This is a genomic window from Pseudonocardia oceanicola (assembly GCF_047200735.1).
Lineage (GTDB): Bacteria > Actinomycetota > Actinomycetes > Mycobacteriales > Pseudonocardiaceae > Pseudonocardia.
In genome coordinates this window covers 1-49,489 of sequence record NZ_JBJZON010000038.1, presented here as the reverse complement: position 1 = coordinate 49,489, position 49,489 = coordinate 1, and the positions used below count along the sequence as shown (strand labels likewise).

The 49,489-nt window shown below is 74.0% G+C and carries 55 protein-coding genes, 1 pseudogene and 1 riboswitch; of the genes and pseudogenes, 24 read left to right on the top strand and 32 right to left on the bottom strand.

Annotated features, from left to right (window positions below; genetic code table 11):
• Positions 1-169: 169 nt before the first annotated feature.
• Together ACL02T_RS32390 and ACL02T_RS32385 are read left to right on the top strand one after the other, a co-directional pair.
• Entirely contained in the window at positions 170-970 is an 801-nt protein-coding gene (locus ACL02T_RS32390) for an enoyl-CoA hydratase/isomerase family protein (protein ID WP_412834620.1), read from the top strand.
• A gap of 122 nt (positions 971-1,092) precedes the next feature.
• Positions 1,093-1,572 carry an ATP-binding protein gene (locus ACL02T_RS32385; protein ID WP_412834619.1) on the top strand — a complete coding sequence of 160 codons (480 nt, stop codon included), beginning with the start codon at positions 1,093-1,095 and terminating at the stop codon, positions 1,570-1,572.
• A gap of 106 nt (positions 1,573-1,678) precedes the next feature.
• On the opposite strand, the gene ACL02T_RS32380 is transcribed toward ACL02T_RS32385, so the two are convergent.
• The 5 genes from ACL02T_RS32380 to ACL02T_RS32360 form a co-directional block, all read right to left on the bottom strand.
• A complete protein-coding gene (locus ACL02T_RS32380) occupies positions 1,679-2,548 on the bottom strand; it encodes an AfsR/SARP family transcriptional regulator (RefSeq protein WP_412834618.1) in 870 nt (289 codons plus the stop codon).
• Positions 2,549-2,802: 254 nt separating this feature from the next.
• On the bottom strand, positions 2,803-3,750 hold the full coding sequence (locus tag ACL02T_RS32375) for an ATP-binding protein (RefSeq protein ID WP_412834617.1): 948 nt from the start codon (positions 3,748-3,750) through the stop codon (positions 2,803-2,805).
• A complete protein-coding gene (locus ACL02T_RS32370; RefSeq protein WP_412834616.1) occupies positions 3,747-4,889 on the bottom strand; it encodes an MEDS domain-containing protein in 1,143 nt (380 codons plus the stop codon). The genes ACL02T_RS32375 and ACL02T_RS32370 overlap by 4 nt, the downstream gene beginning before the upstream one ends.
• A 130-nt stretch (positions 4,890-5,019) precedes the next feature.
• Entirely contained in the window at positions 5,020-6,642 is a 1,623-nt protein-coding gene (locus tag ACL02T_RS32365; RefSeq protein ID WP_412834615.1) for an acetolactate synthase large subunit, read from the bottom strand.
• A 9-nt stretch (positions 6,643-6,651) separates the two neighbouring features.
• Entirely contained in the window at positions 6,652-7,173 is a 522-nt protein-coding gene (locus ACL02T_RS32360; RefSeq protein WP_412834614.1) for an OsmC family protein, read from the bottom strand.
• Positions 7,174-7,226: 53 nt separating this feature from the next.
• Between ACL02T_RS32360 and clsA the strand changes: the two genes are divergently transcribed.
• From clsA to ACL02T_RS32335, 5 genes are all read left to right on the top strand, one after another.
• Positions 7,227-7,832, top strand: a complete 606-nt coding sequence (gene clsA / locus ACL02T_RS32355; protein WP_412834613.1) for a cardiolipin synthase ClsA — start codon at positions 7,227-7,229, stop codon at positions 7,830-7,832.
• Between the two features lie 10 nt (positions 7,833-7,842).
• Positions 7,843-8,250, top strand: a complete 408-nt coding sequence (gene gcvH, locus ACL02T_RS32350; protein WP_412834612.1) for a glycine cleavage system protein GcvH — start codon at positions 7,843-7,845, stop codon at positions 8,248-8,250.
• Between the two features lie 305 nt (positions 8,251-8,555).
• Positions 8,556-9,005 carry a glycogen accumulation regulator GarA gene (gene garA, locus ACL02T_RS32345; RefSeq protein WP_412834611.1) on the top strand — a complete coding sequence of 150 codons (450 nt, stop codon included), beginning with the start codon at positions 8,556-8,558 and terminating at the stop codon, positions 9,003-9,005.
• A 121-nt stretch (positions 9,006-9,126) separates the two neighbouring features.
• The gene (locus ACL02T_RS32340) at positions 9,127-9,603 is read left to right on the top strand and encodes a bifunctional nuclease family protein (protein ID WP_379562937.1); all 477 of its coding nucleotides are present in this window, start codon (positions 9,127-9,129) and stop codon (positions 9,601-9,603) included.
• Positions 9,604-9,808: 205 nt separating this feature from the next.
• Positions 9,809-10,387 carry a MerR family transcriptional regulator gene (locus ACL02T_RS32335; protein WP_372462991.1) on the top strand — a complete coding sequence of 193 codons (579 nt, stop codon included), beginning with the start codon at positions 9,809-9,811 and terminating at the stop codon, positions 10,385-10,387.
• An 88-nt stretch (positions 10,388-10,475) separates the two neighbouring features.
• Here ACL02T_RS32335 and ACL02T_RS32330 read toward each other — a convergent pair whose 3' ends face one another.
• From ACL02T_RS32330 to ACL02T_RS32320, 3 genes are all read right to left on the bottom strand, one after another.
• Positions 10,476-11,096, bottom strand: coding sequence for a hypothetical protein (locus tag ACL02T_RS32330; RefSeq protein WP_412834610.1), 621 nt, complete (start codon positions 11,094-11,096; stop codon positions 10,476-10,478).
• Between the two features lie 101 nt (positions 11,097-11,197).
• Complete coding sequence (locus ACL02T_RS32325) at positions 11,198-13,504, bottom strand: MMPL family transporter (RefSeq protein WP_412834609.1); 2,307 nt, start codon at positions 13,502-13,504, stop codon at positions 11,198-11,200.
• 7 nt (positions 13,505-13,511) lie between these two features.
• Positions 13,512-14,162 carry a hypothetical protein gene (locus ACL02T_RS32320; protein WP_412834608.1) on the bottom strand — a complete coding sequence of 217 codons (651 nt, stop codon included), beginning with the start codon at positions 14,160-14,162 and terminating at the stop codon, positions 13,512-13,514.
• A gap of 107 nt (positions 14,163-14,269) precedes the next feature.
• Here ACL02T_RS32320 and ACL02T_RS32315 point away from each other — a divergent pair, with 107 nt between their 5' ends.
• A complete protein-coding gene (locus tag ACL02T_RS32315) occupies positions 14,270-14,707 on the top strand; it encodes a hypothetical protein (RefSeq protein ID WP_412834607.1) in 438 nt (145 codons plus the stop codon).
• Positions 14,708-14,761: 54 nt separating this feature from the next.
• Positions 14,762-14,859, top strand: a riboswitch (glycine riboswitch).
• 242 nt (positions 14,860-15,101) lie between these two features.
• Complete coding sequence (gene gcvP, locus ACL02T_RS32310; protein ID WP_412834624.1) at positions 15,102-17,954, top strand: aminomethyl-transferring glycine dehydrogenase; 2,853 nt, start codon at positions 15,102-15,104, stop codon at positions 17,952-17,954.
• Positions 17,955-18,059: 105 nt separating this feature from the next.
• Here the strand turns inward: gcvP and ACL02T_RS32305 are convergent, their stop codons facing one another.
• The 3 genes from ACL02T_RS32305 to ACL02T_RS32295 all read right to left on the bottom strand — a co-directional run bounded on the left by ACL02T_RS32305 (position 18,060) and on the right by ACL02T_RS32295 (position 21,399).
• A complete protein-coding gene (locus ACL02T_RS32305; RefSeq protein ID WP_412834623.1) occupies positions 18,060-18,884 on the bottom strand; it encodes a 3-methyladenine DNA glycosylase in 825 nt (274 codons plus the stop codon).
• Between the two features lie 147 nt (positions 18,885-19,031).
• Positions 19,032-20,078 (bottom strand): hemolysin family protein, encoded by a 1,047-nt coding sequence (locus ACL02T_RS32300; RefSeq protein ID WP_412834606.1) that lies wholly within the window; start codon positions 20,076-20,078, stop codon positions 19,032-19,034.
• Positions 20,068-21,399, bottom strand: coding sequence for a hemolysin family protein (locus tag ACL02T_RS32295; RefSeq protein WP_412834605.1), 1,332 nt, complete (start codon positions 21,397-21,399; stop codon positions 20,068-20,070). Before ACL02T_RS32295 ends, ACL02T_RS32300 begins: the two co-directional genes overlap by 11 nt.
• A 531-nt stretch (positions 21,400-21,930) precedes the next feature.
• Here ACL02T_RS32295 and coaA point away from each other — a divergent pair.
• Positions 21,931-22,881, top strand: a complete 951-nt coding sequence (gene coaA, locus ACL02T_RS32290; RefSeq protein ID WP_412834622.1) for a type I pantothenate kinase — start codon at positions 21,931-21,933, stop codon at positions 22,879-22,881.
• 59 nt (positions 22,882-22,940) lie between these two features.
• The gene (locus tag ACL02T_RS32285; RefSeq protein ID WP_412834604.1) at positions 22,941-23,411 is read left to right on the top strand and encodes a MarR family winged helix-turn-helix transcriptional regulator; all 471 of its coding nucleotides are present in this window, start codon (positions 22,941-22,943) and stop codon (positions 23,409-23,411) included.
• A gap of 115 nt (positions 23,412-23,526) precedes the next feature.
• Here ACL02T_RS32285 and ACL02T_RS32280 read toward each other — a convergent pair whose 3' ends face one another.
• On the bottom strand, positions 23,527-24,324 hold the full coding sequence (locus tag ACL02T_RS32280) for a DUF427 domain-containing protein (protein ID WP_412834603.1): 798 nt from the start codon (positions 24,322-24,324) through the stop codon (positions 23,527-23,529).
• A 143-nt stretch (positions 24,325-24,467) separates the two neighbouring features.
• Between ACL02T_RS32280 and ACL02T_RS32275 the strand changes: the two genes are divergently transcribed.
• From ACL02T_RS32275 to ACL02T_RS32250, 6 genes are all read left to right on the top strand, one after another.
• Positions 24,468-24,959, top strand: a complete 492-nt coding sequence (locus ACL02T_RS32275; RefSeq protein ID WP_412834602.1) for a MarR family winged helix-turn-helix transcriptional regulator — start codon at positions 24,468-24,470, stop codon at positions 24,957-24,959.
• A 224-nt stretch (positions 24,960-25,183) separates the two neighbouring features.
• The gene (locus ACL02T_RS32270) at positions 25,184-27,169 is read left to right on the top strand and encodes a serine/threonine-protein kinase (RefSeq protein WP_412834601.1); all 1,986 of its coding nucleotides are present in this window, start codon (positions 25,184-25,186) and stop codon (positions 27,167-27,169) included.
• Positions 27,170-27,605: 436 nt separating this feature from the next.
• The gene (locus tag ACL02T_RS32265; protein ID WP_412834600.1) at positions 27,606-28,241 is read left to right on the top strand and encodes a DUF4232 domain-containing protein; all 636 of its coding nucleotides are present in this window, start codon (positions 27,606-27,608) and stop codon (positions 28,239-28,241) included.
• A gap of 38 nt (positions 28,242-28,279) precedes the next feature.
• Positions 28,280-28,741 (top strand): dipeptidase PepE, encoded by a 462-nt coding sequence (pepE, locus tag ACL02T_RS32260; RefSeq protein ID WP_412834599.1) that lies wholly within the window; start codon positions 28,280-28,282, stop codon positions 28,739-28,741.
• A 202-nt stretch (positions 28,742-28,943) separates the two neighbouring features.
• Positions 28,944-29,099 (top strand): hypothetical protein, encoded by a 156-nt coding sequence (locus ACL02T_RS32255; RefSeq protein ID WP_412834598.1) that lies wholly within the window; start codon positions 28,944-28,946, stop codon positions 29,097-29,099.
• The gene (locus ACL02T_RS32250) at positions 29,096-29,248 is read left to right on the top strand and encodes a hypothetical protein (RefSeq protein ID WP_412834597.1); all 153 of its coding nucleotides are present in this window, start codon (positions 29,096-29,098) and stop codon (positions 29,246-29,248) included. The genes ACL02T_RS32255 and ACL02T_RS32250 overlap by 4 nt, the downstream gene beginning before the upstream one ends.
• 61 nt (positions 29,249-29,309) lie before the next feature.
• Here the strand turns inward: ACL02T_RS32250 and ACL02T_RS32245 are convergent, their stop codons facing one another.
• The 15 genes from ACL02T_RS32245 to ACL02T_RS32175 all read right to left on the bottom strand — a co-directional run bounded on the left by ACL02T_RS32245 (position 29,310) and on the right by ACL02T_RS32175 (position 40,420).
• The gene (locus tag ACL02T_RS32245) at positions 29,310-29,528 is read right to left on the bottom strand and encodes a hypothetical protein (RefSeq protein ID WP_412834596.1); all 219 of its coding nucleotides are present in this window, start codon (positions 29,526-29,528) and stop codon (positions 29,310-29,312) included.
• Positions 29,500-29,811 (bottom strand): hypothetical protein, encoded by a 312-nt coding sequence (locus tag ACL02T_RS32240; protein WP_412834595.1) that lies wholly within the window; start codon positions 29,809-29,811, stop codon positions 29,500-29,502. Before ACL02T_RS32240 ends, ACL02T_RS32245 begins: the two co-directional genes overlap by 29 nt.
• Positions 29,795-30,184 carry a hypothetical protein gene (locus ACL02T_RS32235; protein ID WP_412834594.1) on the bottom strand — a complete coding sequence of 130 codons (390 nt, stop codon included), beginning with the start codon at positions 30,182-30,184 and terminating at the stop codon, positions 29,795-29,797. The genes ACL02T_RS32240 and ACL02T_RS32235 overlap by 17 nt, the downstream gene beginning before the upstream one ends.
• Positions 30,185-30,615: 431 nt before the next feature.
• Entirely contained in the window at positions 30,616-30,822 is a 207-nt protein-coding gene (locus ACL02T_RS32230; RefSeq protein WP_412834593.1) for a hypothetical protein, read from the bottom strand.
• Positions 30,823-30,850: 28 nt separating this feature from the next.
• Positions 30,851-31,039, bottom strand: a complete 189-nt coding sequence (locus ACL02T_RS32225) for a hypothetical protein (RefSeq protein WP_412834592.1) — start codon at positions 31,037-31,039, stop codon at positions 30,851-30,853.
• Positions 31,032-31,241 (bottom strand): hypothetical protein, encoded by a 210-nt coding sequence (locus ACL02T_RS32220; protein WP_412834591.1) that lies wholly within the window; start codon positions 31,239-31,241, stop codon positions 31,032-31,034. The genes ACL02T_RS32225 and ACL02T_RS32220 overlap by 8 nt, the downstream gene beginning before the upstream one ends.
• 2 nt (positions 31,242-31,243) lie before the next feature.
• Positions 31,244-31,900: a hypothetical protein gene (locus ACL02T_RS32215; RefSeq protein ID WP_412834590.1), complete on the bottom strand. Its 657-nt coding sequence runs from the start codon at positions 31,898-31,900 to the stop codon at positions 31,244-31,246.
• Positions 31,901-32,049: 149 nt separating this feature from the next.
• Positions 32,050-32,262 (bottom strand): hypothetical protein, encoded by a 213-nt coding sequence (locus ACL02T_RS32210; RefSeq protein WP_412834589.1) that lies wholly within the window; start codon positions 32,260-32,262, stop codon positions 32,050-32,052.
• The gene (locus ACL02T_RS32205; RefSeq protein ID WP_412834588.1) at positions 32,259-35,483 is read right to left on the bottom strand and encodes an aggregation-promoting factor C-terminal-like domain-containing protein; all 3,225 of its coding nucleotides are present in this window, start codon (positions 35,481-35,483) and stop codon (positions 32,259-32,261) included. Before ACL02T_RS32205 ends, ACL02T_RS32210 begins: the two co-directional genes overlap by 4 nt.
• Entirely contained in the window at positions 35,476-35,703 is a 228-nt protein-coding gene (locus ACL02T_RS32200) for a hypothetical protein (protein WP_412834587.1), read from the bottom strand. Before ACL02T_RS32200 ends, ACL02T_RS32205 begins: the two co-directional genes overlap by 8 nt.
• Before the next feature lie 756 nt (positions 35,704-36,459).
• Positions 36,460-38,046: a DNA primase family protein gene (locus ACL02T_RS32195; protein WP_412834586.1), complete on the bottom strand. Its 1,587-nt coding sequence runs from the start codon at positions 38,044-38,046 to the stop codon at positions 36,460-36,462.
• On the bottom strand, positions 38,043-38,378 hold the full coding sequence (locus ACL02T_RS32190) for a hypothetical protein (RefSeq protein ID WP_412834585.1): 336 nt from the start codon (positions 38,376-38,378) through the stop codon (positions 38,043-38,045). The genes ACL02T_RS32195 and ACL02T_RS32190 overlap by 4 nt, the downstream gene beginning before the upstream one ends.
• Before the next feature lie 376 nt (positions 38,379-38,754).
• Complete coding sequence (locus ACL02T_RS32185) at positions 38,755-38,964, bottom strand: hypothetical protein (RefSeq protein WP_412834584.1); 210 nt, start codon at positions 38,962-38,964, stop codon at positions 38,755-38,757.
• Complete coding sequence (locus ACL02T_RS32180) at positions 38,961-39,245, bottom strand: hypothetical protein (RefSeq protein WP_412834583.1); 285 nt, start codon at positions 39,243-39,245, stop codon at positions 38,961-38,963. Before ACL02T_RS32180 ends, ACL02T_RS32185 begins: the two co-directional genes overlap by 4 nt.
• A 278-nt stretch (positions 39,246-39,523) precedes the next feature.
• A complete protein-coding gene (locus tag ACL02T_RS32175; RefSeq protein ID WP_412834582.1) occupies positions 39,524-40,420 on the bottom strand; it encodes a tyrosine-type recombinase/integrase in 897 nt (298 codons plus the stop codon).
• A gap of 23 nt (positions 40,421-40,443) precedes the next feature.
• On the opposite strand from ACL02T_RS32175, the gene ACL02T_RS32170 reads away from it, so the two are divergent.
• Positions 40,444-40,749, top strand: a complete 306-nt coding sequence (locus tag ACL02T_RS32170) for a Type 1 glutamine amidotransferase-like domain-containing protein (protein ID WP_412834581.1) — start codon at positions 40,444-40,446, stop codon at positions 40,747-40,749.
• Positions 40,750-40,797: 48 nt separating this feature from the next.
• Here the strand turns inward: ACL02T_RS32170 and ACL02T_RS32165 are convergent, their stop codons facing one another.
• The gene (locus ACL02T_RS32165; protein WP_412834580.1) at positions 40,798-41,397 is read right to left on the bottom strand and encodes a malonic semialdehyde reductase; all 600 of its coding nucleotides are present in this window, start codon (positions 41,395-41,397) and stop codon (positions 40,798-40,800) included.
• Between the two features lie 194 nt (positions 41,398-41,591).
• Here ACL02T_RS32165 and ACL02T_RS32160 point away from each other — a divergent pair, with 194 nt between their 5' ends.
• From ACL02T_RS32160 to ACL02T_RS32150, 3 genes are read left to right on the top strand one after another with little or no spacing between them, the layout of a single operon-like run.
• Positions 41,592-41,804 (top strand): antitoxin VbhA family protein, encoded by a 213-nt coding sequence (locus ACL02T_RS32160; protein ID WP_412834579.1) that lies wholly within the window; start codon positions 41,592-41,594, stop codon positions 41,802-41,804.
• Positions 41,801-42,382, top strand: a complete 582-nt coding sequence (locus ACL02T_RS32155) for a Fic/DOC family protein (protein ID WP_412834578.1) — start codon at positions 41,801-41,803, stop codon at positions 42,380-42,382. Before ACL02T_RS32160 ends, ACL02T_RS32155 begins: the two co-directional genes overlap by 4 nt.
• 60 nt (positions 42,383-42,442) lie before the next feature.
• Complete coding sequence (locus tag ACL02T_RS32150; protein ID WP_412834621.1) at positions 42,443-42,844, top strand: HNH endonuclease; 402 nt, start codon at positions 42,443-42,445, stop codon at positions 42,842-42,844.
• A gap of 273 nt (positions 42,845-43,117) precedes the next feature.
• On the opposite strand, the pseudogene ACL02T_RS32145 reads toward ACL02T_RS32150, so the two are convergent.
• From ACL02T_RS32145 to ACL02T_RS32135, 3 genes and pseudogenes are all read right to left on the bottom strand, one after another.
• Positions 43,118-43,339: pseudogene (locus ACL02T_RS32145) on the bottom strand (GAF domain-containing protein); the annotation flags it as partial.
• A gap of 111 nt (positions 43,340-43,450) precedes the next feature.
• Positions 43,451-43,861: a VOC family protein gene (locus ACL02T_RS32140; RefSeq protein WP_412834577.1), complete on the bottom strand. Its 411-nt coding sequence runs from the start codon at positions 43,859-43,861 to the stop codon at positions 43,451-43,453.
• Between the two features lie 141 nt (positions 43,862-44,002).
• A complete protein-coding gene (locus ACL02T_RS32135; protein ID WP_412834576.1) occupies positions 44,003-44,836 on the bottom strand; it encodes a DUF2382 domain-containing protein in 834 nt (277 codons plus the stop codon).
• A gap of 1,303 nt (positions 44,837-46,139) precedes the next feature.
• Here ACL02T_RS32135 and ACL02T_RS32130 point away from each other — a divergent pair.
• The 3 genes from ACL02T_RS32130 to ACL02T_RS32120 are packed head-to-tail and all read left to right on the top strand — an operon-like array spanning position 46,140 to position 49,158.
• Entirely contained in the window at positions 46,140-47,279 is a 1,140-nt protein-coding gene (locus ACL02T_RS32130) for a tyrosine-type recombinase/integrase (RefSeq protein ID WP_412834575.1), read from the top strand.
• Positions 47,279-47,659, top strand: a complete 381-nt coding sequence (locus ACL02T_RS32125) for a helix-turn-helix domain-containing protein (protein ID WP_412834574.1) — start codon at positions 47,279-47,281, stop codon at positions 47,657-47,659. Before ACL02T_RS32130 ends, ACL02T_RS32125 begins: the two co-directional genes overlap by 1 nt.
• Complete coding sequence (locus ACL02T_RS32120; protein ID WP_412834573.1) at positions 47,656-49,158, top strand: hypothetical protein; 1,503 nt, start codon at positions 47,656-47,658, stop codon at positions 49,156-49,158. Before ACL02T_RS32125 ends, ACL02T_RS32120 begins: the two co-directional genes overlap by 4 nt.
• A 12-nt stretch (positions 49,159-49,170) precedes the next feature.
• Here the strand turns inward: ACL02T_RS32120 and ACL02T_RS32115 are convergent.
• Positions 49,171-49,489, bottom strand: a 319-nt coding sequence (locus tag ACL02T_RS32115) for a hypothetical protein (protein WP_412834572.1), incomplete at its 5' end; no start/stop codon positions are given.

Genomic DNA, 49,489 nt, shown 5'->3' with positions numbered 1-49,489 from the left:
GAGCGGTTCCTCGGCCAGTTCGCCGAGGACGTCGTCCCGAAGCTGCGGACGCTGGCCTGAGCGGCCCGGTGTCGGGTGCCTCACCCGGCATGATCGTTCCCTCCGGTCAGTGCTGACCGTTAGTCTGCCGGGGTCGACGGGGACGCGCCCCGGGTGAGGAGTGGCTGGGATGAGCGGTGCGAGCGGCAGTCCGGTGGTCGCGCAGGACGGACGCGTGCTGCGCTGCCGGGTGACGGCGGGCAAGGCCGGCGCGCTCGACCGGGGGGCGCTGTCCGAGGTCGCCGAGGCGCTGCGCGGCCTGGGCACCACCGAGGAGGCGGCCGAGCGCGGCGTCGGCGCGGTGCAGCTCGCCCACGACGGCGGCAACTTCTGCGCGGGCGGCGACGTCCGGTCGTTCGCCGCGGCGGAGGACCGCGGCGCATTCGTCCGCGAGGTCGCCGACCACTTCCACGAGATGCTCGAGGCGTACGTGCGGTGCGCCGTCCCGACCGTGGCCGGCGTGCAGGGATGGGCCGCCGGTGCCGGGATGAGCCTGGTGCTGGCCACGGACGTGGTCGTCGTCGGTGCCTCGACGCGGATCCGGCCCGCCTACCCCGCGATCGGGTTCTCGCCCGACGGCGGGATGAGCTGGACGCTGCCGCGGATCGTCGGGTTGGCCCGGGCGCGGCACATCCTGCTGACCGACCAGGTGCTCGGCGCCGAGGACATGCTGTCGCTGGGCATCGCGTCGATGCTGGTCGCGGACACCGAGCTGACCGCCGAGGCGGAGGCCACGGCCTACCGCCTCGCCCAGGGTCCGAGCGCGGCGCTGGGGCGGATCAAGCGCCTCCTGGCCGGGACCTTCGACCACGACCTGCGCACCCATCTCGACGCCGAGGCGGCCTCGATCTCGGCCAGTGCGGCCGGTCCGGAGGGGGCGGAGGGACTCACCGCCTTCGGGGAGAAGCGGCCGCCCCGCTTCCACGGCTAGGAGAGCGGTCCCCGCCACCCTTCCCGAAGGGCACCTGTTTGCCGCGCGCGGCGTCGGGGGATACCAGGCGAGGCGGCCGAACCCGGTGCGCCACCGTCGATTTCCCCGGGGGCACTCCGCTCGTGAACGTGCACGGCCCGCACGGCGGCTTCCCGGCCGCGCCCGCCGCGTCGGTCTCCGCGGTCCGGCCGGCGCGGGCGGTCCCGGACGAGCTGCGCATCGTCCGTACGGCGCTGGCCGACGAGCTCTCCGGCATCCGCAGCGCCGTCTCCCGCTGGGGCCGGCGTGCGGGCCTGCCCGCCGACGTGCTCGTCGACCTGCTGCTCGCGGTGGGAGAGGCCGCGGCCAACGTCGTGGACCACGCCTACCGCGGCGGGCCGCCCGGGCCGGTCGAGGTCGACCTGCAGCTGCGCCGCCGCCGGTCGGGCACCGTGATCGCCGCGCGGATCTCCGACCAGGGCCGTTGGCGTCCGGCGTCGGCGGGCGCGGTCCGCGACCGCGGCCGTGGGCTGCCGATGATCCGCGCCCTGGCCGCCCGGATCGACGTCGTCGCCACCGGCCGCGGCACCGAGGTCTGCCTGGAGCTGGCCGTCCCCGGCTGAGCGGCAACCGGCCGTCCCCCGGCGCAGCGCCGCCGCACACGTCCCCGAGAACGCCGGAACCCCGGCCGCGGGAGCGACCGGGGTCCGGTGGGTCGGACGAGCAGGCTCAGCGGCCGGGCACCGAGCCGCCGGCGAGCAGGCGGCGCGAGGCGCCGGGCGTGGCCGGCCGCGCGGCGCGCAGGCCGGGCAGGACCACCGCGGACCGCTGCACCGGGCGGCGGAACCCGCCCATCGCGGGCCGGATCGGCCAGGCGGCGGCGGGCGGGAACAGGCCCTCGAGACCCGCGCTCTCCGGGCCGACGCTGGTGCGCAACAGCTCCTGGAACGCGTCGTACTGGGCGACCGCCTCGACCACGTCGCCCTTCGCCAGCAGCGCCTCGATCAGGGCCCGGCGCGCGCTCTCCCGGCTGGGGGCGGCGGCGACGGCGATCTCGGCGATCTCCACGGCGTCGGCGAACAGACCGGTCGCGGTGAGCTTCAGGGAGACCTCCTCCAGCGCGGCGAGCCGGAGCTGGCGGAAACGTTCGCGCTCGACGGCGATCCACGGGGAGGTCCAGGCGGGCAGGATGTCCTCGGTCAGCAGGTCGACCGCGGGACGGTCGGTGAGCCGGCCGCCGCCGGAGAAGGCGCGGACCAGGAGCATCGCGTCGGACAGGTCCACCTCGACCTCGTCGGCCAGGACCAGCGGGGCGGCCTCGTCGCCCGCGTCGCCCACGAGCAGGCCCGGTACGTCGATGCCGCTCACCGCCTCCGCGAGCAGCCGGTGCGCGGCCTCGGCCGGGACACCCGGCCACAGGTCGGCGGCGAGGCCGCTGCGCCGCTGCGGCCGGCGGTGCACGGCCAGGTAGGCGACGACGCGGCGGGAGTCCACGCTCAACGGCACCGTGGCGCCGTCCGAGGTGAGACCGAACGACCCGAGCACCGTGATGCGGTGGCCCGGGCACTCCGTGAGGGATCGGCGGTGACCGTCAGACATGGTTTTCCCGACTTGTGGTGGTACTCGACTGGTGACCCGTGGGCACGCCTCGTGGGCTCCGTGCCGCCGAACAGTGTTCTCCGGACGACCTGGATTGCCAAGAGGCTGTTTCGTCACAGTTACGATCTCCGAGTACCTTATCGACGAGCCGCAGGTACCGCCGTAGTGGTGACGCCCGGAAGCGATCTTAACCCACGACTCGCGACCCGGTCGGGCCACCCCTGCCACCCGATCGACACGGGTGGTTCCCGCGCTCAGGGCGTCGCGTGCAACCGCACGTGCGTGCCGGCGCGGTCCTGCCACACGTGCAGCAGGTCGCAGAGCTGCCGCGCGATCCACACCCCGCGCCCGCGGGGCTCCGCGGGGTGCGGGGCGGTCAGGCCCGGCAGCGGCTCGCCGAGCCGCCCGGTGTCGTGGACCTCGCACACCAGCCCGCCCGCCGTCGCCCACAGCTGGATCTCCGCCTGCGGCGCCCCGTGCTCGACGGCGTTGGTGGCGATCTCGTTGACGGCGAGCACCAGGTCCTCGGAGCGAACGGGGTCGAACCCCAGCGCCGGCGCGAGCCGGGCGACCATCCGGCGGACCTCGTGGAGCTGCCAGGAGTTGTACCGGTACGTCACGTCCGGCGGCCCCAGGACCTGCGGCGCCGCGCGGTCGCGCCCGCGCAGGACCTCGAGCGGGCAGTGGTGCGCCGGGTTCTCCCGCAGCGTGCCGGCCTCGAGCAGGTACGGGTGGTTCGCCCGGGCGCCCTCGAGCACCTCCAGGTGCAGCGGCCAGGCCGGGTAGAGGCAGACGAGGTCGACGGGCAGGTCGGCCAGGGAGACGTTGAGGGCGGCGTCGAGCTCGGTCCAGTAGCTCCCGTCGACACCGTCGTGCACCGGGTCGTGCGCGCACAGCACCGTGACCCCGGCGTCGCTCTGCACGAGCGAGCGCAGTTCCCGGGCCCAGGTCGCGGCCGTCGTCTGCCCGGAGCCGCCGGACGGCCCGTACGGCGCGGTCAGCGCGGCGACGCCGGCGTGCCCGACCGCCTCGAACACGGCCTTCTCGACGGCGGTCGGCGCCGCCACCGCGAACTGCTCACCCCGGCGGACGGTGGTCCGGGCGAAGGCGACGGCCCGGGTGAGCTGGTCCGCGGGTCCGTCGTGCAGCTCCAGCGCGTGCCGCAGCCGGGTGTGCGCGGGCACCCGGGACTCGATCCTCATCGTGCCGCCCCCTCCCGCTCGGGCACGGCCTCGGGCGGCTCGTCCGCCCCTGGTGCGAGGGGCGCGCCGGTCTTCCCGGTGTCGGTCGCCCCCGTAGCGGTCGCCCCCGTGTCCGTCGCCCCCGTGTCCGTCGCCCCCGTGTCCGTCGGCCCGGCGTCGGAGATCCGCGCGCCGGATCCGTTCCCGGCGCCACGGCCGGCCCCGGCGAGCCGCCGCTCCCGGGGACCGTGCGGCTCGTCCGCCGGCCGGGGCAACCGGGCGGGTGGCTGCTGCGCCCCGCGGACCACGAGCTGGGTCGCGAACGGGGCGCCGCACCGGTCGAGCACCCGCTGCACGCCCGGCCGGACGTCGCCGAGCACCAGCCGGTGGCTGCTCGGGAACTCCTCGGCCGCGTGCACCAGGGCGACCGCGCCGGCGACGTCGACGAAGCGCAGCGAGGCCAGGTTGAGCTCGATGTCGGTGGGCGCGTCCGCCGAGCGCAGCGCCCGGTCGAGCGTGTCGGTGATCAGCTTGTGGATCACCGGCCGGTTGCTGTGGTCGGCCTCGCCGGCCAGCCGGACCGCGGTGGCGCCGGTCTGGGTGATCCGCAGCAGACCGTCGTCGTAGGCGGCGGGGGAGACGAGCTCCTCACGGTGGGCCGCCCGCATCCGCTCGATCTGCTCCGGCGAGTAGTGCCCGTGGTCGTAGAGGCACAGGACGGTGAGCCGGCGCTCCCGGGCGACGTCGTCGAGCGCGGCGTCGTAGGCGGTCATGGGGACGCCGGCGGGCGCATCGGCGCCGTAGCTCAGCTGGCCGGTCATCCGGAAGCCCGACCAACCCTGGGCCACCGAGCCGTCGACGTAGGAGTGGAGCAGTGCGCGGACGTCGGCCACGGGGGAGCGGAACGCGCCCCGGGTCACGTCCACGGGCACGACCTGCAGCTGGCCGCTGCGCAGGGTGGCGGCGACCGGCATCCGGTCCTCGGTCAGGCGCTCCAGCACGCGCTCGGAGGTGCCGTCGTCGAAGTAGACGACCTTCTCGTTGCGGTGCAGCCCGCCGGCGAGGAAACGGGCCGTGAGCTCCCAGAGCTGCTCGTCGCTGACCGGCACGGCACAGGCGTGGTCGCCCGACGCCAGATCCTCTGCCGCTCGCACGCTCATGTCTCTCGCTCGCTGCTCGTGACCAGATCGCCACCCTACGGCCGTGACGGGGGGTCGTCGGCCCTGTGACCCGGGGTACCCGCGCCGAAGCGCCACGACACGGCGACGAACGGTGGGACCGGCGGTCGCGTCACGGGACCAATGGCGGCACCTGCGCGGCGACCAGGTGGGGCCCGGGCTCGGCCGCCGCCCGGCGGAGTGCCTCGGCCAACTCCTGGGCGGTGGTCGCCCGTACCGCGGGGACCCCCATCCCGGTGGCGAGCGCGACGAAGTCCAGCCGGGGCCCGCCGAGGTCCAGCAGCGCGCGGGCGGGGGAGTCCGCCGGCAGGGACGCGCCGACACCGAGCAGCTCCCCGCGCAGGATCGCGTAGGCGCCGTTGTCGTAGACCACGGTGGTGATGTCGAGGTTCTCCCGCGCGTGGGTCCACAGCGCCGAGATCGTGTACATCGCACTTCCGTCCGCCTGCAGGCACCACACGGGCCGGTCCGGGCACGCGACGGCGGCGCCGGTGGCCGCCGGCAGACCGAACCCGATGGCCCCGCCGGTGAGCGTGAGCCAGTCGTGGCGCGGCGCCCCGGCCGTCGCCTCCGGCAGCGGGAAGCCCGAGGTGACGGCCTCGTCCACGACGACGGCGCCCTCCGGCAGCAGCGCCCCGACGACCGCGGCGGCGGACTCCACGGTCAGCGGTCCGGTGGGCAGCGCGGGCCGGGCGGGCTCGGCGCGCGGCACGTCCGTGACGTCGCCGGCGACCAGGTCCGCGAGCGCCTCCAGGGCGACCGTCCCGGCCGCCCCGAGCTCGGTGACCCGGTGCACGGTGGCCCCCTCCGGCACCAGGTCGCCGCGCTTGCCGGGGTAGCCGAAGAAGGTCACGGGGGCGCGGGCCCCGGCGAGCACGAGGTGCGCGGTGCCGGCGAGCTGGCGGGCGGCCACGTCGCCGGGGTAGGCGAGCCGGCTGACCCGCGGGACGCCCGCGCCGCGTTCCATCCGGGTCGGGAAGCACTCGGCGAGCACCCGGGCACCGGTCGCGACCGCGATCCGGTGCGCCGCGACCAGACCGCGCTCCCGCAGGCCGGTGCCGCCGACCAGCAGGGTGCAGGCCTCGCCGGACCAGAGCGCCTTGGCCGCGGACTCCAGGCCGTCGGCGTCGAGGGCGCCGCGCCCCGGAGCGCCCGGGGGCGCGACGGTGCCCGGCTCGAGGCCGGTCGCCGAGGTCCACGCGACGTCGGCGGGCACGAGCAGGGTGGACACGGCGGGCGGCGGGCCGCCGGCGGCCGCCACGGCGTCGGCGGCGTCCCGGCCCAGGTCCGCGGTGGCCGTGCTGCGGTGCACCCACGCCGAGACGGTGCCGGCCAGCGCGTCGACGTCCGACTCCAGCGGGGCGTCGAGCGGCTTGTGGTCGAGCGCGTGGTCGCCGACGACGTTGACCACCGGGGTGCCGGCCCGCCGCGCGTTGTGCAGGTTCGCGGTGCCGTTGGCCAGGCCGGGTCCGAGGTGCAGCAGCGTGGCGGCCGGCTTGTCCGCCATCCGCGCGTAGCCGTCCGCGGCGCCGGTGGCCACGCCCTCGAACAGCGTCAGCACCGCCCGCATCCGCGGCTCGGCGTCGAGCGCCGCCACCAGGTGCATCTCGGAGGTGCCGGGGTTGGCGAAGCAGACGTCGACGCCCGCATCGACGAGGGTGCGCAGCAGCACCTGCGCTCCCGTGGTCTGCGGTCCGGTCTCGGGTCCTGCCGCGCTCGTCTCGGGTCCTGCCATGCCGCGACGTTACCGGGCTGTGGTGACGGCCACCTCGGTGTGCGGGTTGCCCTTGATGGTCTGCAGCACCACGCAGTACCGCTCGGTGAGCGCGACCAGGCGCGCGACCTGGTCCTCGTCGGCGGTGGTGTCCAGCGCGAAGGACAGCCGGACGTCGCGGAACCCGACGGGCGCCTCCTTGTCGACGCCCAGGGTGCCGCGGAAGTCCAGGTCGCCCTCGGCGCGCACGGTGCCGGAGACCTCCAGGCCCATCGACGTCGCCACCGCCCGCATCGTGACCCCGGCGCAGGCCACCAGCGCCTCGAGGAGCATGTCGCCGGAGCACAGCTGGGTGCCGTCGCCGCCGGTGGCGGGGTGCAGGCCGGCCTCCGCCAGGGCGCCCGCGATCGCGCCGGCGGTGCGGACCCGGCAGGCGATGCCGGTGCCGTCGAGCTCGCCGTCGGCGTGCAGCGTGACCACGGCGGAACCCGGGTCCTCCTGGTACTGCTTCTTCAGCGGGGCCTGCACGTCGCGCAGCCGGGTGGCGTCCATGGGGACATCGTGGCCCGCCGGCGGGTGCGATCACCACCGGTACCCTCCCCGTCGTGACAGGGGTGATCCGGCAGGAGCGGGTGCTCACCGTCCCCAACCTCCTCAGCGTGCTGCGTCTCGCCGGGGTCCCGCTGTTCCTGTGGCTGCTGCTCGGACCGCACGCCGACGGCTGGGCGCTCCTCGTGCTCGCCGTCGGTGGGATCACCGACTGGGCGGACGGGAAGCTCGCCCGCCTGCTGAACCAGTACTCGCGGCTCGGGGAGATGCTCGACCCCGCCGTCGACCGGCTCTACATCCTCGCGGCGCTGGTCGCGCTCGGCGTCCGCGGGATCGTGCCCTGGTGGGTGGTGGCGGTGCTCGTGGGCCGCGACCTCGTGCTCGGCGTCTGCGTGGGGGTGCTGCGCCGCCACGGTTACGGTCCGTTCCCGGTGATCTACCTCGGCAAGGCGGCGACGTTCCTGCTGCTCTACGCCTTCCCGCTCCTGCTGCTGGGCACCCGCACCGGGTTCTGGGGCGAGCTCGCCCGCCCGTTCGGCTACGCCTTCGCGGCCTGGGGCGTGGCCCTCTACCTGTGGTCCGGCCTGCTGTACCTCGCGCAGTTCGTCCTGGCGATGCGCGCGGGCCCGGTCCGTTCCGACCGATCACGCCCCGAGGTCTAGGCTGCGCAGCGTGACTGCCGAGCAGACCGCCACGCCGGACGACCTGCGGTACACCGAGGCCCACGAGTGGGTGCGGGTCCTCGACGGCGACCGGGTACGGGTCGGGGTCACCGACCACGCGCAGGAGCAGCTCGGCGACGTCGTGTTCGTGCAGCTTCCCGGGGTGGGCGACACCGTCGCGCAGGGCGACGCGATGGGCGAGGTGGAGTCGACCAAGTCCGTCTCGGACATCTACGCCCCGCTCGCCGGTGAGGTCGTGGCCGTCAACACGGCGCTGGAGGACACCCCGGAGCTGATCAACTCCGCGGCCTACGGCGACGGATGGATCGTCGAGCTCGAGCTCGGCGAGGGCGGCGCGGAGGCACTCGCCGGCCTGCTCGACGCGGCCGCCTACCGGCAGCTCGTCGAGGGCGCCTAGGGGGGGCGTCTGGTGGATCACCGTCGATGGGCCTCGGTGATCCGGGCGGCTCCTGGCAAGGCGGAGCCGGGTCCTCATACCGGGCGTATTCGCACCCGGCGACAACGCAGCCAGGGGTCGTCCGGGCGCCGAGACCGCGGCGGATGATCCACCAGACGCCCCCTAGCCCCGTCCCCCGGCCCCCGCGCCCGGCCCCGGCACGATAGGTTCGGGCGGTCGTGCCGGGCGGCCGCACGACAGCAAGCCCCCGCGTCGCCTTTCCAGCGGCGCGGCCGGGACCGCACCACGCAGGAGGAGACCCCGAGGTGACCACGAACGACGGGCCCGGCGTTCCGCCGGAGCGTTCCCCGGAGACCACGTCGGTCTTCCGGGCGGACTTCCTGGCCGATGTCGAGCCGCCCGCCCGGGAGCAGCCGGTCTCGGGGGTCGACGCGCTGCCGCCCGGCTCGGCCCTGCTGGTCGTGCGCCGGGGCCCGAACGCCGGGTCGCGCTTCCTGCTGGACCGGCCGACCACGAGTGCGGGGCGGCACCCGGACAGCGACATCTTCCTCGACGACGTCACCGTCTCGCGGCGGCACGCGGAGTTCCGGCGCGACTCGGGCGAGTTCGTCGTCGTCGACGTCGGCAGCCTGAACGGGACCTACGTCAACCGGGAACCCGTCGACACGGCGGTGCTCGCCAACGGCGACGAGGTCCAGATCGGGAAGTTCCGGCTCGTCTTCCTCACCGGGCACGAGCCCGGGACGGAGGGCTGACCGGGCGCGGAGGCGTTGCGGGTCGGAAAAGTCACCGCCGACGCCCGTCCGGAGGCGCGCGAAGCACCGGTCGCCCGTGTAGCGTCGAGCATGTCGGACCCCAGGGTGAGGAGGCGGGCGCATGAGCGAGATGCGCGTCGTGGGAGTCAGGGTCGAACTGCCCGCCAACCAGCCCATCCTCCTGTTGCGGGAGACGCAGGGCGACCGCTACCTGCCGATCTGGATCGGCTCGGTCGAGGCCACTGCGATCGCGCTGGAGCAGCAGGGGGTCAAGCCCGCCCGTCCGCTGACCCACGACCTGCTGAAGGACGTGATCGGCGCGCTCGGGCGGCGGCTGGAACAGGTGCGGATCACCGATCTTCAGGAGGGCACGTTCTACGCCGAGCTGATCTTCGACGGCGGGATCACCGTGTCCGCGCGACCGAGTGACTCGGTGGCGCTCGCGCTCCGCGTCGGGGTGCCGATCCACGCCGACGAGAGCGTGCTCTCCGAGGCCGGGCTGGTCATCCCGGACGAGCAGGAGGACGAGGTCGAGAAGTTCCGCGAGTTCCTCGACTCGGTGTCCCCCGAGGACTTCCGCGGAGCCCAGCCGGGCTGATCCCCGGGTGGGCTCCGGCCGTCGGAAGGGCCCGGACGGGCCCGACCCCGGCCGAGGGGTGACGGCCGATCGCCGACACGCCCGGGTGAGCAGGGCGTACGGCGGCGTGGCGCGTTGACCGTGGGCGTCGGCGCGCTTACGGTCGGCTCCGTCATCAGGTGAGTGGTCGTCGGGACAGGAGGTCCCGGCCGGCGGAGGGAGTGCCGTGGACGGGTCGTCGTCCGACGGGCCCGAGCAGGGCGAGCTCTTCCCGGACCCGCTGGTCGGGGAAGGCCTCGACGGCCTGCCGGACCAGCTCGTCGGGTTCCGGGGCCCCACCGCCTGCCAGGTCGTCGGCATCACCTACCGGCAACTGGACTACTGGGCCCGCACCGGGCTCGTCGTGCCCTCGATCCGCGGGGCGGCCGGCTCCGGGTCGCAGCGGCTCTACTCCTTCAAGGACGTCCTGGTCCTCAAGGTCGTCAAGCGCCTGCTCGACGCCGGGGTGTCCCTGCAGAACATCCGGGTCGCGGTCGAGCACCTGCGCCGCCGCGGGATCCGGGACCTCGCCCAGATCACGCTCTTCTCCGACGGCACCACGGTCTACGAGTGCACCTCGCCCGAGGAGGTCGTCGATCTGCTGCAGGGCGGCCAGGGCGTCTTCGGCATCGCCGTGTCGGGCGCGATGCGCGAGATCAGCGGCTCGATCAAGGACTTCCCCGTCGAGCGCGCCGACGGCGGTTCGGTCGACGAGGCACCCGAGGACGAGCTCTCCCGCCGCCGGGCCCGCCGCGCCATCAGCTGACCGTCCGGGTCGGACTCCTCCCGACGCCGCCCGAGCACCCCGCCCGGGCGGGTCCGTGAGGGCACCCGCCGGGCGGGGCGGGGTCGTGTCAGCCCCCGGAGCCGGGCTGGCCGAGGGGCAGGTCCGCGCACTCCGGCGCCTGCTGCACCGCCGCGGCCAGCTCGGGGTCGTTGTTCAGCGTGTCGCGCACCTGCGCCGCGTCGCCGGCGCCGGCCGCGGTCTGGCCGGCGGACCGGACCGCGTCGGCGACGGCTGCGGGATCGCTGGTGTCGACGTTGGCCAACTGGTCACGCGCGGCCGTCAGGTTGTCGCGCAGATCGTTGAGCTGCGCCTGCAGGTCGTCGCGCACGGCCGCCCCGTTGTCGGTGGGCGGCGCTCCCGCCTGCCCGATCTGGTTCGCCGCCTGCTCGGCCGCGGACCCGGCGTTCTCGAAGTAGGTGAGGTAGGCGTCGCGCGTGGCGGCGAGGTCGTTGAGATCCGGCTGCGGTGGCGCACCGAGGGACTGGTAGACGGGCGCGAGCGCCGAGCACACCTGCCCGGCCCAGGCCACCGTGTCGGCCTGCGGCTGCCCCGAGCCGTCGGTCGGCGCCGGGGCCGTCGCGGTGGTCTGGGCCGCGGCGCCCGGCACCGTGTCCCCGGCGCACCCGGCCAGTGTGAGGCAGGAGGCGGCGGCGACGGCGGCCACGACCGACCCTCGAAACGGTTTCATGACACTCCCTTCCCCGACGCCACGCCGGCGCCGGTCTCCTCCCGCGCCTACCCGCTCCGTGGGCCGTACCCGGACCGCGGCCGGGGTTCGAAGGGCGATCGTCAGGTCGGGCCTCCCGCCGGGGCCTCGTCCCCGCGGCCGGGCGCCGTCCGCACTGCGTCCGGGTCCACCGGCCGGGCCAGCCGCCGGCCGGGCCAGCCGCTCGCCCGGCCGACGAGGGACACGAGCGAGGGCACCAGGACCGACCGGACCACGAAGGCGTCGATGAGGACGCCCACCGCGACGGCGAAACCGAGCTCCTGGAAGGGGGACACGGGGATCAGCGTCACGAGCGCGAAGCTCACCGCGAGCGTCACGCCCGCGACGTTGATCGCCCGGGTGGAGCGCGGGACGGCGACGGCGAGGGCCTCGCCCAGGGGTCTGGTGCGGGCCTCCTCCCAGATGTAGCCCACGCTGAAGATCGTGTAGTCCGAGCCCAGCGACACGAGCAGCACCGCCGCGGCGAACGGCACGTAGAAGATCACCCCGTCCTGGCCGAGGACGTCCTGGAAGAACCAGGTCGTGATGCCCAGGGTCGCCCCGACGGCGAGCACCGAACTGGCCAGCAGGTAGAGCGGCGCCACCAGGGCCCGCAGGAACACGACGAGCAGCAGGAGGTCGACCACGGCCACCGCGATCGCGACCCGGACGAGGTCCGACTCCGCCGTGTCCACCAGGGAGAGCCCCAGCGCGGTGTCGCCGGCGTAGGAGACCTCGGCCCCGGGCAGGCCGGCCTCCGCCAGCAGTGCGGGCATCTGCTCGCGCAGGTCACGCAGGGTGTCGATGGCCTCGGCACCGAGCGGGTCGTCGTCGAGCACGACCAGGTAGCGGGCCGCGCCGCCGTCGGGGGCCAGGAAGAGGCCGAGCGCGAAGGGCAGCGGCTGGTCGCCGGGGCCGAGGACCTCGGCGACGCCCGGTCGGGCCTCCACGAGCCGCCCGAGGCGGTCGAGCGCCGCCCGGTCCGCGGAGATCCCGGGTTCGGCCACGACGAGGGCGGTCGGCGCGATCACGCCGGGGGCGAAGCCCTCGCCGGCGGCCTCGGCGGCCACCCGCGCCGGCTCGTCGGCCGGCAGGGCGTCGACCGGCGACACGGCGGTGCGCAGCCCGACGGCCGGGAGGGTCGCCGCGACCAGCACGCCCAACCCGGCCAGCGCGACCAGCGCCGCGACCCAACGCCGGCGGACGATCCGCACGAGTCCGGTCCGCACGACGGCGCGCCCCTCCGGCTGCGCGGCGGTCGGCCGTGGTGCGGACCCCGGCCAGAACGTCCCCCGGCCCAGCACGGCCATCAGGGCGGGGGTCACCGTGGTGGACACGGCCAGGCCGACCAGCACGGCGATCGCCAGCCCCGGCCCGAAGGCCTGGAACAGCGCGGACTCGGCCACGACGAGCGTCGACACCCCGGCGGCGACGGTGAGGCCGGCGACGGCGACGATCGGCAGGTACTCCGCGACGGCCGCACGGGCGGCGTCCTTCGGCGGGTCGCCCTCCCGCAGCCGGCGCCGGTACGCGAGGAGGAAGAAGATCGAGTAGTCGGTCGAGATGCCGAGGATCAACGCGACCACCACGGGCTGCAGCTGGCTCGGCGCAGCCGCCCCGGTGGCCTCGCCGAACCAGCCGATCAGGCGGTCGGCGAGGAGGTAGCCGAGAGCCGCGGTCGCCAGCGTGACCACCGGGGCCAGCACCGAGCGGACGGCCAGCCCCACGATCAGCGCGATCGCCGCGAGCGTCGCCAGCTCCACCACCGGGAGCCACTCGGTCACCAGCCGCCCCTGGGCGACCTGCACCGGGATCGTCCCGGTCACCCCGAGGAGCCCGCCGGCGGGCTGCTCCAGGCTGTCGGCGTACTGCCCGGCGATCACGTCCTGCTCGCCGAGGTTCGCGGTCGGCGCGATGAACAGGTAGCTGACGACCGTGGTGTAGGCGGGATCCACCCCGGGGAACAGCAGCGGGCTGTTGACCAGCGGGTACGCGAGCAGGAGCTCGTCGGGCACGGGTTCGGCCCCGGTGCCGGCGTCACCGGTCACGGTCTTGCGGGCGACCTCCAGGGCCCGCAGCACCGTGTCGGCCTGCACGAACGGGTCCAGGCCCGAGGCGTCGTGCTGCACCACCGTGGTGCGGGACAGCAACGGCAGGCCGAACCGCTGGACGGCGTCGACCTGCGCCTGGATGGCCGGGTTGTCCTCGCCCACGAGACCGGAGAGCCCCGCGTTCGACCCGGCGAGCCCCGGCAGCAGCCGGACGGCGGCCACCGCGCCGAGCACGGCGGCGGCGAGGACCAGCCAGCGCAGCGCGACGACGGCCCGGGCGAACCGGGAGGCGAACCGGTGCTGCCGGCGTGCGGGCCGTTCGGGCGGCGGCGTGGACATCCCGGCGTCAGGCCTGCCGGACGGGCGGTGCCGCCGGGTGCCCGGACCCCGCCCAGGCGTCGGGCGGGCGTACGCCGAGTCGCCGCAGCTCGGCCGCGGCGAGGTGCTGGTGGCGTTCCTCGGCCACGTCCCGCCAGGGCTGGGCGCTGACCCGGAGCAGGTCCTGGTAGGGCACGCGACGCAACGCGGCGTGGGCCAGGTGCGCCGCGAGCGTCGGATCGGGTGTGCCGGCGAGTCGGCGGCGCAGCCCGCGCAGCTCGCGCCCGCGGGCGATCCGCACCGGGAGGACGACCAGCAGGCCCGGCAGCAGCCCGAGGGCGACCACGATCAGGGCGACGAGCACCGCGAGGGACTGCACGTCGCCGCGGGCCGCGAGCGCGCCCTCGCGGGCCTGCTGCGCGGTGCCGCGGATCTCGTCGGCGAGCTGGGCGGCCTGGGACCCGACGAACGGGACCTGACCCAGCGACCCGACGGCGCGCGCGGTCGCGTCGAGTGCGTCCGCCGCGCTCAGGACGCCGAGGTGCAGGTCGGCGACCTGCCAGATCTGGATCCCCGCGAGCACGCCGAGCACGGTGAACACGGCGGCGACCAGCACGGCGGCGAGGTCCCACCGGCGCAGCGTGCGGGCACTCGGCAGGAGCGCGAGCTCGGACATCATCGGCGCCTCCGGGCGGCAGCGGGTGCGGAGAAGATGACAGGGATCTACCCTCCCCGCCAGATCCTGAACGGTCCGGCCCCGGCCGGAGTGCGGACGGCAGGGGCGGAATGGGCGACTACGACGGCGGGCCGGTCGGCGGCGCTGCCGGAGCGGCGGACGACGCCCCCGACGGCGACGGCGAGCGGCATTCCTCCCGCGGCGGCCGCGGACGTCGGTGGCTGGTCGCCGGGCTCGTCGTCATCGCCGCGGTCGCCGGCGGTGCCGGGGGCTACCTGGTGCGGGCCCAGACGACCCCGGCGGTCGTGGCCGCGCCGCCGGCCCCGGAACCGGCCCCGCCGGCCCCGGCGGACCCCGGCCGGAGCGCCGGGCCCTCGCCCTGCCTCGAGGTGGCGCAGCGCGGGACGGACCTGGTCACCCAGCTCGAGCGGGCGGTGCGGGCGGTCGGCGACCTCGACCCGGCGGCGCTGCGCGCGGTGCTCGACGAGGTCCGGGTGCTGCGCGACGAGCTGCAGGCCGAGGTGGCGGCCTGCCGTGACCAGGCCTGATCCCGTGTCCTCGAGCGAGCGGGCGGAACGGCGCTAGGCTTGGCGGGCAGTCGCCGACCCCGTGCGGGAGAGACCCGGCCGAACTCGGGCCGGGCGCCGAAGGAGCAACTCCTCCCCGGAACCTCTCAGGCACCCGAGACCGCGTGGGTGAGACGCCTCTGGAAAGCGACGCCGGCCCGGGCCGCCGGGTGGGCGTCCGCCGACGGGGAAAGCCCGGCCCGCGCCGGGTGAATCTCTCAGGCACCCGGGTACCCGGGTGGGGACAGAGGGGGAGGGCAGCACGACCCCGCATGCCGCCCTGCCCGCCGCCCCGAGAGGTCGTTCCGTGACCGACGCACCGCTTGCCCCGTCGAGCACCACCACACCCGCCGCCGCACCCCGGCGCGGTCCCTCGCTGGCCGAGCTCGAGGCGGGGGTGCCCTTCGCCGACCGGCACGTCGGCCCCCGGCCGGCCGAGCTGGACCGCATGCTCGCCGCGATCGGCGTCGGCTCGCTGGCGGAGCTGGCCGACCGCGCGCTGCCGCCCGGCATCCGGGACTCCGGCGAGGTGCCGACCAGCATCCCGGCCCCGGTGTCGGAGAGCGGGATGCTGGCCGAGCTGCGCGGGCTCGCCGCGCGCAACACCGTGACCGTCCCGATGATCGGCCTGGGCTACGCCGGCACGGTGACCCCGCCGGTGATCCGCCGGCACGTCCTGGAGAACCCGGCCTGGTACACCGCGTACACGCCCTACCAGCCGGAGATCAGCCAGGGCCGGCTGGAGGCGTTGCTGGCCTTCCAGACCATGGTCGCCGACCTCACGGGCCTGCCGGTGGCCGGCGCCTCGCTGCTCGACGAGGCGACCGCGGCCGCCGAGGCCATGACCCTGCTGCGGCGGGCGGGCAAGGCGAAGAGCTCCCGCTTCGTGGTCGACGCCGACACCCTCCCGCAGACGATCGACGTACTGCGGACCCGGGCCGAGCCGCTCGGCATCGAGCTCGTGGTCGCCGACCTGGCCGACGGACTGCCCGAGGGCGAGCTGTTCGGCCTGCTGCTCGCGTACCCGGGCGCGTCCGGGCGGGTCACCGATCCGCGGACCGTGATCGAGGAGGTCCACTCCCGCGGCGGGCTGGTCGCGATGGCCGCGGACCTGCTCGGGCTCACCCTGCTCACCCCGCCCGGCGAGCTCGGGGCCGACGCCGCGGTGGGCACCACCCAGCGCTTCGGCGTCCCGCTCGGATTCGGCGGACCGCACGCCGGCTACCTGTCGGTGCGCCAGCAGTTCGCCCGCCAGCTGCCGGGTCGCCTCGTCGGGGTGTCCCGGGACGCCGACGGCAACCCGGCGCTGCGGCTCGCACTGCAGACCCGTGAGCAGCACATCCGGCGGGAGAAGGCGACGTCGAACATCTGTACGGCGCAGGTGCTGCTCGCCGTCGTTGCCGCCTGCTACGCGGTCTACCACGGCCCCGAGGGGCTGACCCGGATCGCCCGGCGCACCCACCGGATGGCCGCGGTGCTGGCCGCCGGGCTGCGCGCGGGCGGGGTCGAGGTGGCGCACGGCGAGTTCTTCGACACCGTCGTGGCGCGGGTGCCGGGACGTGCCCCGGAGATCGCCGACGCCCTCCACACGGCGGGGATCTCCGTGCGCCGGACCTCGTCCGACGAGCTGGGCCTGTCCTGCTCCGAGCTGACCTCGACCACGCACCTCCGCACGCTGTGGGAGGCGTTCGGCGTGACCGCGGACGTGGCGGAGCTCGACGCCGCCACCACCGACGCCCTGCCCGCGGGACTGCGGCGGGAATCGGGTTTCCTCACCCACCCGACCTTCCACGAGCACCGCTCCGAGACCGCGCTGATGCGCTGGCTGCGCCGGCTCGCCGACGCCGACCTCGCCCTCGACCGCACGATGATCCCGCTGGGCTCGTGCACCATGAAGCTCAACGCGACGGCGGAGATGGAGCCGATCACCTGGCCGGAGTTCGCGGAGCTGCACCCGTTCGCCCCCGAGCGGGACTCCGCGGGGACCCGGGAGATGATCACGCAGCTCGAGCGGTGGCTCGCCGAGCTGACCGGCTACGCCGCGGTCTCGGTGCAGCCCAACGCGGGCAGCCAGGGCGAGCTCGCCGGGCTGCTCGCCATCGCCGCCTACCACCGTTCCCGCGGCGAGGCCGGACGCGACGTCTGCCTGATTCCGTCGAGCGCCCACGGCACCAACGCGGCCTCGGCGGTCATGGCGGGCATGCGCGTGGTCGTGGTGGCCACGGACGTGGCCGGCAACGTCGACCTGGACGACCTCCGGGTCAAGATCACCGAGCACGGGTCCGCGCTCGCGGCGTTGATGATCACCTACCCGTCGACCCACGGGGTGTACGAGGCCGAGGTGCGCGACGTCTGCGCGGCGGTGCACGAGGCGGGCGGCCAGGTCTACGTCGACGGCGCCAACCTGAACGCCCTGCTCGGGCTGGCCCGGCCCGGCGCGTTCGGCGGCGACGTCAGCCACCTGAACCTGCACAAGACCTTCTGCATCCCGCACGGCGGCGGTGGGCCGGGCGTCGGGCCGGTGGCCGTCGCCGAGCACCTCGCACCGTTCCTGCCCGGGCGCGGCTCGGGCGAGCACGCCGTCGGGCCCGTCTCGGCCGCCCCGTACGGCAGCCCCGGGGTGCTGCCGATCTCCTGGGCCTACATCCGGATGATGGGCGTCGAGGGGCTGCGCCGGGCCACGCTGACCGCGGTCGCCGCGGCCAACTACGTCGCCGCCCGGCTCGGCGAGCACTACCCGGTGCTCTACGCCGGCCGGGACGGCGCCGTCGCGCACGAGTGCATCCTCGACCTGCGCGGGATCACCAAGGACTCCGGCGTGACGGTCGACGACGTCGCCAAGCGGCTCGCCGACTACGGCCTGCATGCCCCGACCATGTCCTTCCCGGTCGCCGGCACGCTGATGGTCGAACCGACCGAGAGCGAGGACCTCGCCGAGATCGACCGGTTCGTCGACGCGATGATCGGGATCCGGGACGAGATCCGCCGGGTGCAGGCGGGGGAGTGGCCGGTCGACGACAACCCGCTGCGCGGGGCGCCGCACACCGCGGCCTGCCTGGCGGACAAGTGGGACCACCCCTACCCGCGCGACCTCGCCGCCTACCCGACGGGTGCCGTGCCCGGGGTGCACGACCGCAAGGTCTGGCCCCCGGTCCGCCGGATCGACCAGGCCCACGGGGACCGCAACCTCGTCTGCTCCTGCCCGCCCGTCGAGGCCTACAGCTCCTGACCGTTTCGCACGAACGGCACTCTCTTGCGGTAGGTCCGCACACAAGTGCCGTTCGTGCAGATCGCTGTACAGGGCCCCGATCCGCACCAGCGGCACTCTTCTGCGCTAGGTCCGCACAAGAGTGCCGTTCGTGCACTCGATGAGGGTGGTGCAGAGGTCGAGGAGGCGGGCGCGGAGCGGGGCGGCGCGCTCGGCGAAGGCCTGCTGGGCCCGGGCGTACTCGGCGCGGCCCTCCGGGGTCTCGATCCGGACGGGCGGGTAGCCGCGGTCGGCGAGGTCGTAGGGGCTGGCGCGCATGTCGAGCTCGCGGACCTCGGTGGCGAGCGCGAAGCAGTCCCCGAGCAGCTCCGCCGGGGTCGCCGGGAGCAGCTTGTACGCCCACTTGTACAGGTCCATCGTCGCGTGCAGGCAGCCCGGCTGCTCGAGCGCGACCTGGTCCCGGCGGGTGGGCTGCAGCCGGTTCAGCGGACGGGCGGCCGCGGTGAAGAACCGGAACGCGTCGTGGTGCGTGCAGGTCACCGGCAGGGTCTCGACGACGGCGTCGGTGCCGGCGGGGCCCAGCCGCAGCGGCACGGCCCCGTGCCGCGGCCGGTCCGTGCGGTACACCATGGCCCACTCGTGCAGCCCGAAGCAGCCGTACCGGGCCGGGCGGGCGGCCGTCGCCGCGACCAGGCCGTGCACGAACCCCGCGGTGCGGTGCAGGCGGTCGGGCAGCAGGGCGGCGTCGAGCACCACGCCGGCGCCCTCGGGCCGGTAGCCGGGCCGGCCGGCGAGATCGCGGACGTCGCCGAGCAGCCGGATTCCCGGGCCGGGCTGCCACTGCTCGAGCCGGGCGGGTCGCAGCGAGTAGTAGGTGAACAGGAAGTCCTGCACCGGGTGCTCCTCGCCCCGCCGCCGGCGCTCGCGGTGCGGCCCCGTCCAGCGCTGCATCCGGGCGCGGTGGGCGGCGGCGCGGGCCCGCCACTCCTCCTCGGCCAGCTCCACGGTCGCCACGTCCGGCAACCGTACGCGGACGGGTCGGCACGGCTCGTCGCGGGCCGCGAGCAGCGGCTGATCACCCGGCGGCCCCGCCCCGGGTCACGCGTCGTTGGTGTGCGTGGCGTCGCGGACCGTGCCGACGTAGTGCTCGATCAGGTCCTCCATCGCCACCATGCCGACGGTGCCGCCCACCCGGTCCACGGCGCGGGCCAGGTGGGCGCGGGTGGTGCGCAGGGCCGCGACGGCCTCGTCGAGCCGGGCGTCGGCGGGCACCTCGGGCAGGCCCCGGACCCGGCCGAGCGGGATGACGGCGTCGGGGTCGTCGATCACGTCGAGGACGTCCTTGATGTGCAGGTACCCGGTGAAGCGGCCGTCGGGGGCGCGCAGCGGGAAGCGGGAGAACCCGGTCTGCTCCACGGCGTGCTGCACGTCCCCGACGCGGGGCCGGACGGGCAGCGAGACGAGCTGCTCCGACGGCACCAGCACGTCCCCGACGGTGGCCTCGGCGTTGCGCAGGGTGCGCGAGATCCGGGTGGACTCCTCGTCGTCGAGCAGGCCCTCGCGGCGGGAGTCGGCGATCATCTCCGACAGCTCGCCGGAGGTGAAGGCGGTCTCCAGCTCGTCCTTCGGCTCGATCCGCAGCAGCCGCAGGGTCAGGTTCGCCATGTGGTTGAACAGGTCGATGAAGGGCCGCATCACCGTGGTGAAGATCAGGAACGGCGGCACCAGCAGGATCGCCGCGCGCTCCGGGCCCGCGATCGAGATGTTCTTCGGCACCATCTCGCCGAGCAGGATGTGCGCCACGGACACCAGCGCGAGCGACACCGCGAACGCGATCGGGTGCAGCAGGGCCGCGGGCAGCCCCGCCCACTCCAGCGGCGCCTCGATGAAGTGCGCGACCGCCGGCTCGCCCAGCCGGCCGAGCAGCAGCGAGGCGATGGTGATCCCGAGCTGGGAGGCGGCCAGCATGCGGGCCAGGTCGGCGCTGGCGCGCAAGGCCGTGCGGGCCCCGGCGACGCCGCTCTCGGCCATCGCCTCCAGCCGGTCCTTCCGGGCGCTGATCAGGGCGAACTCGGCCATCACGAAGAACGCGTTGGCCGCGAGGAGCAGGATCGCCGCGAGGACGGCGAGCAGGTCACCGGCCATGGCCCACCGCCTCGGGGGCGAGGCGCGCGAGCCGTAGCTCGGCGACGCGGTTGCGGTCGCGGCGCATCACGGTGACCCGCCACCCGTCGACGGTCACGTCGTCGCCGACGTCCGGGATCCGGCCGAGCCGCTCCAGCACCAGCCCCGCCAGGGTCTCGTAGTCGCCCTCGGGCATGTGGAAGCCGGTGGCCTCGTCGACCTCGTCGGCGCGCATCAGCCCCGAGACGAGCCAGCTGTCGCGGCCGAGCGGGCGCACCCGGGCCTGCTCGGCGCGGTCGTGCTCGTCCCGGACGTCACCGACGATCTCCTCGATCAGGTCCTCCAGGGTCACCAGGCCGGCCGTGCCGCCGTACTCGTCGACGACGACCGCGGTCTGCAGCCCGGACTCGCGCAGCCGGGAGAGCAGCTCGTCGCCGTCGAGGGAGGCGGGGACGATCTCGGCGGGCTGGACGAGCTCGCGCACCGGGGTGCGGCCGCGGGCACCGGGATCGACGACGAAGGCCTGCTTGACGTGCACCAGGCCGAGGACGGCATCGGGGTCGCCGTCGTGCACGGGGAAGCGGGAGTGGCCGCTGCGGCGGGCGAGGGCGACGAGGTCGGCGACCGAGTCCGCGGCGTCGAGCGTGTCGACGCGCACCCGCGGGGTCATCAGGTCCTCGGCGACCCGGTCGGTGAACCGCAGCGACCGGTCGAGCAGCTCCGCGGTGCCCTCGTCGATCGTGCCGTGCTCGGCACTGGCGCGGACCAGCGAGCTGAGCTCGTGCGGGGAGCGGGCCGACCGCAGCTCCTCGGCGGGCTCGACGCCCAGCCGCCGGACGATGGCGTTGGCCGAGGTGTTGAGCAGGTCGATCAGCCAGCGGAAGGCGTGGGCGAACGCGCTCTGCAGCCAGACGACCGCCCGCGCGGTCTCCAGCGGCCGCGCGATCGCGATGTTCTTGGGCACCAGCTCGCCGAACACCATCGACAGCGTGGTGGCGATGAGGAGCGAGGCGATGGTGGCCGCGCCGGCCGAGACGCCCGCGGACAGGCCGACCGCCTCCAGGCCGGGCCGGATCAGCTCGGCGATCGCCGGCTCGGCGATGTAGCCGGTGGCGAGGGTGGTGACCGTGATGCCCAGCTGGCTGCCGGAGAGCTGGAAGGACAGCGTGCGGTGGGCCCGCTGCACGGCGCGCGCGCGACGGTCGCCGACCGCGGCTTCGTGCGAGTCGACCTGGCTGCGCTCCAGCGCGGTCAGCGAGAACTCCGAGGCCACCGAGATCGCCGTACCCAGGGTCAGGGCGACGACGGCCAGCAGGCCGAGGAGGGAGAGGACGACGGTCACCGGCACCACCGGCGGCGGTGGACCCGCCGGACGGGGCGGCACGCGGGGCGCCCGGGTGATCGGGGCAGCCGGGCCGGGCCCGGCTCGCTACTGCCTGACGGTCCTGCGGACGCGGACGGCAACGGGACTCCTGTCGGGCTCGGGTACGGGCGCTCCGGACTGCGGTACCGGCGGCGCCGGGCCGAGTCTAGGGCGAGCGGCGCCTCTCCGCGCCCGCCGGTGACCGGACCGCGATCCGGGTTCCTCCGCACGGACGCGCGACCCGCTGCCCGCACACGGGTCGACGCCACCGCACGGCGACCTCCTCGCCTCCCGGATCGCCGACCGGTGCCGCTCGGCGTCGATCACGCCGGAGTGGTTCACCCCACGTCGCCGGGTCGATCAGCAGAACGACGTCTAGGTTGGACCACCATCGCACCCGTAGAACCCGACAGGACCGAGGTCCCGATGCCCGCGACGGTGCAGGCCACAGACCAGACCGCGCACGAGCGCACAGCGTCCGTGCGGAGCGAGCGCGACGGGCCGCCCCGGATGCCCCCGGCCCTGGCGTCCCGGTCCGGTGGCAGCTCGCCCTTCGTCGACTTCGACCGTGCCTCCTGGGCGCGTCTGGGGGAGACCAGCCCCCTGCCGCTCACCGCGGCCGAGCTCGAGCGCGTGCGCTCGCTGGGCGACGCGGTCGACCTGGACGAGGTGCGCGAGGTCTACCTGCCGCTCTCCCGGCTGCTGAACCTGCACGTCCAGGAGGGCGCCCGGCTCTACCGCGCCTACCGGACCTTCCTGGGCGGTACCGCCGCCCGCACGCCGTTCGTGATCGGCATCGCGGGTTCGGTGTCGGCCGGCAAGTCGACGACCGCCCGCCTGCTCCGGCTGCTGCTCGCCCGCTGGCCCCAGCACCCGCGGGTGGAGCTGGTCACCACGGACGGGTTCCTGTATCCCAACGCGGAGCTCGAACGCCGCGGGCTCATGCAGCGCAAGGGCTTTCCGGAGTCCTACGACCGGAAGGCCCTGCTGCGCTTCGTCACCGAGGTCAAGGCGGGCCGCGCCGAGGTGACGGCGCCGGTCTACTCCCACCTGGTCTACGACATCGTGCCCGACGAGCGGCTGGTCGTCCGGCGGCCGGACATCCTGTTGATCGAGGGGCTCAACGTCCTCCAGCCGGCCTCGGGGAACACCGCGCTGACCGTCAGCGACTTCATCGACTTCTCGGTGTACGTCGACGCCGCGATGCCGGACCTGCGGCGCTGGTACGTCGACCGCTTCCTCAAGCTGCGCGAGACCGCCTTCCGCGACCCGGCCTCGTACTTCCGCCGCTACGCCGAGCTCGACCACGACGCCGCCGTCGCCCACGCGGAGAACATCTGGGCCACGACCAACGGGCCGAACCTGGAGGAGAACATCCTCCCGACCCGGGGCCGGGCCAGCCTCGTGCTGACCAAGGGCCCGCGGCACGACGTCACCCGGATCCGGCTGCGGAAGGTGTGAGCCGCGCTGGTCCCGGCACCTCTGCACTGTCCGAACTGTCCGGCTGGCAGGATGAGCGGATGACCGCGGAGCACGTCCCGCCGCCCGAGCACCCGGCGCCCGACGCCGAATCCGAGCTCACGGAGGAGGCGACCCGGTTGCGGCTCGCCGTCGGCCGGCTGCACCGGCGGATCCGGATCGACGGCGGCGACTCGCTGCCGCCGCTGCAGCTCTCCGCGCTCAGCACGATCGCGCTGCACGGGCCGCTGCGGCTCTCCGAGCTGGCCAAGCGGGAGGCGGTCACCGCCCCGACCATGTCCCGGGTGCTCGGCGCGCTCGACGACCAGGGCCTGGTCGTCCGGACACCGGACCCGCAGGACGCGCGCGGTGTGCTGATCACGCTGTCCGACGCCGGGCGCGTCCGGCTCGACGAGATCCGCACCCACCGCACCGCCCTCGTCGCCCGCCGGCTGCAGCGCCTCGACGCCGAGCAACGCGCCGCCATCCGGGCGGCACTGCCCGCCATCGAGGCGTTGCTCGAGGACGAGTAGGGCCGGAGGAGTCGGGCCGGATGCGTCGGGCCGGATGCGTCGGGCCGGAGGAGTCGGGCGATGACGACCCCGCGGGGACGATCGGGGGCCGGAGGAGCCGAGGCCGGGCAGCAGGTCAGGCCGGCTCGCCGTCGACCAGGACCTCCACGCCGTCGCCCCAGAAGCTGAGCAGCCCCGCCACCCGGGTGGACTCCGGCAGCGGCGACTCGTACTCCCAGGCCGCGTCGGCGATCTCGCTGCCGTCGGGCAGCACGGCCGTCCAGTAGCGTGCCTCGCCCTTGTACGGGCACCGGCTGCGGGTGTCCGACGGGCGCAGCTCCACCCGGACCGCGTCCCGCGGCAGGTACCAGCGGTTGGGCAGGCCGGTCTCGGAGAGCACGGCGGGCGCGTCGGACTCGGCGAGCAGCGTGTCGCCGTGCCGCACCTGCACGCGGCGGCGGCTCGGCCGCACGTCGACGCGGGTGTACGGGTCGGTGAGGTGGGCGAAGACCTGTTCCTCCTCGTCGTACCAGGCGTCGAGGGCGTCCCAGTAGAAGGCGGCGTAGCCCTTGAGCCACGGGGCCTCCGGCTTCGGCTCGGGGTAGGACCACACCGCGTTCTCCGCCGTCCGGTCACCCACGGCCAGCGAGTGGTAGCTCGCGTCGCCCTTGAACGGGCAGTGGGTCGAGTGGTCGGTGGGAACCAGGACCTCGGGGTCGACGTCGTCGAACGGCACGTACAGCACCGGGAGCAGCGCGGTCTCGTGCACGAGCATCCCGCGGGTCGTGTCGAGGACCGTGCGGCCGGCGAGCTCGGCGCGGACGCGGCGCGGGAAGGGCTGGGCGAACAGCTTGTGGGCCGGGCCGTCGATCGCGTAGTTGACGGAGGCGGGGGCGTACGGGGCCAGCGGCCCGTCGCGTCGGGTGATTCCCATGTCACGGCCAACCCCCACCCTCCGCCATGCATTCCGCTCGACCAGGTCCACCCACGGCGATTGCGGAGCGCAACGTTCCGCGCCGCAATGCGGGTACGGTAGATTCGTGCCCGAACGACCGATTTGAGTGAAGGGGTGGACCCGTGACATCGACCACTGATGCGGTCGCGCCCGAGGATCCTGGCCAGGACTCGCTGCACCGCCTCGAACACGAGATCACCGTGCTGATCCGCCGGACGATGGAGCCGGTCTGGTCCGGCGGTTACGGCGCGCACGAAGCCGTGGACCGCTACACCTACCCGGTGCTCGCGGCGCTCGACGAGAACGGCGCCCAGTCGCTCACGCTGCTCACCGCACGGCTGGGCGTGAGCAAGCCGACCGCGAGCCGCCAGGTCTCCCGGCTCTCCCGGGCCGGACTGGTGGACGTCCGGCCGGACGAGCGGGACTCGCGGTCCGTCGTCGTCTCGCTGACCGCGGAGGGCCTGGCCCAGCGCGAACTGGTCCGCGCAGCCCGGTTGCGCCCGCTGCAGGCCGTGCTCGCGGCGTGGCCGCAGGAGGACCGGGAGGCACTCGGCACGCTGCTGGCCCGGTTCAACGAGGACCTCGACGCCTACCGCGAGCACGGCGGGCGCTGAGCGGTCGGCGCCGCGGGCCGGGCGGCCCGCACGGTGCGGAACGCGCGCCCCGGCCCGGTACCGCCGGACGGCGGTCGCGCGCGGGGCGAACGGGCGACACGCTGTCCGCGGAGGGCCAGGCGCGACGGGCCCCCGTGATGCCATAGTGGGGTGCCGGCCACGTCCCGGTCGCGCTTCGTATCGCGCCCGGCGTCCGGGTGCTCCGACAGGGGGAGGAGGAGCCGGTGGACACGCTCGTCGCGCTGATCGGGCAGCTGCTGTCCGTGCTGCGCGAGACCGTGGCCCCGCAGGCCTGCCCGGGTGTCTGGGCCTGGGCGACATCGGCGCTGGGGCTGGGCGTCGGGCTGCTCCCGGCGGCCGGCGCCCTCCTCGTGGCGGTGGTGCGCCGCCGGTTCGGCGCCGCCTACGGCGGCACGCGCGGGCTGCTCCTGGCCGGCATCGGCCTGCTGACCGCCGGGCTGTTCCCGCTGCTGGTGTTCGTGGCCACCGGGCGGGTGTTCGCCGCCGCGGCCGACGGCGGCGCCGTCCCGGGCCTCACCACGTCGGCGGCCCGTTCGCTGCGCTCCACCGAGTGCTTCGTCGGCTCGCAGAGCAGCTACCTCGGTTCCGGCACCGTGGGCGACGCGTTCGACCCGTCGGACCCGGTGCGGATCGGCGTCGCCGCGCTGCTGCTCGGCGGCGTTCCGCTGTTCACCGCGCTGTTCGTCGGGATCGGGGCACGGCTGGCGCTGCGCCGCGGGCCCGCCTGGCCCGCCAGGTTCTTCTGGGGTTCCACGCTGGCGCTGGCCGTGCTCACCGCCGGGGTGCCCGCGGGCGCCGCCGAGCACCTCTGGGTCGGGGCCTGCCTGGGCGCCTTCGCGGGCATGCTGCTGATCGGCCTGGTGCCCCCTCCCTCGCGGGAGACGATCCGCCGCTCGCTGCAGCCCGCGGCGCCGGCCCGGGAGAAGCGACGGTCCGAGACCGGGGAGGAGCGGCTCGCCCGGCTCAAGGAGCGGATGCAGCCGATCGTGCAGCTCCCCGCTCCGGAGGAGCGCCGGGCCGAGAGCTCGCAACGGCCGGAACCGCGACCCCGCTACGCCGACTTCGACAGCGGCCGGCTGCCCGTCGCGCCGACGCCCGCGGCCGTGCCCCAGCCCCGTGCCGGTGCTCCCGCCCCGCTCGCGGGCGCACCCGGCCCGTTGCCGCCGGTACCCGGCCGGGGCCCTGCCGGTTCCGCCGGTCTCGCCCCACCTCCGGGTCGGCCCACCGGACCGGGCGGCACGCTCGCCGCCCCTGGGCCGTTCCCGGGCCCGCCGGCCCCGACGGGTGCCGTGCCACCGGGTACCGTCCCGCTGGCCGGCCCCCCGAGGAACGGCCGGGCCCCGCGTTTCCAGGTGCTCCAGCGCATCGGCGCCGGTGGTTTCGGCCGGGTGTGGCTGGCGCACGACGCCAAGCTCGGCCGCACGGTCGCGCTCAAGTCCGCCCACGCACCCGACGGCGAGACCGAGGAGCGGATCCGCCGCGAGGCCGCCGCGCTGGCCGCGGTGCGGCACCCGCAGTGCGTGCGCATCCACGACCTGGTGCATGCGAAGTCCGACCCCGGCCTGGCCCAGCTCGAGGGGCTGGTCATCGTCATGGAGTACGTCGAGGGCGTGCCGCTGTCGCGGCTGGTGCAGGAGCGCGGCCCGCTCGACGACGTCTCGGCCGCCCGCATCTGGAGCGGGGTCGCAGGGGCCCTCGACGCGGCCCACCGGCGCGGGGTGCTGCACCGCGACCTCAAGCCGGGCAACGTGATCGTCGACTCCGCCGGGTACCCGTACCTGATCGACTTCGGCATCGCGCGGCGAACCGGGGACTCCACGCTGACCATGACCGGCTTCGTGCTGGGGACCCCGGACTACCTCGCGCCCGAGGTCGCCGCGGGCGGGAAGGCCACGACCCGCTCGGACGTCTGGCAGCTGGCGGCCACGGTGTCCTTCGCGCTCACCGGCTACCCGCCGCGCGGTGGGCACGCCGACGCGATCTCCGGGCTGCGGGCCGCGGCCGTCGGGGCGAAGCTCACGCACCTGCCGCGCCGGACCGCGCACCTGTCGCTGCTCAAGCAGGCCCTGCGCGCGGACCCGGCGCGCCGGCCCGACCTCGTCACCACGCAGCGGTCCCTCGACGAGTGGTTGCGCCGGACGGGGGTGCCGGTCGCCGGCCCGGTGGGGGCGGGCACCACCCTGCCGTGACGGCGTCCGTACCCGCGCCGGTCGCCCGTCCCACCCGGGACAGGATCACGGGTGTCGACGCGGCGCGCGGGCTCGCGCTGCTGGGGATGATGGCCACGCACCTCCTGCCGCTGCGCACCGCGACGGGCGAGACGATCACCCGAGCGGTCGCGGCCGGCCGGGCCTCGGCCCCTGTCCGCCGTGCGCCTCGACGGTGTCCGCCGTCCTGCTGACGGCCGGCGGCAGCGCGGCGAGCACGGCCCGCCGGGCCGTGCTCCGCTCCGCGGGCTGAGCGCCGGACGGCCGTCCGGCCGTGCTGCGAAGGTCCGTTCGGTCCACGAAGATCGTGCCGCGACGCAACCCCGCCGCGGAGCCGGCCGTCCTCCCAGTAGGTGCCGGCCGCTCCCGGTCGGCACCCGCCGGGCGGGGGTCCGGCGTCGGGAAAAGGGGGAAGCACATGACACAGACATCCATCGCCCGCGGCGCGGTCGCGGCCGGAGCCGCCGCCGTCGGCCTCCTGCTGGCCGGTTGCAGCGGCGGCGCGGACGAGGTCAACGGCGGTACACCGGCCGCCGGTGGGACGCCGAGCGCGACCGCGGCGCCGGCCACCACCCCGGGTGCCGCTCCGGTCACGAGCGCGGGCACTGCCACCCCGGACGGGCCGAACCCGCCCAACTGCCCGACCTCGGCCCTGCGGATCACGCTCGGCGAGGCCGACGCGGGCGCGGGCTCGGTCTACCGGCCGCTGATCTTCACCAACGCCGGCGGGACCACCTGTCAGCTGCGCGGGTTCCCCGGCGTCTCATACGTCGCCGGCGACGACGGGCACCAGGTCGGGCCGGCCGCCGCCATGTCCGGCGAGCGGGGCGGCGAGGTCCGGCTCGGTCCCGGCATGTCCGCGGCGGCCCCGCTGCAGCTCGTGAACGTGCAGAACTTCGACGCCGCGGTCTGCCGGCCGACACCGGTGCGCGGCCTGCGCGTGTACCCGCCGGGGAACACGGAGGCGGCGTTCGTGCCGTTCGGGACCACCGGCTGCGCCGGGGAGCAGCTGCCGGGCGACCAGCTGAGCGTGCGGACGATGACGAGCCGCTGACGCGCCGCGCCCGGCACGGGCGTGCTGGGATCGTCGGCGTGAGCGAACTCCTGCTGCTGTCGAACTCGACGAACCACGGCGCCCCGCCGCTCGCGCACGCACCGCTCGCCGAGTTCTACGCTGGCCGCGAGGTCCGGTTCGTGCCGTACGCCCTGGCCGACCACGCGGGCTACGCCGACGCCATCGGCGCCGCCTTCGCCCGGGCCGGGCTGCGGCTGCGCAGCATCCACACCGAGCCCGACCCGGCCGCCGCCCTGCGCGCCGCCGAGGCGGTGTGGGTGGGCGGCGGCAACACCTTCCGGCTGCTCCGGGCCCTGCAGCGGCTCGACGGCCTGGCGGCGATCCGGGACGCCGTCGCCGGCGGCGCCCGGTACGGGGGCGCCAGCGCCGGGACCAACCTCGCCTGCCCGACGATCCGCACCACCAACGACATGCCGATCGTCGAGCCGGCCGGGTTCGCCGGACTCGGCCTCGTCGGTTTCCAGGTGAACCCGCACTAACCTGGCGTCGACGCCGTGCGAAACCGCTGGTCAGCAGGTGGGCGACGAACGGTATGGGTGGAAATATCCTGGAGTCCGACCTCGGGGTGAACGTCCAGACAGGACGGCCCCGACGCGGCGATTCGCAGCGCCGACCGGGGCCTTGAGACCGGAGGTGCCCGGCCCCATGTCCACATCATCCCCCTACCGTCCCATCGGGCGCGTGATCGCACCCAACCCCGGCAGCGACGAGGATCTCCTCGTTCGCTGCCCGGAGTGCGCGGTTCCCGTGCTGACGTCCGACGTCGAGCAGCACGCCGCCTGGCACGGCGAGGTCGCGCGGCTGCTGGCGGTGCTCGCCGAGGAGGGTGGCCGGTGAGCGGCGACGACCTGTTCCGCCTGATCGTCACCCCGGACGGCGGAGTAGAGATCGAGGTCGGCGGGGCGTTCCGCGACGAGGACGTGGCGGCCCTCGTCGTGGCGGCCGAGGCGGTACGCGAGGAGGTACCGCCCCGGCCCGCATCCTGACGGAGACAGACGAAACCCCCCGGCCCGACCAACGGGCACGGGGGTTTCTGTCTGGGCGGTCTCAGGGGCTCGGAAGCCACCACTCGTCGTCGCAGCGCCACAGTGCGAGCCGGGCGTCGTACAGCATCCGGCGCCACTCCGGGATCAGGTCATGCCGGCTGCCGCGGCCGTGCTCGGCCGCGTAGGCGTCACGGGCGTCGGCCCACGCCCGACGGCTGGGCCAGCGGCCGGGGTGGAAGTCCGCAAGATCATCAGGGGCGACGACGGGGACGACGGGCAACAGGGCCTCCGTTGCGGTCGATCACTTCGGACTGCTCGATCGCGCGGCGGCGCCGCGCGTACTCCTCGGGGGTCGGGCGGCGGTGCTCATCACCCAGGCCGTGGGTGACGAACCACGCCTCCCGCTCGTGCTTGCGCTCGCGCACCGCGGCGAGCTGCTCGACGGACCAGCGCGGCCCCGCCGGGTCGAACAGGTCCGGCGGACCGAAGCCCTGCCATCGGTGCTCCGGCGGGACGTACGGGAGCCCGTCGGTGGTCGGCTCGGTGCTACGCAGTCGCGCCACGGGTCCCCCAACGCGCCTGCGCGGCCTTGCGGGCCGCCTCCGATCGCATCCGCTTCTGCGGGTCGATCACGGTTGCCTCGGCCTCCTCGTCGGGGAGGTCCAGCTCCCGGACCAGGCGGGCCGCGGCGAGCTGCGTGTTGCGCAGCTCCGCGACCGCGGGGTGAACCCGCGTCTGGCCCTTCGATCCGGCGGTGGTCACGCCGTCCCGGCGCAGCACTGCCGCCAGCTCGTCGGCCGTGTCCGCGGTGCGGCACAGCTCGACGAGGAGTAGCTCCTCGGCCACGTCGAAGGCGTACCTGTCGTGCAGGCCGCGCCACAGCGCGGCCCCGCGGGCACCGAGCCCGGCGGGCACCTCAGCGTCACGGTGCGTCATCGGCCCTCCCGGGCTCTAGGTGGAAACGATGTTCAAGATGCATGCGACCTCCCAGACCGCTCACCGGCGGTCTCCTGACGACCCCGCGAGGGCGGTACCCCCCAGGGGTAGGCGAGGGGGCTGGTCACCTTCGGTGACCACCGAGCGTGGACCCCGAGGCCGAGGTCCCCGAGTCCGGGACGACGACGGCCCCGCCCTCCGGCGGGGAGGACGGGGCTGGTCGGGAGATCACTCGTCGGTCGCGTCCCGCTCGGTGCTGGCGTTGGCACGGCGCGCGTGGGCCATTCCTGCATGCACGGCTAGCTCGCCGGAGACGGTGACACTGCCTCGCCAGTCGCATGCCTCGCACGCTGCTGCGTACTGCCAGCCACCACCGGGCACCGGGCTGCGCACCGGCAGCACAACGAAGGAGTGGACTGCTCCTGCCAGGCTCACGCCAGCGACAGGACCGCGTGGAACGGCACGGTGATCGCCGTGCCCTGCTCGGTCCACCGCAGCCCGTAGGTCCAGGCCATGTCGCCCTTGCCCGCGCGGACCAGCGCGAACGTGACGCTGTCCGCGTCGGGGGTGTGGGTGCTGCCGTCGACCAGCGTGATCGTGGTGACCTCGGGGTCGGTCGGGGAGACGATGTTGCTCATGTGGTCCATCCTTCGGTGCAGTGGGTGATCATCCGTCGCCCGCACCGGGTGCGGAGTCGGGGTTGGCGAGGTGGCGCTGGTGTTCGGCCGCGGCGGCGCGCTCGAACAGGGAGACGTCCACATGCCCGCACGCGCATCGGGCTGCGTACTGGGGGCGGCGCGGATACCCCGGCGAGTTGATCACCGGGGCCAGCTCGACGAGTCGGTGCTCAGCCATCGGTCTCGGTCCGGTACGCCTGGTGGTGCTGCTCGCGGGTGACGACCGCGCGGTAGCTGTCGGGCTGCTCGGCGTAGGGCAGCGCCTTGCCGCCGCCACCGCGCTTCGGGAGCTTCACCTGCTGCTCGCGGATGTCCTCGCGGACCGCACGGGCGCGGGCGGCGATGTCGCCGGGGGCGATGCCGGTGTAGTCGACAGCCATGATCAGAACTCCTCGGCGGTGAGCGCCGCGGTGGCGGCGGCACGGATGACGGCGACCGGCGACGTGAGGACGTCGCGGGGGCTGAGCTTGTAGCTGGCGAGCGCCGGGATGAATGCGACCGCGGGGACCTGGGCGTTACCGAGGCGGGAGTACGCCGCGGTGCCGCGGAGCCAGTCGACGGCGGCCTGCTCGCGCACCTCGTCGGTGACGGCCTCGGCGAGCTTCTCGGCCAGCTTCTCGATGTTGGCCTGGGCCTTGGCCCGACGCTCGGACTCGGCGGGCCAGCGCTTCTCGGCCTCGGCCCGGCGGGCGGTGTTCAGCTCGGCCACCACGCGGGCGAGGGCGGCGTTGTTCGCCTCGGCCTCGCGCTGCGCGGCGGCTCGGTCCTCGGCGAGCTGCGGGACGGCGGTCGGGGCGGGCACCGGCTTGCCGGCCCGGGCGGCGGCGGTGGCCGCGTCCCGGTCGGCCTTCTCGGCCCGCGTGTCGTTTGCCGGGTCGGCGAGGTCGGCGGCACGACGACGGGCGTCGTTCGCGGCCTCGCGGAGCCGGTCGTGCTCGTCGAGCAGCTTGACCAGGTCGGCGCCGAGCAGCTCAGCCGGGGGCCGGCTGCGGCTGACGTACCAGTCGCGGAGGCTGGTTGGCTTGCGGGTGTAGCGCATTGTGGATCTTCCTTCGGTTGCCCACCTCGGCCTTCGCGAGGTGGTGAGAGTGAGGGACCCCGGGGAGCACGCGGTGAAGGCGGCCGGTGCTCGACCCGGAGTCGATCCGCGTCGTCCGCTGGTCAGGGCCGAACGACACGGGGTCGGGATCAGCGGCGCCGGTCGCGGCGCCGCGGTGCGGGCTCGACGGGGGCCGGGAGGTCGTCGTGCTCGAGCAGCGCCCGCACGCGGTCGAGCGGCCACCGTCCGGCCAGGTCGGGGGCGAGCAGCCCCTCAGCCCGCCACCGGCGGAGGTGGCGGTGCACGTCGGCGGGGACGCCGGGCTGTCCGGCGAGCCCGTGCGGGTCGAGCATCTTGGTCACTTGAACCTCCTGCGAGCGGAGCGGATCTGGAACATCACCCGGTCGGTGACCTCCTTGGCGTCGGCCGCCTGCGGAAGCTGCTGGTAGAGGTTGTAGGTGTCGCCTCCACCGCCGACCGCGCCGGCGGCGCCGGCACCGGCCGGGACCGGCACCCGGCGGGGCCGGGTGAGCTCGTCGACCAGTCGCTCGAACGCCGCGGTCTGCCGCGGCGAGAGCACGCGCTCCGGCTCCAGCGTGGCCTTGGCCATCACGCCCTTGCCGCGGGCAACCCCGCCCTCGTCATACCAGCGGTGTGCAGTCCAGAACGCCTTCGCACCGAGCGGGGAGCCATAACGATTCCGGATATATCTCAATCCGTATTCCGCCTGTTGTGCGGGATTCGAGGTTTTCGATCCGCCCACGGTTCCCCAGGTGGAATTCAAGAATTGAAATAATCCGTATGCGGTCGAGGTCGGGTTCTGCGCCGTGGGGCGCCATCCCGACTCGTGACTGATCAACCACGACAGCGCATCCCACTGCAGGCCAGCACCCCAGCCGTAGCGAGCGGCGACGGCCTGCACCTGGGCGACGATCGGGCCGGAGCCGGCCGGAGCCGGCCCTCCGCTCATGGCGGTGGTCATGTTCTTGATGAACTCGGCGAACCCGCTCGGCTGGAACTCGACGTTCAGCGGGTTGGGCGCGACGAGGCCACCGGCGGCGTAGCCGGCTGCCGGCACGACGGAGGAGCGGCCGGAGTTGATCGCGTCGAGCGTGCCGACGCCGATCTGACGAACAGCGGCGGCCCGGATGACGTACTCACCGTTGCTCAGCCACGTCGGGATCGAGTCGGACGTGGCAGTGCCGGGCCCCGTGACGTACCCGCCGGCGGCGAGCCGGCCGGCCGAGGCGATGCCACCCTGGCCGAGCGGCGAGACGAAGATCGGAACGTCGCGGCCGTTGATCTTGAGGATTTTCTCCTGCACCTTGCCGATCTCGTCGAGGGTCTGCTGGACCCCCGAGGTGGTGACCTTGATCTCGCGGCCGTCCGGCAGCTTCCGGACCTGGTAGTCCAGGCCGGACACCTCAACCGAGGCGTTGTAGCTGGCCAACTCGGCGTCGGAGAAGTCCTCCGTCATCTGCTGTAGCGCCGGTGTCGCCTTGCCCCGCTGCGTGTCGACCAGGTAGGCCAGGGCGTCGCCGTGGGCGAGCACCTGGGCGCTGGCCTGCTCGGTCGCGGACTTGTCCGCGGTGGTCGCCTCGGCCTTGCGTCGGGTCGCGGACTCCACGCGGATCTCGGCCTGCTCCAGGTTCAGTCCGGCGCGCGCCGCCTCGTCGCTGCCGGCGCCGTGCTCGCGGACGGCTGTGGTGTAGCGCTCTTGCGCCTGCTTGAGGTCGATCTTGGCCTGGCGGAGGCCGAGGTCGGCGTCGACCGCGGCCATCTCCTGCTCGATCAGCGCCGCGAGCTGCTGCATCTGGTCCTTCGCCGCCCACGCGGCGTCGCGGTGCGCCTGGGCGTCTGCGCTGGTCGCGATCGCGAGGTCGTTCGCGGCCTGGATCGCCTGCGGCGAGTCGTCGCCGAACTTGTTGACCGCGTCGACGTAGCGGGACTGAGCGATGGTCACCTCCGCGGTGATCCGCTCGAGCGGCTCCATCTTCGCGAGCTTCTCGCGGAGCTTGCCGTCGATCTTGCCCTCGGCCTCGGCCCACTCCTCGGCGGTGATCGTGGCTTCCCGGTTGCCGGAGAGGACCGCCCGGAGAGACTCCTGCCCCTCGTCGATGATCTCCTGCTGGCTGCGCTGTAGGTCGTTGCGCTTCTGGATGACCTCGGCCTCTTCGAGGATCGCGTCGTGCATCGTCTGCGAGCCGTCGATCACCGACTGGGCCGCATCGTCGGCCCGGTCGCGGATCTGCTCGTACCCGGCAGCGATGCCCACCGTGGCGACCGCCGCGATGGCGGCGGCGGGGCCGAGGGCGCCCAGCGCGCCACCGAGCGCGCCGGTGCCGGCGGCGGCCGGAGCAGCCTTCGAGGCGATGCCACTGATGAGTCCGACAACCGGTGCGGCCTTGATCGTGGCAAGGGTCTTGAGGCCGAGGTTCAAGGCGGCCAGCCCCCCAGCCACGCCGATCAGCACCGTGCCGACGCTGGAGTCGGCCACAGTTTCGATCAACCGTGCGAGCATCTCGATCCCGCCGAGCAGCACCGGCCCCAGCGGGGACGCTGCCTCGGCGACCGCAGCAATCGCACCGGCGACCGCGCCGAGCGTGCTCATCAGTTTCGGGCCGGTCTGCTCGACGTAGGACGAGAACCGCTCGAACCCGCTGGAGTTGACCAGCGCCTGGCCGAACCGGTGGAACCGCTCGGTGGCCCGGTCGAGCCCGTCGAGGAGACCGTCACCGAGGCGGCGGTCGAACGCCTTCACCACGCCGGCGATGCCGCCGGCGACGTTGAGCGTGATCGAGGTGAGATCTGACAGGACCGGGTTCGCCCGGGACCCGATGTAGGAGACGAACTGTTCCCACTCGCGGGTCGACAGGCCGCGGCCGAACTGGTCGGCGGCGCGCCCGGCGGCGGTCGCGGTGTCGTCGACCATGTCCCGGATCGTCGGGAGCAGTGCGCTCAGCCGGCGAAGGCCGGCCTCCGCGCCCGGCAGGAGACCGTTCGCGGCGACCCGCTGGAGATCCGACAGGGCGGGCCGGACCTCACCGAGGTACTGGACGAGGTTGCGCCCGGCCCACGACAGGTTGTCGAGCTGAGTGGCGAGCTTGCTCGCGTTCGCCGCGGAGGGTTCGAGCGCGTAGTCGTTCGCGGCCTTGATCGTGTCGCCGATTCCCTGGAACGCGGCGACCCCGACCCCGACCGACCCGGCGAGCACGGTGACCGCGCCGCCGAGGCCGAGCAGCGCGGCGCTGCCCACTCCGGCCGCGGCCACGGCGGTCGGGCCGAGCATGACCAGGCTGGACATGAGGACGCGCACGTCCTTGCCGGCCGCGTCGACCCCGGTGACCGACGCGCGCGCTCGCGCGTGCTTCCCGTCGATCTTGGCGAGGGTCCGGGAAAGGGTGTCAGCCTCGGCGGCGGCCTTGGCCGCGCCGTCGAGAGTGACGGACGCCTTGATCCGCTTGCCGTCGACCTTCTCGGCCTTGCGTGCGAGGCCGTCGGTCTGCTGGGCGGCCCGGCTGACCGCGCGGACGAACGGGTCCGCATCGGCGGTCAGGGTGACCGACACACGACGGTCAGCCACGGGTCACCACCTCGTCGGGCACCGGGCGGAACCGGTGGTCGGCGCAGGACGGCGAGCAGGCGAACGGGTCGCCGGTGGCGGCGAGCAGGTCCGGCGTCGGGTGGAAGTAGTGCGGGCGGCCGGCGGGGCCGGCTAGGCAGCGACGGGCGCCCGGCGGACGCTGGTCGCCGGCCCACAGCCGTGGGTCGTACGCGACGGTGCGCGAGGGGGAGTCGGACACGGGGGAACTCCTGCGGTGTGGGTGCGGGGGGGGTACTTGATTTCGTGGCGGAGCGTGGTGAGGCGAGGAGGGTTCAGTTCGTCGTGGCGGCGGCGCGCTCGGCGAGCCACTCCGCGCGACGGCGGCGGTAGTCGGCCTGGTAGGCCGCGTGGGCGGCGGTGCACGACTCGCACCGGCAGCCAGCGCAGTACGCGGAGTTCGTCCCGCATCGGCGGGCGTTCATACGGGGCGTCGCAGACACGGCGGAGACCTCGGAGAGCTGATCAGAGGCGGGGCGTCAGAGAGCGGCCGGCGCGGCGGGGGTCCCCGCCCGATCCCTGCCGGGACCGGACGGGGCTCTCCCCGAACCACGCAACCAAGGGCCACCACACCCCGGGACGGAAGGCGGACGATGGTCAACGCCTCCGGTATTATTATACCACTACAGGGGAGGCAGTTCGCCCGGGTTTGCCTGGCCACTGGCCAGGTTGCCTGGCCACACGAAACCGCTGGTCAGATGCCGTTTAGAGATCAAGTGGCCAGGTGGCCAGGCACTTCTGTATCTTTCCCCACTAGAACCTGAAAGGTGAGTACAGGCTCACCTAACCCATTGGTTCTCCTGCGCGTAACTCCCGAATCTGCCTGGACGTCCTGGCCACTCGGGGTGAAACCCTGGTTTGACCTGCGGTTTTCAGTGGCCAGGCAAACGGACTGTTGCCTGGCCACTACCTGGCCACTGCCTGGCCACCCTGGCCAGGTGCCGAGCCGTCCCGGTGGTCAGTCGGGGTCGTCGACCGCGTACTCCAGCGCCTGGCGGCGTAGCGTCGGATCCTCGATCGAGCCGGAGAGGTCGGCGGACGCGCCGGTGTACGACCGGCGGAAGGTGACCCCGGTGTAGAAGCGGACCCGCTCCCCGGCCATCTGGACGCGCCCGTCCCCGACCCCGGGGAGGGCTTCGCGGAGCATGCGCCCGAACGTCGCCACGTTGCCGGAGCGGAAGCCGTGGCGCTCGGCCCACTCCCGCCAGGCGTCGTACAGCACGGTGCGCGGCACCCGGTTGCCGGTCCCGGCGACGAGGGCGTCGTCGGCGAACTGGCGGATCGGGCTGGCGTCCTGGGTCAGCGTCTCGCGCTCGGCCCGCGCGCTGGCGGGCTCGGTGAACCGGCGAAGCTCGGCGAGGCGGTCGAGCCCGACGAGGGCCCAGTTGGCGACCTCCGGCAGCTCGGCGAGCAGCCGGTCGAGCAGGCCGAGATCCTCGTTGCCGAAGAACGATCGCGTGAAACGGAGGATGAGGAACCGGCCGACCGCTGCCGCGGATCGGTCGCCGAGGTCGGGCACCTCGTTCGAAGCGATCATGAACCGGCTTCCGAGGCGGACGGTCTGCGGGTCCCGGAACTTGCGGTCGACCAGCACGGCGTCGCCACCGATGATCGACAGCACCTTCTCCAGTGCCGCCGGGTTGGGCCGCTCGCGGCTGTCGCCGACCACGGCCAGGCTCTTACCCGCCAGGGCGGCGAGCCCGAACCCGCCAGCCAGGGCACCGAACGACGTCGCGGCGGTGTTCTCCGTGCCCACCAGGGCCTCGGCCACGCTCAAGATGGTGCCCTTGCCGGCCCTCGTCGGTCCGACGAGGAGGAGTCCCTTCTGATGATCGGTGCGACCGCTCAGCAGGTAGCCGAACCACTGCCGGATCAGCTCGATCTTGTCCTCGCCGTCGGGGTCGTCGGCGAACAATCCGTCGAGGAACCGCAGCCACTCCCGCGGTTCGGCACCGGCATCCGGGTCGATGTCGTACGGCAGGGCGTTGTCATTGAACAGTCGCGGCGAGTGCGGCAGCACCTCGCGGGTCTCGAGGTCCAGCACGCCGGTGGCCATCGGGATGAGGCCGCTCGCGGGCTCGCCGGTGACGTAGTGTCCGGAGGTGAGTCCCGCCGGCAGCGCGGCGGACGAACACGCCAGCGCGTCGAGCGCATCGGACACGCGCTTGCCCGTCGGGTTCCACCGCGTCCGGGTGTACGCGCCGTCGTCGGCCTTGCGCATGTACACCGCGTCGCGCAGCTCGGCATAGATCTGTCCGCGGATCTCCTCGTCGTGCGCCTCGGCCCAGTGCGTTCCACGCCACCGCCACCACTGGCCCGCCTTGCGGCCGATGGTGGGCGTGCCGTCGATCGAGCGCCGGTCGGCGAACTCGTCGGCCACCGCCAGGGGCGCGGCCGGAGACGGCCAGACCTCTGCGTCCTCCTCGGCCCGCTCGTCGTCGGCGACGAGGCGGAGCCTTCCGCGCGTGACGGCGTCGTCGTGCACCTGGCCGTCCTCGTCGACCCACTGCTCGGTGTCGTCGTGGTCGGTGCCGTAGTCGATCACGCTGCCGCACCTCCTCGTCGAGCCCACTCGGCCGGGTCGCCGTTCGGCGGGTAGCGGCGTCGCACGATCTCCCCGTGCGGGATGTGGTTCAGGATCCGGTCGGGCCAGCCGGGCGCCGACCGGACGTCGAGCGCGGCCTCGCGCAGCGCGCGCCGCTGCTCGGCCCGGGCGTCGATCAGCTCGACGGCAGAGCGGACGGCGACGACCAGCGGGGCGGCCGGGTCCCGGTCGGCCATCTCGACCAGTCGGGCGGCGAGCTCGCTGGCGACGCGGAGCTCCCCGGGGTCGTTGTCCCGGCGGAGGTGGTCCCAGAACGACACGCGCTCGCTCATCGGGCGCCTCGCCGGGTGAGCAGGCGGATGGCGCCGGGGCACAGCGTGGCGGTCCGGCATCGCTGGCACCCGAGCACGCACGTTGGGCCGGGCCGGTGGTGATCGAGGATGGGGCCGGGGTGGCGCCCATGCTCCTTCTCGAAGACGCACCGGGTGTCACATCGGTGGTCGGCGGTGACCCACGCGCGGTGGCGCTGGACGCACACCGGGCAGGTCGGCGGCCGGGGGGTGCTACGGTTGGGGGTGTTCACGGAGGTACCTCTCCGGGTTCGAGGCCCGCGCGGGACGGCCAGGTCCCGCAGCGGGCCATTTCTGTGTGGTGGACGACAGAAACCCCGGCGATCACGAGAATCACCGGGGGATGCGTCGGGGTCGGTCAGTTCGTGGTCTGCGGTAGCGGTTCGGATCCGAACATCACCGCGAAGAACGCGGGCGCGACGAGGGCGAGCATCGCGTCGAGCTGGTCGGGTGGCGTGACGCCGGCGAGCACCGTGGCGGCTGCCGCGGTGTCGAAGCTGCCGTCCTCCTCGGCCACGGTGACGATTGCGTGCTCGATCAGGTCGGCGAGGGCGGCCGGATCGGTCACGCTGCCGCCTCCCGCTGCTCGCGGCGCTGGCGACGGACCTTCGCGGACTTCGCGGCGATGGCGGCCATGTGGGCGCGCATCGCGGCCTCCGCGCGCCGGGCGCGCTCGGCCTCCTGGAGCGTTCCGTCGGGGTCGACCTGGGCCTCGAACCGGGCGAGCGCGGCCCGGCGGGCCGGCGCGGTGCGGGCGGCCCGGTCCTCGGTCTGCGACCAGGAGGTGTAGGACGCGGCCCGGGCGAGCGCGGAGCGTTCGCCGGGGCTACAGTGGCTGCCGAACGGCATGACAGAGGTCTCCCTTGGTCGGGTGAGCTGGAGTGTCGGACCGCCCCCGCCGGTGTTGCCGCACCGGGCCGGGGCTTCGTCGCGCGCATTGCGCTGTCCGAGGTGACCTCAGCCTGTCACCCGTCCAAGGATGCGCGCCCACCGCGCGCGCCGCTGTCGACCCGTTCGCTGCGAGCGCTCTCAGAATCGCTGGTCAGGGGGATGATTCGTCGGACACGCCGACGGCGCCCGACGCGCCGCGAGTGCGACACGCCGAGCGCGACACGCCGATACGGCGGCTACAGGTCGCCGAGGTTGAGCCGACGGGCCTCCTCGGCGGCCCGCTCCGACGCTGTCGCCCGGGCGTATCTATCCAGCATCTCGCGGCGCTGCCAGCCCGCGACGCTCATCAGCCCGCCCTCGGATCCGCCCGCGGCCAGCCACCGCGAGGCGGCGACGTGGCGCAGCACGTGCGGGTGGAGCCGCTCGATCCCCGCAGCGTCACCGCGGGACCTGATCATCTTGTGCAAGGCCGCGTAGCCGAATCCCTTGCCGGGCCATCCGAGCCACAGGGTCGGCGTCCCGGCGAGCCGGTGCGTGCGGCGCGCGCGGACGTAGCGGTCGAGCGCCTGGGCCGTCTGGGCACCGAACGGCACCACCCGACCCTTGCCGCCCTTGCCGCGCTGGATCACCGCGCGGCCGGCCGGGATGTCGAGGTCGGGCAGCGTCATGGCGACCAGCTCCCCGGCCCGAAGGCCGGTCTCGATCATCAGCCGGATGATCGCGGTATCGCGGCGGTCCACGAACTCCCGGCCCGCGCACGCGCGCAGCAGGGCGCGGAGCTGGTCCTCGGTGAGCACCTCCACCACCTTGCTGTCGATCTTCGGCAGCTTCATCCCGAGCAGTGCGTCGGTGTCCTGCTCGCCCTCCTCGGCCAGCCACGCGGAGAACCGGCGCACCGCGAGCTGCCGGGAGCGGGCCGTCGTCGCCTCCGCCCCGCGACCGAGGATCGCCGCGGTGAAGGCGTTCACGGTCGCCCGATCGAGCAGCGCCGGGCGGTCCTGCTCGGTGCACCACGCGAGGAACGCACGCACGCCGGTGACATAGGACCGGATGGTCTCCTCGCTCTTGCGCTCGGCTTCCAGGGTGACCACCCAGGAGTCGAGGAGGTCGGCGAGGGGGAGGGGCGCAGCCATGGCCAGTATCTTGACTCGCTGCGGTGTCCGTGTCTACCGTGAGATCCGTTCGGCACGTTTTTGCAGGCAGCGCGCCGAACCGATCGAGGAACGGAATCCAGATAGACCCGCACTATCTCGACCCGGTCCCCGGATCGGTGCACATGGGCGAGACCCGGGAGGAGCGGATCGCCGAGTTCCTCGAGGAGAACGACGTACCCGTCGTCGGGCTGCGTGAGGGCGGCTGGCTGCGGGTGTCCGGCGGGGCGGTGACGCTGCACGGGTCTGCGCGGGTGTTCCGTCGCGGCGTCGAGCCGCAGGAGTGCCGGACGGGCCCGCTCACGCCGTGAGCCCCCGGCCTGCCGTCGCCGGACGAGGCCCTCGACGACCGGCGCTCGTCAGGCCCAGCGCACGACGTCGGCGTGGTCGAGCCGCGGCAGGCGCGGGAACCACGCGTCGGGGCCGGGGTGGCCGAGGTTCACGACCAGGAGGGCCTTCTCGCGGCCGCCGGGGTGGAACTCCGCGGTCACGGCGTCGTGGTCGAAGCCGGCCATCGGCCCCGTGGCCAGGCCGTGGGCGCGGGCGGCGAGCAGGAAGTAGCCGATCTGCAGGGTGGAGTTGAAGCGCGCCATGTCCTCGCGACCCTCGCGGCCCGACGCCTCGAACGCGTCCTTCATCTCGGCCCGCGCGGGGAAGGTCTGCGGCACGAACTCGTGGAAGTCCAGGTCGGCGGCCAGGATCGCCACGACCGGTGCCTTGTCGGACTTGGGCCGGTTGCCCTCGGCGAGCAGCGGGAGCAGCCGCTGCTTGCCCTCCTCCGTGCGCACGAAGGTCACGCGCAGGGGCTGGGTGTTGGCGGCGGTCGGGGGCCACTTCGCCAGGTCCCAGATGGCGCGGAGCGTCTCGTCCGAGACCGGCTCCGGCGAGAACGTGTTGGCCGTCCGGGCCTCGGTGAAGAGCGCTGCGCGCCCCGCGTCGTCGAGGAGGGGGAGGGCCACGGGGCGGTCGGTCACTGTCGTCACGCATTGGTCAAACGCTCAACTCTTCCTGGTGTTCCGGACCGGCCCGGTGGCGTCGATCACGAGGGGGAGCTCGGCGCAGCAGGCAGCCGGACCGGCGTGGGGCGGCGCGGAAGGAGACGACGCGGACGGTCGTCCGGGCGTGGGCGCCGCGCTCCGGTAGGCTCCCGGGCGTGCACGTGACCCGTGAGCCCGCTGCCGCCCCGTGCTGCCGCGACGCGGTCGCCGAGGCACTCGCGTCGGTCCGGGCCGAGGGCCTGGAACCGAGCAGCACGGGGCTGTCGCTGTGCGAGGCGATCGCCCGCGGCGAGCTGGACCCCGAGCAGGCCGTGGCGCGGCTGACCGCGCACTACCGCCCGCATGCCCGGTCACCACGTCCGGCTTGAGCTGGGACCCCTACCTCGATCTCCGCACCGGCGTCCTGCGCAACCGGCTCGGCCTGACCGATTCCGTCACGCTCGCCGCCGCCGAGGCCGACTTCACCGCCGCCCGGCTCGCCGGGCTGGAGCTGCGCCCGGTGCCCGGCAGCTACGACCTGCCCCACCTGCAGGCCTTCCACTGGCACGTCTTCGGCGACGTCTACCCGTGGGCGGGGCAGCTGCGTACGGTCGCGCTCGGCAAGGGCCGGCTCTTCTGCCCGCCCGACGAGCTCGAGCGCCGGGCCGCCGACCTCTTCGCCGGTCTCGCCCGACACGATCACCTCCGGGGACGCGACCGCACCGGCTTCGTCACCGGTCTGACCGCGCTCCTCGCGGGGATCAACGACCTGCACCCCTTCCGGGAGGGCAACGGGCGCACGCAGCGGGCGTTCCTGGGTCAGCTCGCCCGCGACGCGGGCCGGCGGATCCGCTGGGCCGCGCTCGACCCCGCCGAGAACGTCCGGGCCTCCGTCGCGGCGCACGAGGGTGATCTCGGCCCGATGTGGACCATGCTCGACCGGCTAGTCGCGACCGACCCCGGCTGACGCCGGCGGCCCCGGGCTCGGCCGGGCGCCCCGGCCCACGCCCGGGGACACTGGACGGCGATGGCACTCCCGCACCCGCAGCCCGGTCGCGCCGAGCGGCTGCGCGCCGCCGCGGCCCGCGACGGCGACGCCTGCGTGTGGTGCGGGCGCCCGTGCCTCGGTCTCGTCGCGCCGACCACCGACCACCTGGTACCGAAGGTGAAGGGCGGCCCGTCCTGGGTGGAGAACGAGGTCGTGGCGTGCCGCCGGTGCAATGCGGAGCGGGGGCACCGCAGCCCGGCCGAGTGGTTCGCCGAGTGCGAGCGGCGCGGCTGGGAGCCGAACCTCGACGCCGTCCTGGGCGCCCTGCGAGCCCTCGACGAGGCCATCGCCACGCGGGGCGGGCAGCGCCGGGCGCGGCCCTACCTGGCCGCCCAGCTGCGACGGCTCGCCCGTACCGAGGAGGAGCGCCGGGCGTCCTGAGCGTGGCGCCGGCGGCGCTTCTGCTGTACTCGTCGCCGGCGTCGTGCCCCCTGCCCGTCGTTGACCGTCTTTGAGGGTGTCGAGGTCCGTCACGACCACGCCGGCAGCGTCGCCGAACCGGCGGAACCGCTCCTCCTCCTGCTCGACGAACCGGTCCCAGCCCCGGCGGTTGAGCAGGCCGGTCAGCGCGTCGGTCTCGGCCTCCCGGCGGGTGCGCTCGAGCTCGCGGGTGGCGGCCGTGGCGGACAGGTCCGCGTCGAGAACGGCCGACAGGAGGGCGCAGAGCAGGTCGAGCAGCGGCAGCTGGTCGCGTAGCCCCTCGGGCTGCGGCGCCGGATCGTAGCCGCAGACCGTGCCGAACAACCGGCCGTCGCCGCTGACGATGGGCGTGCCGACGTAGGCGCTGATGTCGATGGGCGCCGCGGCGGCCATCTCGGCGTACTGCGGCACGTCCTGCACCTCGGGCGCGATCCGGGGCGTGGCAGCGGTGATCATGGTGTGGAACCCACGCGCGCCGGAGCGGCCGCCCGAGACGCCGGTCGGGCGACACCGCGCGGTGGTCCGCCCGTCCCCGGGCGCGGGGACGGGCGGAGGTCGAGGTGGAGTTCAGCCGCCGGTGGGCACCTCGACGACGGCGATGTGGTTGCCGTCCGGGTCGCGGAGCATGAACAGCTTCGGCGCCCCGGGCGTGCTGTCGTCCGGCGCGTCGTCCATGTCGACCCCGCCGATCGCGCGGAGCCGGGCGTGCTCGGCCAGTACGTCCGGGGTCTCCACCCCGATCGAGCTGCCGCCGGGCTGGTCGTACATGGGCGGGTTGAGGGCCAGGCGGGCGGTGGAACCGCGGGGGGCCACCTCCAGCCAGCGGTACTCGCCGTTCGGGCCGAAGCGGGTGTCACCGCGGACCTCGAAGTCGAGCACGCGGGTGTACCACTCCAGGGCGGCGTCCTGGTCGGCGACGGTGAACATCGCGACGCCGATGTTCGTGACGGTGGTGCGGGACGTGGTGTCGTTGCTCATGCCCGTACGACTCCACGGCCCCGCGGAACTCATCGCCCGCTCGGCGAACCACTCGAGCCCGTTCTCGTCCGCCCCTGACGGGCCGCTCCCGGCCGGGCGAACCCGGGGGAGGGGAGCAGCCCGTGCCGATCACCGGACCGGTCAGCGCTCGCGATCGGTCCGGTTCCTGCCGGTCTCCTCGATCCCGGTCGTCTCGACCTCCTCACGGCGGACCTCTCCGCTGACCTGCTCCTCTTCGGTCACGGTCTCCTTGCCCAGGCGCACCCGTTCCACCGGAACCGCCTCGGTCTGCTTGACCGGCCGTTCGGCGTGCAGGGTGACCTCGTGCTCCTCCTCGGAGATCGCCGGGCCGCTCGTCGCCGCGTCGACGTTCGCATCGGTGATCGGCTCGCGCTCGACCCGCACCTCCTCGTGCGAGACCGGCACCGTCTGGGTCACGTTCTCGGTCACCACGTACTTGCGCAGCCGCACGCGCCCGGCCTCGGTGTCCTCGGTCCCGACGCGCATTCGCTCCTCGGATCGAGTCATCGCGTCGTCGGTCGTCGGACCGGAGACATCGCGTCCGACGGCACCCCCGCGGTCCGTCGACTCCCGCGTGGTGGAGGTGTCTGCCTCTCCTCCCGCCGTCCCAGCTGTTCCTGCGGCTTCGCCGCGGGCGCCGTAGGCCAGTCCGTAGTGCTCGTAGAGCTGCCGCTCCTCGGCCGGGCTGAGGTGGGTGTCCGGATCGTGGTGCGGAGCGGAACGCAGCGCGTCCTTGTCGTACGGGACCGTGAGCTCGTCGCCGGACAGCTCCGCCGTCGCGAGCGGCACCAGGGACACGTGCGAGCCGAACAGCCCGGTCCGCACGGCGGCCCATTCCGGACGCTGCGTGTCGTCGTCGATGTAGACCCCGTCGACCTTGCCGAGCTTCTCACCCCCACGGCCCGTCACCGACATCCCGAAGATGCGCTCTGGTTCCCGAACGTCGATAGCCATCGTGTGGTTCCTCCTCGTGCCGTTTCATGATTCGTCCGGTTCCGCCCGGCCATGGGAGCGTTGCTCGGGGTTGCGGGCCCGACACCTCCGCTGTCGTTTTTGGTACGGATTACCGCGGAGGTGCCGTCGGCCGGCCGAACGGGAAACGGCGGTTCGGCGCAGCATCGCGCGGCGTCGGCCGAACGCCCTCGGGTGGTCACCAGCGGAGTCCGGTCGGCCCTTCCGTCGCCGTGCGTTCCCCGCGATCACGGCTGGGCGTGTAGGCGCTCAACCTGATCGCCCAGGTCGTGCGGTGATCCTCGTTCGTGCCACCATCGACGACCGACCGTCACTGCCGCCCTGTCCTCTGCGGCCCTGTCCTCTGCGGCCCTGTCCTCTGCGGCCCTGTCCTCTGCGGCCCTGTCTTCTGCGGCCCTGTCTTTTGCCGCCCTGTCATCGAACACATCGACGGCACACCAGTTCCGGTCTCCGTCGGTGAGCGCGAATCGGCTCCGCGACCGCAAGCTGTTCACGACCCATGATGAGCTCCGCCAGATTCGTTCCTTCTCGAGGAAGAGCGGCGGTCGGGCATGGGGGGCTGTCGGAGAAGGCGACCGGCTCGGGGACCGAGGAGCGACGCCGGGTCCGCCCGCGTGCACCCCGTTCTCCAAGAACTGTGGAAATGTCGATTATCGGCTGGAGGAGAACGACCAGTCGCGACGGAGGCACGAACTGGTTCGTCGTTCAGCGAAGGTGCTCATGTCGTCGGGGCTGCACGCCCGCCGTCCGGGGCTACCGACCGCGACCCAGGCGGACGGGCTTGTGCATCCAGCGCCAGCCCGAACGAGCTTACAGCAGCCTGTCCAGGGTCCGGCGACACGACGCCACTCGAGCGGGTCGCGACGGTAGAACCAGGAGGCCGCGTCTCCGCGCCCACCAATTTGAGGACGCGGGTGTTCTGGTCACGGAAGTCGCGGATCTCGCTGCGGATCTCGGGCGACGTCGTGGTGTCGGATGAGTACTACGTACGAACAAACTGTCATAACGTAGATTATCGGCTTCAGACGATGACGAGTTTCAGTGGATGCATGAACTGGTCACCGCGCGGTGAGACCTGCTTCGAACTGCAGGTCCACGCCCCCGAGCGAGCACGACGCGTTGGGCGTTGGCGGCCCGTAGCGACGACTTCAACAGTGCCTCGACGTGCGCCGTTGCCAGGGATCAATCATCTGATGCATGATTCGCGCATCACCCCTGACTCTTGGATGTCGCTGCGGAGGTCGTTGTGCCGGGTTCGTCGCACGGTCCGCGGGGTCCGGCCGGTGTGGCCGGTGAGCTGTTCCTGGCGGGCACCTCGCGGCTACTGCGGCCGGATGAGCAGGTGTTCGAGGCGATGCTCGCCGGCTGGCGGGATCAGCAGCTGAGCCGCAACCTGCACCACGGCACCGTGGACGGGCGCCTGGCCGTGGTGCGGCGGTTCCAGCGGTTCACCAACGAGTTCCCGTGGGACTGGCGGCCCGCGGAGATGGAGGCGTTCACCGCCGAGCTGCGCGGCGAGCGCTGCGCGTTGTCCACGGTGCGCAGCTACCAGGGCGCGATCCGGCTGTTCTGCGACTACGCCGCCGATCCGCGCTATCAATGGACCGCTGTGTGCGAACGGCTGTTCGGGTCCCACCCGGCGCAGATCTGCTTCGAGTGGAACACCGCCGCCCATGTCCAGGACACCGAGGGCGATCCGCGGCGGCGGGCGTTGACCAAGGCCGAGTTGCAGCGGCTGTTCGACTACGCCGACGAGCAGGTTGACCAGGCCCGCCGCAGCGGACACAAGGGCTGGTTCACCGCAGTCCGCGACGCGGCGGCGTTGAAGACCACCTATGCCTGGGGGCTGCGGCGACGGGAGACGGCGATGCTCGAGCTGGCCGATTTCGGCACCAACCCGCACGCCCCGGAGTTCGGCGCGCACGGGGTGCTCTACGTCCGCTGGGGCAAGGCGGGCAAGGGCAGCACCCCGAAGCGGCGCAGCGTGCTCACGGTCTTCCCCTGGTCGGTCCGGGTGATCACGCAGTGGGTCGAGCAGTGCCGGGAGCTGGCCCCGACCGCAGCGCGGAGCACGTCTTTGTGGCCCAGCGAGCGGTCTGGCCGGCTGTCGAAGGAGAAGCTCAGCGCCCGGTTCGCCGACTACCGCGACGCCCTCGGGATGCCGCCCGAGCTGACCCTGCACTGCCTGCGCCACTCCTATGTCACGCACCTGCTCGAGGCCGGCTACGACCCGCTGTTCGTCCAGCAACAGGTCGGGCACTCCTACGCCTCCACCACCGCGCTCTACACCTCGGTGTCCTCGGACTTCCGCACCCGCACGCTGCGCGGAGTGCTCGATGCCAGCGTCGGCCGCGCTCTGGCGCTAGGCGCTCGAGGCGCCGAGCAGGAACCTGGGACTGGTCCCGAGTCAACCGGAGAGCTCTGATGCCCGCACGTCGCCGACTGGACTTCCAGTGGAACCTGCGACAACTCATGGCCGCGCACCAGATGTGGAAGACGACCCAGCTCGTCCCGTTGCTGGCCGAACGCGGCGTGAAGCTGTCCGCGGCCCAGGTCTATCGACTGGTCACCGACAAGCCCGAGCGGCTGTCGATGAAGACGCTCGTGGCGCTCTGCGACATCTTCGGCTGCTCCCCCAACGACTTGATCACCCCGCACGTCGTCGCAGCCAGGACCCCCAAGGCCGCCGCAGGCGAAGGCGGAGCCGGCAGCGTGATGGCGATGCCCGGTGAGTTCCGGCCCGAACGCGCCCGCATCCTCGACGACGAAGACACCGGCGACGGCGCCAATGGCGGCGGCGGGTGAGCCCGCCGCGCAAGCCCCGAGCTCGCAGCACCACACCGGACCCGGACCGGTGGCCGGAGTGCACGCGCTGCGGGCAGTGCTACCAGCTCGCCGCGCGCTGGCCCGAGGGGCCGATCTGCACCTACTGCTACCACGCCGCCCGTCGCCGCGAAGGGGTCTGCGCCGACTGCGGCCATACCGGCATGGTTCCCGGGCTCAACACCGCCAAGGAGCCGACCTGTCTGCGCTGCAGCAGTGTTCCGCTCACGCTGACCTGCGCCGGGTGCGGGCAGGAAGCCTGGCTCGCCAAGGGCGCCACCTGCTGGCGATGCCTGCTGCGCGACATGGTCCACGACCACCTCGCTGGACCCGACGGCCAGATTTCGCCGGCGCTGCAGCCGATGGCCGAGGCGCTCTGCTCGATGCCCCGGGCGAACAGCGGCGTGACCTGGATGCGGGCCAACCCGCAGGTCGGACAGCTGCTGCGCGCACTGGGCACCGGCAGCCTCGAGCTGTCCCACGACGCTCTCGACGCGCTGCCCGCCGGCCGCACCGTCGAGTATCTGCGCGCGCTCCTGGTCACCCACCACGCCCTGCCGCCCCGCGATCGACGGCTGGCGACGTTTCAGCGTTGGCTCGACGACACCCTCGCCCGGGTCGATCACCCCGAGCACAGGCAGCTGCTCGACCGCTTCGCCCGCTGGCACCATCTGCGCGATCTGCGCCGACAGGCCGAGCACGGCCCGGTCGAGGCCGGCCCGGTCCTGCGGGCCAAGCAGTCGATCACCGTCACGATCGAGTTCCTGGGCTGGCTCGCCCTGCGCGGCACCACAATGGCCGAGCTGTCTCAGCACGAGATCGACTCCTGGCACGCCGGCGGACCAGGCACCCGCGAACATGTCCAGCGGTTCCTCTACTGGTGTCGCGCGCAGCGGCTCACCGGCAAGCTCGAACTCCCCCGCCGGGACAGGGACAACCCGCAGCTGATCGGTGAACACGCCCGACTGGAGATCATTCGCTCGCTGCTGCTCGACGACGAGCTGGCACTCCCCTACCGCATCGCTGGCTGCTTGATCACTCTCTTCGGGCAGCCCGCCGGGAAGGTCGTCGCCCTGACCCTCGCCGACCTGGCCGGCTCCGACGCCTCTTCGCCGGAGCTACGGCTCCGCCTCGGCAAGCAGTGGGCTCCCGTTCCCGAGCAGCTCGCGGCGCTGATCCGCCTTCATCTCGAGCACCGCGCCAACACCAACACCGCCGCCAATGCGCAGGCCCGATGGCTGTTCCCCGGCCAGGTCCCCGGCGAGCACCTCAGCCGCACGACCCTGCTCGCCGCCCTACGCGGCGCCGGAATCCCGGTGCGCGCCGCCCGGAACACCACCTGGCAACAACTCGTCCGAGAAGCACCGCCCCAGGTTCTCGCCGACGCCCTCGACATCAGCCCCGCCACGGCGATGAAGCACGCACAACGAGCGGGCTCAGACTGGGCGCGCTACGTCAGCACCACCCGCCACCAGCAATGATCCCTCCCCGGGTCAGCGCTCCTTGCGACCGGCCTCGCGGGCCAGCTCCAGCAGACTGGTGAACCAGGCGACCTGCCCCTGATCCCAGGTGGCCATCAGAAGACGCAGTGAGCTGAGCTCCTCGTCGCTCATCCCGACATCAGCCAGAGCCGAGGGCACCTGCCGCACCGACGTGTCCCAAGGCTCCCCGCCATCGCCCCAGAGCCCGTCCTCAGTCGAGGCGTATTGATGAGCAAGCCTCATGACCAGCTCGGACTCCCAACTGCCCGGACGCGCACCGACCAGCAACGCGACACCCCCGACCTCGTCAGCTGCAGCGCCAAGCGCCCCC

Bases quoted from the DNA above. Each gene is read 5' to 3' on its own strand.
- ACL02T_RS32125 (WP_412834574.1), top strand. From the start codon at position 47,279: ATGCCCGCACGTCGCCGACTGGACTTCCAGTGGAACCTGCGACAACTC.
- ACL02T_RS32265 (WP_412834600.1), top strand. From the start codon at position 27,606: ATGACACAGACATCCATCGCCCGCGGCGCGGTCGCGGCCGGAGCCGCC.
- ACL02T_RS32235 (WP_412834594.1), bottom strand. From the start codon at position 30,184: ATGACGCACCGTGACGCTGAGGTGCCCGCCGGGCTCGGTGCCCGCGGG.
- ACL02T_RS32320 (WP_412834608.1), bottom strand. From the start codon at position 14,162: ATGATGTCCGAGCTCGCGCTCCTGCCGAGTGCCCGCACGCTGCGCCGG.
- coaA (WP_412834622.1), top strand. From the start codon at position 21,931: ATGCCCCCGGCCCTGGCGTCCCGGTCCGGTGGCAGCTCGCCCTTCGTC.
- ACL02T_RS32230 (WP_412834593.1), bottom strand. From the start codon at position 30,822: ATGAGCAACATCGTCTCCCCGACCGACCCCGAGGTCACCACGATCACG.
- ACL02T_RS32175 (WP_412834582.1), bottom strand. From the start codon at position 40,420: ATGGCTGCGCCCCTCCCCCTCGCCGACCTCCTCGACTCCTGGGTGGTC.
- ACL02T_RS32330 (WP_412834610.1), bottom strand. From the start codon at position 11,096: ATGAAACCGTTTCGAGGGTCGGTCGTGGCCGCCGTCGCCGCCGCCTCC.
- ACL02T_RS32390 (WP_412834620.1), top strand. From the start codon at position 170: ATGAGCGGTGCGAGCGGCAGTCCGGTGGTCGCGCAGGACGGACGCGTG.
- ACL02T_RS32225 (WP_412834592.1), bottom strand. From the start codon at position 31,039: ATGGCTGAGCACCGACTCGTCGAGCTGGCCCCGGTGATCAACTCGCCG.
- ACL02T_RS32150 (WP_412834621.1), top strand. From the start codon at position 42,443: ATGGCACTCCCGCACCCGCAGCCCGGTCGCGCCGAGCGGCTGCGCGCC.
- ACL02T_RS32140 (WP_412834577.1), bottom strand. From the start codon at position 43,861: ATGAGCAACGACACCACGTCCCGCACCACCGTCACGAACATCGGCGTC.
- ACL02T_RS32340 (WP_379562937.1), top strand. From the start codon at position 9,127: ATGAGCGAGATGCGCGTCGTGGGAGTCAGGGTCGAACTGCCCGCCAAC.
- ACL02T_RS32135 (WP_412834576.1), bottom strand. From the start codon at position 44,836: ATGGCTATCGACGTTCGGGAACCAGAGCGCATCTTCGGGATGTCGGTG.
- ACL02T_RS32375 (WP_412834617.1), bottom strand. From the start codon at position 3,750: ATGAGGATCGAGTCCCGGGTGCCCGCGCACACCCGGCTGCGGCACGCG.
- ACL02T_RS32220 (WP_412834591.1), bottom strand. From the start codon at position 31,241: ATGGCTGTCGACTACACCGGCATCGCCCCCGGCGACATCGCCGCCCGC.
- ACL02T_RS32190 (WP_412834585.1), bottom strand. From the start codon at position 38,378: ATGAGCGAGCGCGTGTCGTTCTGGGACCACCTCCGCCGGGACAACGAC.
- ACL02T_RS32285 (WP_412834604.1), top strand. From the start codon at position 22,941: ATGACCGCGGAGCACGTCCCGCCGCCCGAGCACCCGGCGCCCGACGCC.
- ACL02T_RS32180 (WP_412834583.1), bottom strand. From the start codon at position 39,245: ATGCCGTTCGGCAGCCACTGTAGCCCCGGCGAACGCTCCGCGCTCGCC.
- ACL02T_RS32380 (WP_412834618.1), bottom strand. From the start codon at position 2,548: ATGTCTGACGGTCACCGCCGATCCCTCACGGAGTGCCCGGGCCACCGC.
- ACL02T_RS32300 (WP_412834606.1), bottom strand. From the start codon at position 20,078: ATGGCCGGTGACCTGCTCGCCGTCCTCGCGGCGATCCTGCTCCTCGCG.
- ACL02T_RS32280 (WP_412834603.1), bottom strand. From the start codon at position 24,324: ATGGGAATCACCCGACGCGACGGGCCGCTGGCCCCGTACGCCCCCGCC.
- ACL02T_RS32215 (WP_412834590.1), bottom strand. From the start codon at position 31,900: ATGCGCTACACCCGCAAGCCAACCAGCCTCCGCGACTGGTACGTCAGC.
- ACL02T_RS32315 (WP_412834607.1), top strand. From the start codon at position 14,270: ATGGGCGACTACGACGGCGGGCCGGTCGGCGGCGCTGCCGGAGCGGCG.
- ACL02T_RS32360 (WP_412834614.1), bottom strand. From the start codon at position 7,173: ATGGACGCCACCCGGCTGCGCGACGTGCAGGCCCCGCTGAAGAAGCAG.
- ACL02T_RS32370 (WP_412834616.1), bottom strand. From the start codon at position 4,889: ATGAGCGTGCGAGCGGCAGAGGATCTGGCGTCGGGCGACCACGCCTGT.
- ACL02T_RS32305 (WP_412834623.1), bottom strand. From the start codon at position 18,884: ATGCAGCGCTGGACGGGGCCGCACCGCGAGCGCCGGCGGCGGGGCGAG.
- ACL02T_RS32365 (WP_412834615.1), bottom strand. From the start codon at position 6,642: ATGGCAGGACCCGAGACGAGCGCGGCAGGACCCGAGACCGGACCGCAG.
- ACL02T_RS32325 (WP_412834609.1), bottom strand. From the start codon at position 13,504: ATGTCCACGCCGCCGCCCGAACGGCCCGCACGCCGGCAGCACCGGTTC.